The following is a 53,461-nucleotide window of genomic DNA, read 5'->3' on the forward strand; positions in this document are numbered from 1 at the left end:
GCTCAACCGCCGGGCCGCTCATGACACCGTGGGTGATATAGGAATGCACCTCTTTCGCGCCGTTATCCAGCAGCACTTGGGCGGCCTTGCAGAGTGTACCCGCTGTGTCGCACATGTCGTCCACGATCAGGCAGATCTTGTCTTTGACGTCGCCGATGACAGTCATCTCGGCCACTTCGCCGGCCTTTTCGCGGCGCTTGTCCACGATCGACAGCGGCGCTTCGATCCGCTTGGCCAATTCACGCGCACGGGCTACACCGCCGACATCGGGTGAGACCACCATGATCTCATCCATCTGGTCCTTGAACTGGTTTTTCACATCCAGCGCAAAGATCGGCGAGGCATAAAGGTTGTCCACCGGGATATCAAAGAACCCCTGAATCTGCGCGGCGTGCAGGTCCATGGTCAGTACCCGCTCGATCCCGGCGCCGGTCAGCATGTTGGCGACCAGCTTGGCGGAAATCGGCGTGCGCGCCTTGGTGCGGCGGTCCTGACGAGCATAGCCGAAATAAGGGATCACGGCAGTGATCCGCTGCGCGGATGAGCGGCGCAGCGCGTCGGCGATGATCAGCAGTTCCATCAGATTGTCATTGGCGGGGTTCGAGGTCGGCTGGACGATGAACATATCCTCGCCGCGCACGTTCTCAAACACTTCGACAAAAATCTCACCGTCGTTAAAGCGTTCGACGCGCGCATCGACGAGGCCCTGATCGACGCCGCGATACAGGCTCATGCGGCGGGCAATGGATTCGGCAAGCGGAAGATTGGCGTTCCCAGCGATCAGCTTGGGTTCGTGGAGTGTCGGCATCGGCTGAGGTCCCCGGGCAGCAATGGCTAATGTGACAGATTCGTGATGTTGACACCGCTTAGCATGGCCTTACCGTCTCGCAAAGATAACGCAGCGGAGAAAGTGAACATGGCCACCATAGACTACTATTTTGCGACAATTTCGCCCTTCACCTATCTGGCCGGAACCCGGTTGGAAGAGGTGGCCGCGAAACATGGCGCGACAATTAACTACAAACCACTGGATATCATGGCCCTGTTTGGCCGGACCGGAGGCACCCCACCCAAGGACCGGCATATTTCGCGCACCGAATACCGAGCACAGGAATTGCAGCGTCAGGCCAAAAATCTGGGGATGGAGTTCAACATTCAACCCGCACATTGGCCGACGAACATGGCGCCATCGTCCTATGCCGTGATCGCGGCGGCCAAGGATGGCTCAGGCGATGTGGGCAACCTGGTCCATTCCTTCCTGCGCGCCTGCTGGGCCGAGGAAAAGGACATCGCGCAGGATGACGTGATCCGCGATTGCCTGTCGGCAGCCGGGTTCGACCCGAACCTCGCGGATAGCGGGTTGCTGGACGGTGCCGAAACCTATGCCGCCAATCTGGAACAGGCCGTGGACAGCGGTGCCTTTGGCGCGCCGTTCTATATTACCGAGGATGGACAACGGTTCTGGGGTCAGGACCGGATCGAAGACCTCGACCGTCACCTGTCCGAGATGAAAGGTTGAAGGACGGGGTGACTCTACCTTCCATATTTGTTCGATCACTGGGACAGGGCGCGCGACAGGTGCTCGCCCTGCACTGCACGATTGCACATTCGGGGGCTTGGGCCGGTTTGGCGGCCTCATTGGGCGCACAAGCCACGCTTGTTGCGCCCGATATGCTATCGCACGGCAAAAGCCCTGATTGGGATGGGCAGAGCGACTTTTTTGACCTGACCACCACTTTGTCCGCGGCACAATTGACCCAGCCGATGGATGTGATCGGGCATTCCTTTGGCGCGATGATTGCCCTGCGCCTTGCGGTCAATCACCCGAAACTGATCCGCAGCGTGGTCCTGATCGAACCCGTATTCTTCGCCGTCGCCAAGTTAGATGAGCTCGATCTTCTGGCGCAGCACGATGCGGCGGCACAGCCTTATGTAGAGGCGCTGGAAACCGGGGATATGCCGCTGGCGGCCCGCTTGTTCAACCGAATGTGGAGCACCGAGGAAAGCCCGCGCTGGCCGGATATGCCCGAGAAAACGCGCGCGGCGATGATCCGGGGGATCCGGGTCGTTCCAGATGTGGAACAAGCTCTGTTCCAGGATACAAAAGGGCTCCTGACGCCAGGTGTTCTGAACGAAGTCAAACGACCAACCATGCTGATGACCGGCGGACACTCTCATCCGGTCATGCCTGCAATTTCACATGGATTGCAAAAACGCCTGCCCAACGCGTCCATCATCACTATCGAAGACGCAGGGCACATGCTGCCAATCTCGCACCCTAAGGAAACCGCCGCCCAGATAACCAATTTCTGGCACAGGCTGCCTCCTTCTTCTATTTGAAAATACCTCGGGGGTTTGGGGGCAGAGCCCCCAACCAGCTTCAGATCAAACCCAAAAACCGGTCGACCTCTTCGGGCGGCAGTGACCAGTCACACACCAGCCGACAGGCAAGGCGTTCGTCCTCATCCACCCCTTCCAATTCGGCGCCCCACAGATGATAGACCGCTCCGGCCTCGTGAAGCTGTTTGTGCCGGGCGCGCGAGAATTCCGCGAAGATCATGTTCGCCTGCGGTTCATGCAAGAATGAGGCCCCCTTGGCCCGCAACCCATCCGCCAGACGTGCGCAGTTGTCATTGGCCTGCCGCGCCATCCTCAACCAAAGATCATCCTGCAGATACGCGGCCATCTGCGCCGACAAATAACGGTGTTTCGAAAACAGATGCGCGCCACGCTTGCGGCGCAGCTCGAATTCCCAGGCTTTGGCCTCGTCGAAAAAGACCACCGCCTCGACCCCCATCAGTCCGTTCTTTGTGCCGCCAAAGCTGACCGCATCAACACCCGACTTCCATGTCATCTCGGCGGGGGAACAGTTCAGCGCGACCAGCGCATTGGTGAACCGCGCGCCGTCCAGATGCACCGGCAGACCGTAATCCTTGGCCACACGGCACAGCGCCTGCAACTCTTCCAACGAATAAACCGACCCTCGCTCGGTCACCTGCGTGATCGAGACCGGCCCGCGCTGCGGCCCATGCACGCCGCGGGTTTCCTCGGCCAGGATGGTGCTGCGCAATGCGTCAGCCGTCATTATGTCATCACCCGGTACCAGCGTCAGCTTGGCGCCGCTGTAGAATTCCGGCGCGTTGCACTCATCCTCGTGGATATGCGCCACGGGCGAACAGAACACGGTATCCCACGGGTTCGCCAGCGTCGACAAAGCCAAAGAATTCGCCGCCGTCCCGGTCGCCACCAGATAGACAGCTGCCCCCGGCGCTTCAAAGATACCACGGATACGGTCGCGCACCTCGTTCATCAGCGTGTCGGCCCCGTAGGCCATCTGATAGCCCTCATTCGCGGCGCTCAACGCGGCCATCACTTGCGGGTGAACCGGCCCGGAATTGTCAGAGGCGAAATACATCAGTTGGGCTCCTCGATGATATAGTCTTCCCACTCTTCCATGGGGGTTTCAAACTCGGACACCGTGCGGCCCTGAACCGAGACCCCGGCGGCGTATACGCTGTCAGGCGTACCAGATATCAATGGGTGCCAATCGTAAAGGGGCTTGCCCTCCCACAGCAGCCGATAGGCGCAGGTCTGGGGCAGCCAATAGGCGTGTTCGTCGATATTGTCGGGCGTCATCACGATGCATTCCGGCACGAATTGGTGGCGGATGTCGTATTGGGTGCAACGGCAGGTCTCATCGTCAAGCAGCCGGCAGGCGACGCAGGTCAGGGCAACCTCGCCAGTGTCTTCGTCTTCCAGCTTGTTCAGACAGCACTTGCCGCAGCCGTCGCACAGCGCCTCCCACTCGCGCTGGTTCATCTTGGTCAGCGGTTTGCGTTCCCAGAACCGGGCGGACAGGCCGTTGCGGTCAATCGGGTCGGTGGTCATAGCGCCGCCAGTAGCGCACGGGCCTTGTCGCAATCGGCATCCATCTGGGTGATCAGCCCGTCCAGACCGTCAAAGGTCATCTCGGGGCGCAGGTATTCGACCAGACCGACCGAGAGCGTCGCGCCATAAAGATCACCCGAAAAATCGAACAGGAACGTCTCGATATTGGGGACTTCGCCGTTGAACATGGGCCGTGTGCCAACCGAGGCCGCACCGTGATAGCTGCCCTGATGCGGGCCATCCAGCACATCAACCAGCACCGCGTAGACACCGAATTTGGGGGGGTGTAGCCCCTCGATCGACATATTCGCGGTGGGATAGCCCAACTCGCGCCCGCGCTGTTCGCCGCCAATCACCTCGCCCTCGATCCGGTGCCAGTGGCCCAGCATGGCGGCGGCGTCCCGAGGGCGGCCTTCTGACAAAGCCGTGCGGATCGCGGTTGAGGACACGACGTTTTCCGACCGCTCCATCAAGGGGGCGATGGTCACACCGAAACCCATCTGGGCCCCGAACCGCACCAGATCATCGGCGGTGCCGCTGCGGCCCTTGCCGAAACAGAAATCGGCCCCGACCACCACATGCGACAGGCCCAGCCCGTCACAGATCACATTGCGCGCGAATTCTTCGGGCGTCAGCCCGGCCAGTGCCGCATTAAAAGGCAACTCATAGAGTTTCTCAACCCCCAGTTTCTGCAACCGGTGCGCGCGAGCATTGCCGCGCATCAGGCGAAAAGGGGGGCTGTCGGGTGCAAAATATTCCCGCGGATGTGGCTCGAACGTCATCACACCCAGTGGCGCGTCTGGCGCGGCGTTGCGGGCCAGTTCGATCACAGAGCGGTGGCCGATATGCACGCCGTCAAAATTACCGATGGCGACACTGGCACCACGGTCCTGAGGCTCGACAAACTGGAAATCCCGAATAATGCGCATAGCGCCTGCCTAGCGGGACTGCGAGGCAGGTTCAAGGGTCTGAGACGTCAGTCGAACTTGCGCGATGGCGCCAGCACCATAGCCTCGCCCATCAACACCTTTTTGCCGTCTACCGCACAGTGGCAATCCAGCTTGACCCGGCGCTTGGCAAAGTCGATGTCGATCACCTTTACCTCGGCATAGACCATGTCTCCGGGGCGAACGGGGGCCAGGAATTTCAGCGACTGCCCCATATAAACTGTGCCGTGGCCCGGCAGTTGCTCCCCTATCACAGCCGAGATCAGCCCCGCCGTCAGCATCCCGTGGGCAATGCGCCCCTCAAAGATCGTGTCGCGGGCATAATCGTCATCAAGATGCACCGGGTTACGGTCGGTCGAGACCTGCGCGAACATTTCGATATCTTCGTCCGTCACCACTTTGCGCAGGTGGCGGGTCATGCCCATTTCGATGTCTTCAATACAGATCGTGCCGCGCGGAAGATTGTCCAACATGTCACCCTCACTCGATTTCAATGGGCAACAAAAAAACCAAAGTTACCCAAGTTGGGTAACTTTATTACTTCGCAGTTGCAGAAAATCAAGTCTTTTCTGACTAGCGCAGGCGGCCGATTGTATAGGTGGGGTTGATGTTTTCCCTTGCGATATAATCGGTTAGGGATTCCGGGTGCGGATGGTGCGACGTTTTGGTTTCGGCTGCTGCCAGACCGCCCGAGATGAACAGAGAATCAATGCCCTCACCCATACCACCCAGAATGTCGGTATGCGGGCCGTCGCCGATCACCAGAATATCGCCGTCAGGGATATCATGACCCAACTCCTGCAGTCGCCGACGTGCCAGATCATAGATCGGCGGATGCGGCTTGCCGAAGTAAAGGCTCTCGCCCCCCATCTCGGTGTAAAGCTTGGCCAGAGCGCCCGCGCACCATTCCCGAACCTCGCCCCGGTCGACCACGATATCTGGATTGGCGCAGAGAAGTTTCATGCCCTTCTGCTTAGCGTAAAGGAAATCCGCGCGGTTGACGTCAGGGTCGGCCATCGGATCGAATGGTCCACAGCAGACAATCCCTTCGGCCTGATCCAGTGGCACACGCTCGATCTGAATTGGGTGGTGCAAAATCTTCAGCGGCTCGAAAAAGCCAGCATCGCGCGCCCATTCTCCCATGAAGTAAACTTTTTCGCCTACAGCGCCTCGAAACATAGCTGAGCGCGCCGAGTCTCCGCTTGTGGCGATCGTATCATAGGCGTCGTTGGGAACGTTGAATTGTTCCAGTTGCTCAGCCACCCCTGCACGGGGCTTGGGCGAGTTGGTGACCAGAACGACAATGCCCCCTTTGGCGCGATAACCTTGAAGCGCTGCCACGGCTTCGGGATAGGCGGTTATGCCGTTATGCACACAGCCCCAGAGGTCGACAAACAGCGCTTTGTAGCGATCGGAGATTTCATCAAGTTTGTGAATAATCTGAGTCATTGAGCTGCCCCCGGGGCTCTGGAGTCGAAGTTGTGCCAGCTATGTCAAAGCTTCGGTCTTTTGACCATCCCAGCTGCAACTTTTCTGAATGAATAGCCGCATACGTTCAGTTGTCTTCACTGATTTCCTCGACATCCGGTGCCAGTTGAACGTTTTCAGTACCTAGAATGATCTGGGCGCCGATCCTGTTCTGAAAGCGAACGACAACCAGATAACCCGGCCCCAACTCGTCGCGCAGTACGTCGACCAGGGGTTTCTCGCGCAGGCTTTCCGGCAGGAGGCCTGCGATTGAAGACACCTTGAATGCGGCCTCAATTGGCAGGTCAACGATCAGCCAGATATCGGCTTGCTTGCGTTGAGCGTTGACGTCGACGCGAACAATCTCGACCGAGACTGGATCAGCCCAATCGCGTATTGTCTGTGCCAATTGCGCTTCGGTCCGGGTTTCCAGATAGCGGTTATATGTCGACTTGCCCAATTGAATGACTACGAAGGTCAAGAACGCCAAGGTCACAACGACGCTGGCAGTAAAATTCAGCTTGCGACGCCCCTTGCTGAAAACCACCGAACGAGCAGCGTACACGATGTAAACCGCGCAAGCCGATAGGATGATCGCCCCAAGGTTTGTTGCGAACAGCAAGCCGGCCTCATAAGCTTCAGCCGCTTCTTCAAAATACATCAATACCCCCGAGGCGGATAACGGGGGCACCAAAGACACGCCGATCGCAGCACCTGGCAGCAGGCTAACTTCTGATCGATTTATCTGCACATACGCTCCGGCGACGCCAGCTGCCAAGGCAACGATCAGATCTTCAGTCCCGGGATCGGTACGCGCCAGAACCTGATCAGGGATCAGAATTCCGCGGGGAACATCGGCGATATAGACAAGAAACCAGGCCAGAAAGACGCAGATAACTGCGGCCCCGCTTACAATCAGGGCAAGCTTGAACGCACGTCCCAGCCACCCCATAACCATCGAGGCAGCTATGCCCAGTATCGGTGTCATCAACGGTGCGACCAACATGGCGGCAATCACCACCGCGCCTGAATCGCGAAGCATCCCCATGGTCGCGATCACCACTGACAGTGTCAAAAGCATCGCAAATCTGCGCCAATACGCCGCTCGGTCATGCCCTTCGAACCGAAGGATGTCCCTGGTGGTGCTGAATTTTCGTTTACTCATTCCTGCGACCAAGACCCAAGCAAGACTATCCGCACCAGACTATCAACGGATACGCTCTATGCAAAATCTTGTGTCTTAACGAAAAAAAGGCGCCCCGATACAGGCGCCTTTAGTTTGTGGTACTACGAAGATTACACTTTGAGGTTGGGGATGATCTGCTTTTTCCGGCTCATGATTCCGGGCAGAACCACGGCGTCGCCGTTTACTGACGCACCAAAGCTCTTCTCGGCCACGCCTTTCACAAGGTCATTGGGCACAAGCAGGGTGGCTTCTTCGTTGAGGATGTCGACGACAAACAGCAGAACCTGATCGACACCGTCTTCCTTTGCTACGTCCACCATTGACGCGGCTAGGCTGTCTTTGCGGTCCAGAACGACGCCTGGAGCGGTGGTTTCCAGAACTGAAACGCGGAACTTGGTGCCGTCGACTTCGTATTCTTTGCTATCCATGCGGATCAGTTCTGCGTCCGAGAACGATGATACGTCCGACTTAGCTGCGAACATGTCAGCCGCATATGCCGAGACGTCCAGACCCAGCTCAGCCGCCAGTTTTTCAGCCACTGCGCGGTCATGGGCGGTGGTGGTGGGCGAGCGGAATTCCAGCGTGTCCGACAGGATGCAGGTCAACGCCGCGCCTTTGACGGCGTCAGGCATTTTGGCAGCGTCGTCGCCCATCAGGTCAACCATGATCGTCGCGGTGCAGGCCAGTGGGCGCACGGTGATGTCGATTGGGCTTTTGGTTTCCAGCCCGCCGACCAGCTTGTGGTGGTCGATGATGGCGCGGATGTCTGCGCTGTTGACGCTGGCGGGCAGTTCGGCGGGGTTGTTGGTGTCAACGATTACGACCGGCACGTCCGCGTCCACGTCGGCGATAATACGCGGCTTGGGCAGGTCCCAGCGCTGCAGCATAAAGGCGGCCTCGGTGTTGGGTTCACCCAGCAGTACGGGTTCAGCCTGTTCACCTTTGACTTCGTTCAGATACCACGACCACAGGATCGGGGAGCCGGTGGAATCGGTGTCGGGGGATTTATGTCCAAATACGAGGGTTGTCATGTCAGCGTCCTGAGGATGGTAAATTTGCGCGCCTTATAGGGTGGTCAGGCGCACTTGTCACCCGGTCTCGGTTACACTGCGACGATAGGTAAAACCGGCTTAGAACGGCCCGCGCTCCAGAGTGTAGCCAGCCTGTTCCAACAGGTTCAGAAGCCCATGTTCTCCTCCAAGGTGTCCAGCGCCGACCGCGATCACGGCAGTCTGGTCCTGAATGTCCAGAATATGCGCCATCCAGTTATTGTTGCGCCCGATGAGAAGCTGTTCTTCGAACCCGCCCCATTCCTCGTCGAAAATCTCTTCCGTCAGGCCCGAGGTCTCAAGCCCCTGCAACCGCGCGAATTGTAGGATTTCGCCGTGTTTCTCTTCGAGATAGGCGTTCAGCATCGTGGCCAGCTGGTCTTCGCTGCTTTCGAAGGCGTCGGCCATTCGGACGAGGGATTGCACCTGCTGTTCCATCGGGAATTCGTTGAACATCGCCATCAATTCCGCCGTTGTCTCAAGCGAGAACTGAGGGATGTCGTATTCGGCCGCCAAATCGGTCAGACGGGCATCCATCCCGTAACTGGCGTTCGGTTCGTGCACCATGCAGGGCGGCACGCCCAAAGTCATGCTGAGAAACCAGGGGCGCATTTTGGCCCCCATCCAGCTTGGGATGCCGCGATCGGCTAGACCTTGTGACAGGGTCTCCCACTGCTCGGCGGGGATCATGTCAATCAGCGTCGGACCCGAGGTGATCAGAACCGGGCTCAGATCCTCGGCCAGACCTTTTTGAAAGGCGTCCATCTCGGCCTTGGTGACTTCGAAATAAAACGCATCCGCCTGGCTGAGCGTTGGCTCTAGCCGTTCGACCACCGCGTCCATGCGGGCGTCATTGGTGTGAACGGTGCCGATCAGATGCAGGGTTGCACCGTCCTTGGTGGCGATCCAGTGATTGCCTTCGGGGTAGGGGAAATTAACAAGCGCCTGTTGAATCTGATCCTGCATTTCAGCCGATAAATCTGGGCGCAGGTCGCGCCCCTCGCAGGCCGCATAAGCGCTCAGCGGTACAAATAGACAAATGAAGATGAACAGAAAACGCATTGGAGCCACCCTTTAAACCTCGGACTTTTTTATTTGTGCCGCGACCTTGCATTGCGCAAGGCATGGGATCAAGCGGTGCAAAGCGCCGCCGGTCCGATCTGTGTCTGGCATTCCACAGCAAATCCCCTAGCATGGCCGTATGGAGCGTGAGCAGGATCTTTACCCCCCCATCAAAGCGTTGTTGGAGCGTCAAGGTTACACCGTCAAGGGTGAGGTGGGTGCTGCCGATATAGTCGCCGTGCGCGCTGGGGAAGATCCGGTGATTGTCGAGCTGAAGTTGCGGTTCTCGCTGGCCCTGTTTCATCAGGCGATTGCGCGACTGAAGGTGACGGATCAGGTTTATATCGGTGTGCTCAAACCCAAAGGTCGCAGCGCTCGGCGGGCTCTGAAGGACAATCTGGCTTTGTGCCGCCGTTTGGGGCTTGGTCTGATTACCGTGCGTTCGGATGGTGTGGTTGAGGTTCAGTGTGATCCGGGTCCATATGCGCCGCGAAAGGACAAGGCGCGAAAGACGCGTCTGTTACGCGAGTTTGACCGGTTGGAGGGCGACCCTAATGCGGGCGGGGCCACGCGTCATGGGATTGTCACCGCCTATCGTCAGGATGCGCTGAAATGTGCGGCGCATCTGGCAGAGTGCGGCGCCACCAAAGGGGCCGAGGTTGCAAAGGCAACCGGTGTGGCCGCAGCCACCCGACTTATGCGAGAGAACCACTACGGGTGGTTCGACAAGGTCGAAAAGGGCGTTTATGCCCTGACGGATGCAGGGCAGGACGGACTGAAACACTGGGCCTACAGCTGGGATCACCCCGAATAGGGGCAGAGGTCCAAAAAATCCTTCACAGCTTGTTGACTCGGGGAATTGCACCCCCTAGCTATGCGTCGTTATCACTCGACAAGCATGAGTGCTAACGCCCCGCCATCCGGCGAGGGGAGGATTAACAACTTTGAGCCCAAGGAGCTGCAAAGATGGCATTGAAACCGCTTCATGACCGCGTGCTGGTTCGCCGTACCGAAAGCGAAGAAAAAACCGCAGGCGGCCTGATCATTCCTGACAGCGCAAAAGAAAAGCCCAGCGAAGGCGAAGTCGTCGCAACCGGCGAAGGCGCACGCAAGGACAGCGGCGAGCTGATCGCAATGGCTGTGAAAGCTGGCGACAAGATCCTGTTCGGCAAATGGTCGGGCACCGAGGTTCAGGTCGACGGCGAAGAGCTGCTGATGATGAAAGAAAGCGACATCATGGGGATCATCGAGTAAGGCCCTCGCGCTTCACTCTGATCTTCATCTACAACTAATTTCTCAAGGAGAAACGACATGGCTGCAAAGGACGTCAAGTTCGACACCGATGCCCGTAACCGGATGCTGGCAGGCGTAAACATCCTGGCCGACGCGGTTAAAGTGACCCTGGGCCCCAAAGGCCGCAACGTGGTTCTGGATAAATCCTTCGGCGCACCGCGCATCACCAAAGACGGTGTTTCGGTTGCTAAGGAAATCGAACTGGAAGACAAGTTCGAAAACATGGGCGCGCAGATGGTGAAAGAAGTCGCCAGCCGCACCAATGACGAAGCCGGTGACGGCACCACCACCGCAACCGTTCTGGCCCAAGCCATCGTGCGCGAAGGTCTCAAGCAGGTTGCTGCTGGCCTGAACCCGATGGACCTGAAGCGCGGCATCGACCTGGCGACCGCCAAGGTTGTTGAAGGCATCAAAGACGCCTCGCGCGAAGTCAAAGACTCGGCAGAAGTTGCTCAGGTTGGCACCATCTCGGCCAACGGCGAAGCCGAAATCGGCCAGCAGATCGCAGACGCGATGCAGAAGGTTGGCAACGAAGGCGTTATCACCGTCGAAGAAAACAAAGGTCTGGAAACCGAGACCGATGTTGTCGAGGGTATGCAGTTCGACCGTGGCTACCTGTCGCCTTACTTCGTCACCAACGCAGACAAGATGATCGCAGAGCTCGATGACTGCATGATCCTGCTGCACGAAAAGAAACTGTCCTCGCTGCAGCCGATGGTTCCGCTGCTGGAGCAGGTGATCCAGTCGCAGAAGCCGCTGCTGATCATCGCAGAAGATGTTGAAGGCGAAGCGCTGGCAACTCTGGTTGTCAACAAACTGCGCGGCGGCCTGAAAATTGCTGCTGTCAAAGCACCGGGCTTCGGCGATCGCCGTAAAGCCATGCTGCAAGACATCGCGATCCTGACCGGCGGTCAGGTCATCAGCGAAGATCTGGGCATGAAGCTCGAATCCGTCACCATGGACATGCTGGGCACCGCCAAGAAGATCGAAATCACCAAAGACGAAACCACCATCGTCGACGGTGCAGGCGAAAAAGCCGAGATCGAAGCACGCGTTGCTCAGATCCGCACTCAGATCGAAGAAACCTCGTCGGACTACGACCGTGAGAAGCTGCAAGAGCGCGTTGCCAAACTGGCAGGCGGTGTTGCTGTTATCCGCGTCGGCGGCATGACCGAAGTTGAAGTGAAAGAGCGTAAAGACCGTGTGGACGATGCTCTGAACGCGACCCGTGCTGCTGTGCAGGAAGGCGTTGTTGTGGGCGGCGGTGTTGCTCTGGTTCAGGCCGGTAAAGCTCTGGAAGCTCTGGAAGGTGCAAACGCTGACCAGAACGCAGGCATCAACATCGTTCGTAAGGCAATCGAAGCGCCGCTGCGCCAGATCGCTGAAAACGCAGGCGTTGACGGTGCAGTTGTTGCTGGCAAAGTCCGCGAAAGCGGCGACGCAGCGTTCGGCTTCAACGCACAGACCGAAGAATATGGCGACATGTTCTCGTTCGGCGTGATTGACCCGGCCAAAGTTGTCCGTACTGCACTGGAAGATGCAGCATCGGTTGCTGGCCTGCTGGTCACTACCGAAGCAATGGTTGCCGACAAGCCCCAGAAAGACGCACCCGCTGCTGGCGGCATGCCCGACATGGGCGGCATGGGCGGCATGATGTAAGCACATCGAATTCGCTCAGGCGAATTCTGACGATCCCCCCGATAGGTGCTTGGCCACTATTGACCAAGCTGTCGAAAGGGAAGCCGCAATATCAAGATGGGGTCGCCTTCGGGCGGCCCCGTTTCGTTAGGAATGCCCGCTGCGCGGACATGCCTCCGGCGGAGGTATTTTTGAACAGTAGAAGAGCGGGCACGGTTTTTCGCCGGGAATGTGAGTGTGCAAATGCGTCCGAACACGCTATGCGGTGGGAATGCGACTGTTTTTGCTGACTGCCCTGACTATGTGCGCCTTTGCGGCGAATTCGATCCTCAACCGTTTGGCCATTGATAGCGGCGCGAGCGACCCTGCCGGGTTTGCCATCGTGCGTGTGTTGGCCGGGGCAGTGGTGTTGGCAGCGTTGGTTTCATTCCGAGGGGGGCAGTTGCCTTTGCGGAACAGGCGCCGCATTGCGGGGGCCGGATCCTTATCCCTGTATATGATCGGGTTTTCTATTGCCTATCTAACCTTGGATGCGGGGTTAGGGGCTTTGATTCTGTTCGCAGTGGTTCAGATCACCATGTTTGCCGTGACATCCGTCACCGGGTCGGCGCCTAGCGCACGGCAGATCGCAGGAGCTGGTATCGCTTTGGCTGGTCTGGCATGGGTTCTGTGGCCGAGCGGAGAGATTCAGGTGAACCCGGTGGGAGCGGCATTGATGATTGCGGCGGGGGTCGGATGGGCAATCTATTCGCTGGTTGGCCGGTCCGAACCAGATGCGCTGGCCGGAACAGCCGCCAATTTCGTCGTTGCTCTGCCTATCACAGGGCTAGCGTTGTTGCTGGTTGGAGGAGAGTGGAACATGACAGCCGCCGGGTATGTACTGGCCGCTTTGTCTGGCGGTGTGACATCTGGGATGGGCTATGCCCTGTGGTATGGGGTTCTGCCGCAGCTGGCCCCGACGACCGCCGCCGTTGTGCAGTTGAGTGTGCCGATCATTGCCATTGCGGGGGGCGTTGCCTTGTTGGGTGAAACCGCCAGCCTACGTCTGATCCTTGGTGCCGCGCTGGTTCTGGGTGGCATTGCGTTGGCTGTTCTGCGCCTGTCGCGGCGCTAGGGGTTTCATCGCGCCCGCTTTGCCCTTATCTGGCCGCTATGAGATATGTGTTTGCCATTATTCTGTTTTTGTTGCCCGCCGCGGCCCATGCGAAATGCGTGGTGCTGCTGCACGGGCTTGCCCGGACCGAGGCGTCCTTTACGGTGATGGAGCAACTCTTTCAGGCGCATGGCTACACTGTTGTGCGGCCCGGATATCCCTCGACCGATCTGCCGATTGCCGAATTGGCAGCTCAGACCCTGCCAGATGCCTTTGCGGCTTGTGGTGACGATACCGTCAACGTGGTGGCGCATTCCATGGGGGGTATCCTGTTGCGTTTCTGGTTGCAGGACAACATGCCCGAAAACCTAGGCCGCGTGGTCATGCTTGGCCCGCCCAATCAGGGTAGCCAACTGGTGGATGAGTTAAGCGCCTACGAGGTCTTTGGTATCCTGAACGGCCCTGCCGGGCTGGCGTTGGGCACAGGTCCCGAAGGTATCCCGCGCAAGTTACCGCCGGTGGACTTCGAACTTGGGGTGATCGCCGGTGAAAATTCGCTGAACCCGCTGTTTTCATCGCTGATCGAGGGCAAAGATGACGGTAAGGTCTCGGTCGAGACGACCAAGGTCGAGGGCATGAAGGACCATATCGTTCTGCCCGTGACCCATACTTTTATGATGAACAATCCCCGCGTGATGGCACAAGCACTGCATTTCATCGAATTCGGCCAGTTTGACCCTCAGATTACATGGCTGGATGGCGTGCAAGCCATCATTGATGAGATCTGCCTCGGTTGGGATTGCTCAGAACCAGAATCGGAACCCTCAGAATGAGCGATCTGGCCCTGACGTTCACCGGCGCCGAGGTTCTGTTGCCAGGGGACGGTCTGGCCTTAGCTGATTTGTCGCTTGCAAAAGGAGTCATTCAGCCCGATCGCGCTGGCCGCGCCGTCGACCTAAACGGATTTCTCGTTTTACCCGGCATTATCGACCTGCACGGGGACGGGTTCGAACGTCACATCGCGCCGCGCCGTGGGGCGATGAAACAGATGGATGAGGGCATTCTGGCTGCCGAGGCCGAACTGGCGGCCAATGGCATTACCACCGCCGTGCTGGCGCAGTTTTACAGTTGGGAGGGCGGCGTGCGCGGTCCCGAATTTGCAGGGCAGGTCTTTGATGCAATTGCGTCCGTCAGAGACAGCGTTGTGACCGATCTGTTGCCACAGCTACGGTTCGAGACGCATATGCTGGACGACTATGTTGATTTGCCGGAGCGAATTGCGGCGTGGCAGGTGCCCTATGTCGTGTTCAACGACCATCTGCCGCATGATCGCCTTGCCGAAGGGCGCAAACCACCGCGTCTGACCGGGCAGGCGTTGAAGGCTGGGCGTAACCCTGAAATGCATTTCGAAATGCTGCTGTCCATGCACGCGCGGGGATCAGAGGTTCCAATGGCATTGGATAGCTTGTGCACGGTGTTGGAAAAGCAAAACGTGCGCATGGGCAGCCATGACGATGCCACTGCCCAAACCCGCGCAATTTGGCGCGCGCGTGGGGCGAAGATATCGGAATTCCCCGAAACGCTCGAAGCTGCCGAAACCGCTCGCGCCGCAGGGGACCATATCATTCTCGGCTCGCCAAATGTGGTGCGCGGGGGCTCGCATAAAGGCAATGTCAGCGCGTTGGACCTGATCATGATGGGGCTCTGTGATGCGTTGGCCTCGGACTATCATTACCCAAGCCCCCGCCGCGCCGCACTGATGCTGGCTAAGTCAGGTTTGTTGGATTTTGCCGAGGCTTGGGCGCTTGTGTCCTCGGGCCCTGCGCGCGTTCTGGGTCTGAATGACCGAGGTACGCTGGCCCCTGGAAAACGCGCGGATCTGACCATTTTGGACAAACAAACCCACCGCGTTGCCGCGACCATGACAGAGGGGCGCTTCAGCTATATGGCCGGGGATATCGCGGCCCGGTTCCTTGTTTGATCCGCAAACTTCATCTGGCTAAAAATATCCCCGCCGGAGGCATCGCGCACCAGCGCGATTTCCTAGCGCGAAATGCGGTTGAAATGCCCCATCTTGCGGCCTGCCTTGACCTCGGCCTTACCGTAAAGATGCAAGGCTACATCGCGCTCTCTCGCCAAATCAGGCACCCGATCCATGTCATCGCCGATCAGGTTCTCCATCACCACATCACTATGGCGCTGACCGTCGCCCAAGGGCCACCCGGCGACCGCGCGGATATGCTGTTCGAACTGATCCACAGCGCAACCGTTCTGCGTCCAGTGGCCCGAGTTATGCACTCGCGGCGCAATCTCATTCACAATCAGACCGCGCGCGGTCACGAACAGCTCGACCCCCATGACGCCTACATAGTCCAGCGCGTTCAAGATATTGGCTGCCGACAGCACCGCATCGGTGCGCTGCGCCGGAGGCAGTCGGGCGGGGACAGTCGTAGTATGCAAGATACCATCGCGGTGGACATTCTCGCCGGGATCGAAACAGGCGACCTGACCATCCAGCCCGCGTGCGGCGATGATCGAGACTTCGTGGCTAAACTCTACAAACCCTTCAAGGATCGCTGGTGCACCCGCCATATCGGCCAGAGCAGCCTCGGCATCGTCGGGCGCGCGCAACCGGGCTTGCCCCTTGCCATCATAACCAAAGCGGCGGGTTTTCAGGATCGCGGGCGTGCCGATTTCCTCAATCGCGGATTTCAGGCTGCCCAGATCGGTGATATCGGCAAAAGGCGCGGTTTGTAGGCCCAGCCCTTGCAGAAAGTTCTTCTCGGTCAGCCGATCCTGGCTGACTCGCAACGCCTCGCGGCCCGGGCGAATGGGGCGGTGTGCCTCCAGCAGGTCCAGAGCCTCGGTCGGGATGTTCTCGAACTCATAGGTGATAATATCGGCCGACTCGGCAAAGGCGCGCAGGGCGTCGGCATCGTCATAGGCGGCTGTGGTCACGCGGTCTGCGACCTGACCAGCGGGCGGGTTCGCGCCAGGCTCGAATATATGCGTCACAAAGCCCAGTCGCGCTGCGGCAACGGACAGCATCCGGCCCAGTTGTCCACCGCCAAGGATGCCAATCGTGGCTCCGGGTGCAAGCATGTCCGTCATTCTTCAGGTCTCCAGCCGTTTGCCGATTGCAGTCAGGGCGTCGCGCAGGGCCGCATGGGCCTTGCCCGCTTGCAGGGTTCGCGTCATTTGCAAGCTCAGTGTTCCGTCGGTTGCCAGCGCATCACGTTCTGCGGCAAGCCGTCCAGTCTGACCCTTTTCCATGCTGGCCAGGAAACCTGCCATCAATTGGGTCGTGTAGAATTCCGCACCATCCGCATCGCCGGTCTGTTCGGTCAGCCATTCCGCGCCCGAGACCAGAAGGTCCAGAACACCCGGCACCATCGCACAGATGGCAAAATGAGCGTTCAGCGAGGCTTCATCGGCCACTTTCACAACCGGGTTTTCGGGGGCCATCAGACCCGCCAGCAGATCATCGTTCCCATAAGCCGCCAAGGGGCAGCCGCCCTGTTCCAAAAAGCCCAGAGGGATCGTCTGCACGAAATCCCCCGCGGGGGCGCAGAGCGATCTGAGATCCGTCTCGGACACCGCCGCCATCACCGACACGATCCGATGGTCGGCCCGAAAGGACAGGGGGGCCAGCACATCCGACGCAATGTGCGGACGCAGGCACAGAAACAAAATCTCGGACTGGTCGATCACCGATTGCGGACGGCCGACCGTTGCGTTGATGTCGGCCTTCAGTGTAGCCGAAACGGTGGCGTTACGCTCCGTCACAAAAATCTCATGCCCTTTACGTGCCAGCAGCCGGGCTATTGGCGCTGCGATGTGGCCGGTGCCGATGAACCCGACACGGCTCATCCCTGTGGCTCTTCGGGGATCGAGGCCGACAGCGCATCGCGCCACGCATCCAGCCGCTGCGCCAGAGCGTCATCCTGCAAGGCCAGAATACCAGCCGCCATCAGACCCGCATTGGCCCCGCCTGCCGACCCGATGGCCATGGTCGCCACAGGAAACCCCTTGGGCATCTGAACGATGGAATAAAGGGAATCGACGCCCGACAAGGCGCGCGTCTGTACTGGCACCCCAATAACGGGCACTCGCGTCTTCGAGGCCATCATACCGGGTAGGTGCGCTGCCCCTCCGGCCCCTGCGATGATCACATGCAGGCCACGCGGCACGGCGGTCTTGCCATAGTCCCACAGACGGTCAGGGGTACGGTGGGCGGACACGATACGCTTTTCATAGGCAATGCCCAACTCGTCTAGAATATCGGTGGCCTCTTTCATCGTGGGCCAGTCCGACTGGCTGCCCATGATGATCCCCACTTTCACGTCGCTCATCCGTTTACTTCCCTGCGTGCCGAAAGAGCGCGCACTATAGCCAAATCCGCCTTCGTGGCAATGCGTCAGGCGATGATGTCAGGGGTCAGACGGTCTTCGATCAGACGGATGATGTCTTTCAGCCGCAATTTCTGCTTTTTTAAGCGCTTGATGGTCAGCTGGTCCGCCGTTCCGGTGCCTTGAAGCGCCTCGATCGCTTCGTCCAGGTCTCGGTGCTGACGGCGGAAAACCTCAAGTTCAACCCGCAAAACGTCGTCAGTTTTCATCGAAAGGTCGGTGGGGGCGTTCATTGGCGACTCGGGCTAGAATGTGGTGCGTATCACACAAGATAGTGTGTCAGGCTTTATATCGCCAGACCTTGTGGACATCCCGTGACATTCCCATATTCTATTCTACGCGGTTGCCAGAACGGGGCCGCAACTTACGTCGCTTTGGCAATAAAGGACGAACATACGTGTCTAAACTTACCTTAGGCTCATACCCGCATCTTTTGGGGTTCGAGCAACTGGAACGCCTTCTGGAACGGTCTGCAAAGGCCGGAAATGAAGGATATCCGCCCTATAATATCGAACAGACCTCGGACTATTCCTATCGCATCACACTGGCGGTAGCCGGGTTTGCCGAGCAGGATCTGTCGATCACCATCGAGGATCGCCAACTGGTGATCCGGGGCCGTCAACGCGACGACAGCGAGGGGCGCATCTTCCTGCATCGCGGCATCGCGGCACGTCAGTTCCAGCGCATGTTCGTGCTGGCCGACGGGGTCGAGGTGGGCGAGGCGATCATGGAAAACGGTCTGCTGCATGTGGATCTGACCCGCGCCGTGCCGGAAACCGTGGTGCAAACGATCAACATAAGAAAGGGGTAAGAGCAATGAATACACCGGTACAAATCGACGCCAATGGCGACCGTATCGTCTATGTGAAGAAGGTCGAGATTACGGACCTGCCGCGCGAGGTGCGCGAACAGGCGGGTGATCTGGATACGCTCTATGCGGTACATGATTCCGATGGCCAACGCCTGGCTCTGGTCGCCGACCGCAAGCTGGCGTTCAACCTCGCGCGCGAGCATGACTTTTCGCCGATGGCCGTGCACTGACACGGCCCCTTAGGCGTTTTCCCCGTGACATCCGCTGCCTGCCGGGCCAGATATGCCTTGCAATGGCAAGGGATGCGCGGGAATGAGCTGGTTCGATTTTGACTGGGTGGACGCCTTTACCGACCGGGCGTTTGGCGGCAATGGATGCGCTGTGGTGCATGATGCAGCTCATCTGTCGGACGCAACCTGCATGGCATATGTGCAAGAGACGTCTTTGGTCGAATGCACCTTTACCGGCCCCTCTGACGTGGCCGATATCCGGGTTCGGTATTTCCTGGCCAGCCGTGAAATTCCATTTGCCGGGCATCCCACCATTGCCACCGTCGGGGCCATGCAGTCGCGTGGTCTGTTTCAGGGCGATGCCCTGACGCTTGAGACCGGCGCCGGGATCGTCGATATCCGCCTGAATGGTGATGAGATCGAGATGACGCAGATCGCGCCCCAATTCGGCGCGCAGGTCCCAGTTGAACTGGTGGCAGAAACGATCGGCCTGCCGACCGATGCCATCATTTCCCCGCCGCAATTCGTGTCTACCGGTCTGCCGTTCTGCATCACGGTTCTGCGCGATCACGCGGCGTTGCGCGCCGCAAAACTGGTGGAAGGTCCATTGCGAGAGGTTGCGGCCAAAGCAGGCTTTTCCGGATCGGACATGGCCGAGCCATTTCTTGTGACGCTGCAAGGCGCGACCGGGGCGGGTGACACGTTCTCGCGCCTGCTGCTGGCCCCACCCAGCCCGCCCGAGGATCCGTTCACAGGTTCTGCCACCGGCGCGATGGCGGCCTATCTGTGGAAACACGGGCTGATGGACAAGGACAGTTTCATCGCCGAACAGGGCCATGACATGGGCCGTCCGGGTCATGCCACCGTCACACGTGTCGGCCCACCAGAGGCAATGACCGGTATCAAGGTCGCCGGGCGCGGCCATGTGCTGATGCGTGGGCAGGTCGACCTGCCCGAGGGGGCCTGATGTCCGAGCCCGCGATTGCCATTCTGCCCTATGGGCACCGGTTGGGGCCGAAACTGGCCGCGATTCCCCTCAGCGATCTGATTTGGCCCGAGGGGTGCCCGGATCGCCTGATTGGCAAAACCGTCCGAGATCTTGAGCCAACCGATCACCTGCTCATGTATCCCAACTCCACCGTGCATCTACGGTTGCGCAGGGGTACCCGCGCGCAGATTTCGCTGATGATGGGGGAACCCTCGGCCATCCACGCAAAACACGACCGGATGCTGCGCTGGACATGGCGGCGGTTCTTTCGCGTGCTGACCTTCCATGACGTCCTGCTGCAAGGCATCCCGAACGCGGTTTTTCTGCCCTATGGCGTCACCATGGTGCCGGAGTGGCAGGCGTTGTCCGTCGAAAAGACCAAATCCTGTTCGCTGATCGCCTCGGCCAAGCGCGATCTGGAAGGTCACCAGCTGCGCCATGCGGTGATCGACTGGGTGCGCGAAACGGGCGCGGATGTCGATATCATGGGCCGTGGTTATATGCCGTTTGACCAAAAATCCGACGGGTTGGCGCCTTATCGCTATTCCGTGGTGATCGAGAATGTGCGGGAGCGGAATTATTTCTCGGAAAAACTGACCGATGCAATCCTCTGCGCCACCGTTCCGATCTATTGGGGCTGCCCGAATATCGAGGATTTCTTCGACACATCGGGCATGATCCTGTGCGAATCCGAGGCCGATATTCACCGTGCCATTCAGGCCGCCTCGCCCGAGGACTACGCTGCGCGCCTGCCACATCTTCAGGCGATCCAGCCCAAAGCGGCCGAGTTCGGAGATTTCGAATCCCGCGCCGTTGCGGCCATCCGCGCCGCGCTTCGAACATGAAAAAAGGCCCCCGCGGTGCGAGGGCCTGTGACTGTTTGGATGCAGCTTAGGACGCGGCGATCAGGCCCATGCTCTCCAGTTTTAGCAGCACCTGATGGGCGCAGTTGTCGACATCGACGTTCTCGGTCTCGACGCTCAGTTCAGGGTTTTGCGGCACGTCATAGGGGTCGGAAATGCCGGTGAATTCCTTGATCTTGCCTTCGCGCGCAAGCTTGTACAGGCCCTTGCGGTCGCGGCGCTCGCATTCCTCGATACTGGTGGCGACGTGGACCTCGCAGAAGGCGCCAAATTGTTCGACGTCTTCGCGCACGGCGCGGCGGGTGGTGGCATAGGGCGCAATGGGCGCACAGATGGCGATGCCGCCGTTCTTGGTGATCTCGGAGGCCACGTAACCAATGCGACGGATGTTCAGGTCGCGGTGTTCTTTTGAGAAGCCTAGTTCCGACGACAGGTTCTTACGAACAATGTCACCATCCAGCAACGTCACCGGACGGCCACCCATCTCCATCAGCTTGACCATCAGTGCGTTGGCGATGGTGGATTTGCCCGAGCCCGAGAAGCCGGTGAAGAACACGGTAAAACCTTGCTGGCTGCGCGGCGGTTTGGTTTTGCGCAACTCGGCCACAACCTCGGGGAAGCTGAACCATTCGGGGATTTCCAGACCTTCCGCCAGACGGCGGCGCAGTTCGGTACCCGAGATGTTCAGGATGGTGACGTCGTCCTTGTCCAGAATCTCGTCATTCGGTTCGTATTGGGCGCGTTCCTGCACATAGACCATGTGTTTGAAATCAACCATCTCAACGCCGATTTCATCCTGATGCTGGCGGAACAGGTCTTGCGCGTCATAGGGGCCATAGAAATCTTCTCCGGCCGAGTTCTTGCCGGGGCCCGCATGGTCGCGACCCACGATGAAGTGGGTACAGCCGTGGTTGGCACGGATCAGGCCATGCCAGACCGCTTCGCGCGGGCCAGCCATACGCATCGCCAGGTTCAGCAGGCTCATTGAGGTGGTCGAGGCTGGATACTTGTCCAGAACCGCCTCATAGCAGCGCACGCGGGTAAAGTGGTCGACGTCGCCGGGCTTGGTCATGCCGACAACCGGGTGGATCAGCAGGTTGGCCTGCGCCTCTTTGGCGGCGCGGAAGGTCAGTTCCTGGTGGGCGCGGTGCAGCGGGTTGCGGGTTTGGAATGCAACGATGCGACGCCAGCCCAGCTTGCGGAAGAACGCGCGCAACTCGTTCGGAGTGTCACGCCGGGCGCGGAAATCATAGTGGACAGGCTGCTGGATGCCGGTGACAGGGCCGCCCAGATAGACCTTGCCCGCCACATTGTGCAGATAGTTCACCGCAGGGTGCGCATCGTCATCCGCGCCGAATACCTTTCCGGCCTCGCGCGCTTTGTCCGGGGTCCAGCGGTCGGTCACAGTCATGGTGCCCAGAATGACACCTTCCTGGTCGCGCAGGGCGATGTCCTGACCCAGTTCGATGCTTTCGGCAAAGTCTTCGCTGACATCCAGAGTGATCGGCATCGGCCACAGCGTGCCATCTGCCAGACGCATATTCTCGACCACATTGTCGTAATCGGCCTCGGACAGGAAACCTTTGAGCGGGTTGAATCCGCCGTTCATCAGCAATTCCAGGTCGCAGATCTGGCGCGGGCTCAGGTCCCAGCTGGTCAGGTCGGCAGCTTCTACTTTCAGTTTCTGCGCCGACTCGTAGGAAACATACAGTTCAGGGATCGGAGCCAGATTGCTCAACATCGTCATGGGAATACTCTTGTCGAAGTTCGGTTTTTTTACCGGTGGTTCAGTGTCTTTGCGGGGCGTTTGCCCCGACTGTGGGGCGAAGTCCATATACATTCAGGTAATTAAGGACGATATGCGCAGTTTTTACTGCGTTTGGAAGGATTTTTTGACCGGTAGAAGTTTTGAGGACGAAATTCCCGACGATTTACGGTTCGCAGGTGAATTCAGTACGTATGTTCTATTCTGCGGCGGCGGCTGCAAGATCGGTAGCGCTGGTCACAGGTAAGGCGGGAATCGGTCGCGTGACCCCGCGCAAGTCAAACGACTTCAAGCCACTTTGATCGCCGCCAAATCCGGCGGCCTGAAGCAATTCGGACGACACCAGCAGCTCGACCCCAAGGTCCTTGGTTTGCCCTTCTAGCCTGCTGGCAACGTTAACAGCATCGCCGATGATCGTGCGCGTTGCGGTGCCTGCTGCGCCAATTTCACCCAAAACCAGATCTCCCAGATGCAGACCCATTCCGATGCGGATACGTGGGCTGCCTTCCGCTTCTAGCCGCTGATTGAATTGAACGAGGGCGCGACTGACATTTATAGCTGCCTGCAACCCTGCGCGGGCCGAACTTTCTGTATCGGGTGTTTCAAACACCGCCAGCAGACCATCCCCCATATATTTATCGACCACTCCATGTTCAGCAGTGATTGCGGGCACGATGGCGTCAAAGAACCGGTTCAGCAGGAACACGATGTCATAGGGCAATTGACCCGTCGTCCGAGAGGTAAAACCACGCATGTCCAGAAACAGAACGGCCAGTTTGCGCTCTTGTCCCTGGCTGGAATGTGCGCGTTGCCGACCTCCGTCGGGGCGGAACATGCGAAACGCGGTCAGCGGTTCTGTAGGTCGAATCTGACAGGCCAGGCGCGCTTTTCTTGGAGCACCCACGGCTGCAAGGCTGCGCGCCTCTACCTCGCTGGGCGAGGGGAGGGCGTCTGCCCCATCCTCGACAATCACCCGACAGGTTGTGCAGCGTCCTTTACCCCCGCACAATGCAGTGTGCGGGATGCCATTGGCTTGCGAAATCTCCAGCAATGTCATGCCTTTTTCGGCGACGACTTCGGGGCCTTCCACGTATTTCACCCGGACCGAGTGCCTGCGCCGCAGCAATTTGCGCACTGCAAAAACAGTTAACGAGGCCCCCAGCGCGATCCAGAAAGCCGTGACAGCATTGCTCTTGATGCTGAACAGTGCCTGAAAGTCCTGTTGAGACGGCCAGTTATAGTGGTCGATATACTGGTCACGCAGGAACGGATCGGCGAAATCTATCCAGAGGCGCCGTCCCTCGGTCAGCAATCCGGCCAACGCGAATGACGGGACAAACACCGCCAACCCAATCAGGTAGGGCGCAGTTTTTGACCACCAATCGGTCAGGCGCAGCCACATGTGAAGGCCAATGCAGCTGTGAATCCAGACAATCAGCAGCAATGCGCTTTGCAGCCAGATCGCGCTGCTGTTCCACATCAGGATGATGATATAGCCCATCTCGTCATTGACGTCATAGACCTCGTGCGCGTAGCGCGTATAGACGATATGGGTGATCAGCTGCAGCGGGATCAGCAGGCCCAGAACCACCTGCAGCGCCGTGCTGACCGGCATTCTGAGCGTCCTGCGCTGGCTGATCGAATACAGCGCCAAGCCTGTGTGCACAAACAACGCCAAATACAGAAACGCACTGCCAATGTCATGGCGCGTCACCGCGTGGCGGCCATCCTGCATCCCGTGCAGGTAATCGGTATGAAACAACCCCAACCCGATGTTGATGAAGTGAAAAAAGGCGAAGGCAAACAGGACCAGGCCGCTGCCGATCCTCAGCCGGGTTGCCCACCCGCCTTGCCATAAAACGCTACTCAATCAAATCACCTGCACGCGCTTTGTCTGAAGCCGAGTCTGGTACGGGGGAGGCGACGGGTCAAGAATAAGGCGGCACCCAAGCGGTCGCAGGCGCATCGACATGGATCATATCAGCCGAAATTTTGAACAGCACGAGATGGCTGAGGTCGGGCCGGGACCGAGAGCTGTAGATCAGCCCGTCCGCCTCTTGCGCGCGGGCCACTTCCGAGAACTGCCAGGTGGGCGAGGGGCGGTCCATTTCCTGCCACACGACCGAGGCTGTGCGTTGCCCGCGCAGGTCGACAAGGCATGCTTTGGTGATACGGGCCTGTTGCAAAACGCGCGGGGGATCATCCTTGCCGACATAGCGCCGGATCGCGACCGTAGCCCCCTCGGCGCTGAGCGACGCGTAAAGCGCTGTCTGCCCTGCAAAATGAAAACGCCCCTCGGGTGCCTTTGCGGGGGCCAAAGGGGCGTCGCATTGGGACAAAAACAGAATTCTCCAGACCGGGCCGGAGAATTCCAACAAAGTGTTATTCCTGCTCTGCCAGGAAGCGTTCGGCGTCCAGCGCAGCCATACAGCCCATACCAGCGCTGGTCACGGCCTGACGATAGATGTGGTCGGTCAGGTCCCCGGCGGCGAAAACACCGGCGATAGAGGTTTCGGTCGAGCCCGGCTTGGTTACGACATAGCCGCCCATATGGGTTTCCAGCGTGTCCTTGACCAGCTCATTGGCGGGGGCATGACCGATGGCGACAAAGACACCCTTACACGGGATCTCGGTGATCTCGCCGGTTTTGACGTTCTTGACGCGTACACCTTCGACGCCCAGCGGGGCATCAGTGCCGACGACCTCGTCCAACTCATGAAACCAAAGGGGTTCGATCTTTTCGTTTTTGAACAGCCGGTCCTGCAGGATTTTCTCGGCCCGCAACTCGTCGCGGCGGTGGATCAGAGTGACCTTGCTGGCGAAGTTGGTCAGAAACAGCGCCTCTTCCACGGCGGTGTTGCCGCCGCCGATGACCACGATCTCTTGTCCGCGATAGAAGAACCCGTCGCAGGTGGCGCAGGCCGAGACGCCAAAGCCCTTGAACTTGTCCTCGGACGGCAGGCCCAGCCATTTGGCGCGCGCGCCGGTCGCCAGAATGACGGCGTCGGCCGTATAGGTCGTGCCGCTGTCGCCCGTGGCGGTGAAGGGGCGTTTGCTGACATCCAGATCGCTGATGATGTCGCCGATGATCTCACACCCCATAGCTGCGGCATGTTCCTGCATCTTGATCATCAGATCGGGGCCCTGCACCTCGGTAAAGCCGGGGTAGTTTTCGACTTCGGTCGTGGTGGTCAGCTGACCGCCGGGCTCGATGCCCTGAACCAGAATCGGGTTCAGCATCGCGCGGCTGGCATAGACGCCCGCCGTGTATCCGGCAGGTCCCGACCCGATGATCAGAACCTTGGTGTGTTTCGTTTCGGCCATGGTACCCCCAACTCGATATGCCTGACTTGGGCGCTTGGCCCCTTGGCGATTGGATATAGCGACCCAGTGGCGGCGCTTAAAGCCCCTTCCTGATGGGTATCGGCCTTGCGGCTATGGAATGGCAATGAAACAAAGAATGTTGCGCAGAGGCGAAATATTATTGCGCATCAAGTGGGTGCTGATATAACAACTGAAAAAAATTCAGGAGCATTTTATGGTCACGACCCGGCTGGATGAGATTGACCGCAAGATTTTGGCGGAATTGCAGGCAGACGGTCGCATGACCAATGTCGAATTGGCGAAACGTGTCGGGATTTCAGCCCCTCCTTGCCTGCGTCGGGTTCGCACGCTTGAGGAATCGGGTTTTATTCGCGGGTACCATGCCGAGGTAAACGCGCGCGAATTGGGGTTCGAGGTTCAGGTCTTTGCCAGCGTCGGTCTGGAAAGTCAGGCCGAAACGGAACTGACCGCCTTTGAGGAACGCTGCCGCGAATGGCCCTTGGTCCGGGAGTGTCACATGCTGAACGGTGAGGTGGATTTCATTCTGAAATGCGTCGCCCCCGACCTCAGCAGCTTTCAGCAATTCCTGACCGGAGAGCTGCTGACGACGCCGAACGTGGCCAGTGTTAAAACATCACTGGTCATTCGTGGCGCTAAGGACGAGCCCGGCGTGCCTTTTGACGTGCTGGAAGAACGAATGAACCGGACGGCGTAAAGCGCGTCCGTTTATGTGCGGCACAACACCTTGGCAGGATGGCCGTCACGTACAAAAACAGTACCCAACCCAATAGAATCTGCATAAAGCCCCCACTTTGCAGTATCTGGTAATTTTTAAGCTGTGATCGCGTCGACCTCACCATCGCCAGCGCGCGGCATCAGCAGCGGTCCGAAATCGTTCAGCGAATCGGCATGCGCGAACAGGTTCAGAAAGATCGACCTCAAGGAGTGGCTGATCATGCGCACCGCGTTCACGCCGGGATGATAGGTTTCAAACTGCAACCCATCGACTTTGATAACCGCGTGACGTTTCAGGCAGATGTGAAACAGTTCAACTGGCGTCGGCGGCAATGTCTCGATCACGTTCATTCCGTCCTGGAATTCGTGAACCGGGGTCAGGATCGTCTCATTCCCGTGTAGATGCCGAAGATGCGCCGGAGTGCCCACGATCCGGGCTGATGGCCCCGCGATCACGCCTGAAAGAGGTTTTTGCATGCCGAATGTGTCGGCCATGATGCGGGTCAGCGGACGGGTGCGCCCACGCGAATCTTCGCGCCCCGGTACCAGCGTGACCGAGCCTTTCCACAACACGATCTGCGAGGTGCCATCCTGCGTCAGAACAGTGTCTCCGGGCAGTAGGTCTTCGATGGCGACCGGCCCGGTTTCAGTGTCGACCAGAGATCCGCGGGTAAAGGCGCAAAAGGCATCCTCGAACATCGGCAGGGCTGGTGCGATATGGCGGGTTTGCGCAATGTCACCATTGGGCAGAAGCGCACTGACCTCATAGCGCCGCAGCTGCGCCTTGGGTTTGTTCGGTGCACGTGACGCGTCGCGCAGCATCGCTGACGTATCAACCGCATTTCTGGCCGCCCGCGAGAGCGAATGTGGAATAGGCATTGTTATTCCGTCCCTTCTAAAGTCCGCTCAGACAGGTTGACCCCTCCGTCCATGCCCGTCTGACCAGTTTTCTTCTTTGTTTTGAATGAAAGGGCGACCTTGGGGCGATCGTCGCACTGACGTCGCATCGCAGCAGTATCGCGTATCCCTTTGGTCAACATCTTGACCCCCCAGACAAACTCACAACAACGCGGGCGGAAATTGCCTGCGCACACATGCCCCTCACCCGCGCCGCATAAAATACCTGCGGCAGGGTACGCGTCAGGCCGGAGCACCCCTCTGACGCCGGTCTTGGCCCAGGGAACCGGCAGCTTGGTACCCTGAACATCGCGATCAACGCCGTGCCGCCAAGCGGCGGGCAACCCTGATCGAGTGGCTGGAAACACCCTTCCACGGCATGTCCAGACCTTTCTCTCTGCTCGCCGCGATAACGGCGCTTAGAAAGCGAGATTTTCCCTTCATTCCTGTAGTCCTGCTCTTGTCGAGGTCGTGGCCTCAATTCCCTTTGGACCTAATCTGACGCCATATTGCGGCAGCGATAAGGCTGATCCGGGATCAATTCAGGACAAAATGAAGGATGGCAGCTCCTCTTTCTTTATACTGTCCTGCACTGCTGGAGCATCGGCAGATAAGCACCTGAGACGGGACAATAAAACTTGGTTTCTTCCGACTCAGGTAGACACAAAGAATGTGGCGAAAAGGTGGCGATATCGCCACAATTCGGTCTAGGTTAATAATTTGATTGCAGAAATCAGGCGGCCATAATCTGCTTCTTTGGCGTGGGTGGCCCGGCGGTAGGAATAAAACCGGTCCGGGTCCGAATAGGTGCAATGGCGCGTCCATTCCGCTTGGCCGATTCCCGCCTGTCGCAGACGGTGCAGGCCAAAAGCGGGCAGGTCGAATTGCAGCCGGTCGCCTTCTCCATTGGCAAAGAAACGCAGGTTATCGGGTGATTCGGCGACAAAACTGTCCAGAAAATCCGGACCGACCTCATAGGCCCGCTGCGAGATCGTCGGCCCGATGACAGCGACTGTATTCGCGCGGTCCGCGCCAAGCGCCTCCATCGCGTCCAGTGTTGCCTCAAGCACACCGTCCAAGGCCCCGCGCCACCCGGCATGGGCGGCACCGATCACATTGGCTTGAGCATCCGCAAACAGAACCGGCTGACAGTCTGCGGTCAGAATCGAAAGCGCCAGACCCGGTGTCGCCGTCACAATCGCATCCGCTTTTGGCCGGTCGCCGGTTTGCGGGCCATCAACGGTCACCACGGTCGGCGAATGCACCTGATGCACGCCGACCAGCGCGTCGGGGTCGACCTCCATCGCGTCAGCCACGCGGCCCCGGTTGATCGACACTACCTCGGTTTGATCCGAGGACCCGTAGCCGCAATTTAGTCCAGTAAAAATCCCCGAGGAGGCACCACCCCGGCGGCTGAAGAAACCGTGGCGCACGCCTGACAACATGTCCGAGGTCAGTATTTCCAGTGTCATGGTTCCAATCCCGGTGGAGGTGCCGCGTAGGAGGGGTAGAGACCCAGTAGTTTGAACAGGTTTCCCATTTCCTCGGGATGCGTCAACCTGCGATGTGCGGCCAACAGCATATCAAGCTTCGCCCCGCCGAGCGGTTTGGCCAAAGCTTGCGCACGGGCGGTAATGCCCAGCCGTTCCAGAAACACGCCCTGAGGGGTCAGACGGGAATGGGCGCAACCCGCGGCACGTGCTGCCAATGCGAGTGGTTCGAAATCTACATGGGCGGTCAGATCGGCCTGACCGGGTGTATCTAGCGGATCCACACGCTCATGCCCGCGCAGGGCTTGAAACGTGTCGCCCAGTGAATGCCAGTCGCCATAATCCACGATCAGACCGGCACCGCCGTGGCTGGCGATTCGACCCGCGATGACGGTCAGGATGGGGATTGCCGCCGCGCAAAGCTCAACCAGATCGCCATCTTTCGTGTCTTGCAATCGGTCCGTCAGCGCAACCTGATCCGCCTGAGCACCCAACCCGAAGGTCAGCGATTCGTCCTCGGCCCCGATCAGGCGTTCGCGCCACGCAGGGCCATCGCGCAGGAACTGGCGGATGGGCAGGGCGTCAAAGAACTCGTTGGCGACCAGAAACAAGGGCGCGTCGGGCAGGTCGGTAAGCGTTGTGATCCAGCGCGGAGCAAATTCCTTTAACGTTTCTGCCTGAATGTCGCGCAGGGTCGGTGAGGCTTCGAACAACACGATTTCAGCCGCGTCATGGAAGCCTCGGACACCGCGCGTTGCCCGCAGAATGTCCGCCATCAGTGTTCCGCGCCCCGGCCCAAGTTCGGCCAGGACGAAGTGGTCGGGGTGACCTTGATCCATCCAGCTTTGCGCCAGACTTAGGCCGATTAATTCACCGAACATTTGACTGATCTCAGGCGCGGTGACGAAATCGCCCTGCACACCCAAAGGGTCGCGGGTGGTGTAATAGCCATAGGTCGGGTGCAGCAGGCATTCGGTCATGTAGTCGGCCACGGTCATCGGGCCGTCTTGCGCGATGCGCTCCAGCAGATGGTCGGTCAGGCTCATCGCGCGTTTCGCGCGCGCAGGGCGAACCATAGGCCAAGCGCGATCATTGGCAGCGACAAGAGCTGCCCCATGGTCAGGCCATATCCGCCAATATGCCACGCCAGACCCAGAGGATTCCCGACCGAGATAAACTGTGCGTCCGGTTGCCGAAAGAACTCAACGATAAAGCGAGACGCGCCATACCCGGCCAGAAACACGCCCATGACCAGTCCGGGTTTGCGCAGCGCGCCCTTGCGGTAGACCAGCCAAAGCAGCGCGACCCCCAGCAGCAACCCCTCCAGCGCGGCCTCGTAAAGCTGCGAAGGATGGCGTGCACACATGCCCACTAGTACGCCGGGACAGTCCTGCGCGGCAGGGCCGGGGAAGATTACCGCCCAAGGCACCTCGCTGGGGCGGCCCCAAAGCTCGGCGTTGATGAAGTTGGCCAACCGTCCCAGCAGTAACCCCGGCGGAACAGTGTGGGCGATCAGGTCGGCCAGCGGCAGAACCGATATCTGGTGACGGCGCGCATAGATGTAAGAGGCGACAATCACCCCCAGCAGACCGCCGTGAAATGCCATGCCGCCCTGCCAGACTTTCAAAATGTCCGCTGGGTTCGCAAGGTAATAGGCGGGCTGGTAAAACAGCACGAACCCTAGTCGACCGCCCAGAATCACCCCAAGAATGATCCAGGTGATCAGATCCTCAAGCTGCTGGGGTTTCATCGGCGGCGTGTTATCTGCCCAAAGCGCGGGGCGTTTCAGCGCCGCTGCCCCCAGCCTCCATGCGATCAGGATGCCCGCGATATAAGCCAGCGCGTACCAACGCAGCGCGAACTCCATCCCGAAGAGTGAGATCGAGAACAGCTCGGGCGACAGATCGGGGAAATTCAGAACAGCCTGCATGTGCGTCTCATTGCCCGTGCTTTGCAGGGCAAGTCAACCTTGAGCCTGACGCAAAGTTTACCCATATAGAGAACAACCGCGATTTCGGAGAAAAACTATGCAGACCCGCAACAAGATCCTCGACGATGTATCCCAACTGATGACCAACGCCATGGGCGTGGCGCAAGGTGCACGGGAAGAGGCCGAGAACGCGATGAAGTCGATGATCGATCGCTGGCTGGCCGACCGCGATTTCGTCACCCGCGAAGAATTCGATGCCGTCCGCGCCATGGCGCAAAAGGCGCGCGAGGAAAACGCAGCCTTGGAACAGCGTATCGCCGCGCTAGAGGCAAAGCTGGACAAGTAACGTCCGCTGAGATTCATCGACAACAAGAAAAGCGCCGCGCAATCCTTAGTCGGGTTGTGCGGTGTTGTGCATCTTGCCGCCTTGCGGAATTTAATCAAGACAAAGCTGTACCCGGCGCCAATATTTTGATCGCCGTGGCCATTCGTCCACAACTTATTGCTGTTATCCCCAAGAAATAGGGTTGCCAGACGGGTGCGCGCAGCGCACCATATTTAGTACAGGCACATGGGGGAAGCCCGGCTTGTAGAGCAGGCAACTAGCGCTGGGGCGCTGCCAGCCCCAAATTGCTAGAGATAAGTGAGGTGGCATTATGGCCCTATCCGAGCAGTTTCTCGAAGAAGACCTTCATCCGATTGATATTGTTGAACACCTGGCCGAACATCACGACTGGGATTTTGATCGTATCGGCGACGATCAGATCGCCATGGCTGTCGAAGGACAGTGGCGCACCTATTCCATCACTCTGGCCTGGTCGAACTATGACGAAACCCTGCGTATGGTGTGCTCGTTCGAAATGGACCCGCCATCCGAGCGGGAAAGCGAGCTGTATGAGCTTCTGAACAAGATGAATGATCAGTGCTGGGCCGGGGCGTTTACCTATTGGGCCAACCAGAAGCTGATGGTCTATCGCTATGGTCTGGTTCTGGCGGGTGGTCAGATGGCCAGCCCTGAACAGATTGACACGATGATCACCGCAGCGGTTCTGAGTGCCGAGCGGTATTACCCGGCGATCCAACTGGTCACATGGGGCAATCGTGATCCCGAAGATGCGATGCAAGTCGCCATTGCAGAGGCTTACGGCCGCGCGTAAAGCTTTGCCCCAAGCCAGATAATGGGGAGGGGCAATCATGGATATGTCGCGTGTCGCGGATCAGGGGCTGGTGCTTCTGGGATGCGGTAAGATGGGATCGGCCATGCTGGCGGGCTGGCTGGAACACGGCCTTCCTGCCTCTTCGGTCTGGGTCGTTGATCCGTACCCCTCGGACTGGCTGAAAGCACAAGGCGTCAATATAAACACAGCAATGCCCGAAGCGCCCGCCGTGGTGCTTGTGGCCGTCAAACCGCAGATGATGGGCGAAGCATTGCCCGCGATCAAAGCGCTGGGCGGGGGAGGAAGCCTGTTCGTCTCGGTCGCTGCGGGGACGTCGATTTCCACATTCGAATCCGTGCTGGGCGCGGGCACGCCGATCGTTCGGGCGATGCCAAATACGCCTGCGGCGATCCGGCAAGGGATCACGGCGCTGATCGGCAACGCACAGGCCTCCGAGGCCGATGTGACCCTAGCCGAAAACCTGCTGTCCGCGATTGGTGAAACTGTCCGGCTGGTGGACGAGGCGCAGATGGACGCAGTGACTGGTCTCAGCGGATCGGGCCCGGCCTATGTGTTCCACCTGATCGAAACGCTGGCCGCCGCGGGGCAGGCGCAGGGCTTGCCGCATGAACTGGCAATGAAGCTGGCCAAATCTACTGTTGCAGGGGCAGGCGCGCTAGCGATGGCCGCCGACGAAGACCCCGCGCAGCTGCGGATCAACGTGACCTCGCCCAATGGCACCACGCAGGCCGCGCTTGAGGTGCTTATGCACGAAGAACAGGGTTTCCCCGATCTGCTGCACCGCGCCGTCAAAGCCGCCACCGACCGATCCAAGGAGCTGTCCCGTGAGTGAGATTACCTTCGACGATTTTCTCAAGGTCGATATCCGCGTAGGTGAAGTGATCCGCGCCGAGCCGTATCCCGAGGCCCGCAAGCCTGCGATCAAGATGTGGATCGACTTCGGCGATGAGATCGGCGAGCGCAAGACCTCGGCCCAGATCACCGCGCATTACGACCCGGCCACTCTGGTCGGCAAGCAGGTGATGGCTGTGGTGAATTTCCCGCCGCGCCAGATCGGCAAATTCATGTCCGAAGTCCTGGTGCTGGGCCTGCCCGACGAAAACGGTGAGATCGTTCTGATCGGACCGGATGGCAACGTTCCCATCGGCGGAAGGATGCACTGATGAAGGTATTTATTGCCCGGCCGATGACGCCAGCGGTCGAAGCGCGCGCAAGGGCTGAATTCGACGTTGAATTCCGGCCCGAGACTGCGCCGATGTCTGAGGAAGAAATGATCAACGCGCTGAACACGTTCGACATTGTCGTTCCGACGCTGGGGGATCAATTCTCGGCGGATATCTTTGCGCAGGTGCCTGACCCGCGTTGCAAGCTGCTGGCCAATTTCGGCGTTGGGTATAACCATATCGACGTAAGCGCCGCGCAAGCTGCCGGAATCGCCGTCACCAACACCCCCGGCGCAGTCACTGATGCGACCGCGGATATCGCCATGGCGCTGTTGTTGTCCACGGCCCGTCGCGCGGGCGAGGGTGAGCGCCTTGTTCGCGCCGGTGCTTGGGAAGGCTGGCATCCGACCCAGATGTTGGGCCACCACGTCACCGGCAAACGGGTTGGTATCGTGGGCATGGGTCGCATCGGTCAGGCCATCGCGCGGCGTTGCCACTATGGGTTCTCGATGCAGGTGGCCTATCAATCGCGAAGCGCGAAGGATCTGGATTTTGCGGCAGAGTTCATTCCCGATCTGTCTGCTTTGGCGGCTTCGGTCGATTTCCTTGTGCTGGCGGTTCCCGGTGGCGCCGCAACCCGGCATCTGATCAATGCGCAGGTGCTAGAGGCGATGAACCCCAACGCCCTGCTGGTCAACATCGCGCGCGGAGAGGTCGTGGATGAAGCTGCCCTGATCGCAGCCCTTCAGGCGGGGCAGATCGCCGGGGCTGGGCTGGATGTCTATGAATTCGAGCCCAAGGTCCCACAAGCTCTGATCGACATGGACAACGTGACCCTGTTCCCGCATCTGGGTACCGCGACCGAGGAAGTGCGCACGGATATGGGCAATATGGCGCTGGATAATGTCGCCGCCTTTGTCACGGGGGGCGCGCTGCCGAACCCGGTTTAGTCGCCCATCGCCTCGCGCCAATGCTTGCGGCAGAGCGAGACATAGGTCTCGTTCCCGCCGATCTGAACCTGTGCGCCTTCGGTAATGGTGTTGCCGTTCTCGTCCTGCCGAATGACCATCGTCGCCTTGCGACCGCATTCGCAGATCGTGCGTACCTCGCGCATTTCATCGGCCAGCGCCAGCAGCGCGGCAGAGCCCGGAAACAGACGCCCCTGAAAGTCCACGCGCAACCCGTAGGCCAGAACCGGTATTTTCAGATCATCCACGGCACGCGCCAGTTGCCAGACCTGATCCTCGGTCAGAAACTGCGCCTCATCAATGAACACGCAGGCCACTTTGCCCTGTTTCAGGCGCGCGTCGATCATGGCAAAAACATCGTCCTGCGCTCCGAACGTATCGGCATCCGCCGCAATCCCGATACGCGAGGCGATCTTGCCCACCCCTGCACGTCCATCCAGCCGGGCCGTCATCAGATAGGTATCCATGCCGCGCTCACGGTAGTTGTGCGAGGCTTGCAGTAACACGGTCGATTTGCCCGCGTTCATGGTCGAATAATTGAAGTAAAGCTTTGCCATACGCCCGGGTCTAAAACGCCTGAACGGCGCGGGCAAGGGACCAATATAAACCAAGAAAGCGTCGTCGCCGTTGTCGTTGCAAGGGTCGAGCGCAAGCTCATTGGGGATGGATACCCCCGCTTCAACAACAGCGACGCCGTCGGCCGTCATACGGCCTAACCATTGCAGGACCAGAAAAACGCCCCGCGGATACTCATAACCGGCTGGAAACGCCGCCACTCACTCACAAAATCCCTTCAATTCTGAGGGATAGTCAATTTATGCCATTTCAATTATGACTCGAGTATGGGAAATTTCCGCACCGTTTCCCCCACACTGGCAGATGTGGTGGTGAAGCCAGGCAGCAAAGGTTGAAACATGGCAGATATCGGGGCCTACCTGAAAAAGCATACCGAGGCATTGGTCAAAGACGTGGGCATCGAATCCGCCTGCGAGATTACCGGGAAATCCAAGGCGACGTTGGGCCGGTATTATTCCGACAATGCCGAGCACGCCGACCGGTTCATGCCGGTGGACGCGGTTGCCCGGCTTGAGGCCGTGTCCAACTTTCCGCATGTGACCTCGGCTTTGGCGGACCTAAAGAACATCACGCTGTCCTATGACGGTCGCAACTCGGACGCGCCCCGAACCGGAGGGGTGAATGCAGACGTTATCGCGCTAAGCCAGCGCTTTGCCATGCTGATGACCGAATACCAGGCCGCCATCGAAGACGGCATCATCACAGTGAACGAAGCCAAGCGTTTGTTGAAAGAGACCAGCCAGTTGCAGCAGGTTTTGATCGAGATGAAGCTGCATCTGGAAGAGGAAAGCGTGAGCTGAGCGCTTCTCATATCTTCGAGCAAAAAACTTGAGCGGCGCGTTCTACGAACGGCTATGCCTGCACTTGAGCTGTTCCTCTTCCTGACAGCGTTCGTAGCTATCGCCCTGCGTTCTCAAAAAACGGCTTCCAACGGGTTCTGACAGGAGATGAACAAAACTGTCGTCACGGTTTAACACCGCACCAATAGCGACATAGCTGCATGGTGTGTCATCGTATTCTTCTTGCGACAGTTGTTCTACATCCGCGCGGATGCGCCAGCCGGTATCGGGATACTTGTCTTCTTCGTCATGTTCGGAATCTTCACGATAAACATATCCCACGCGGGCGCGCCGTTCCAAAACTGCATCATCAACAAAACAGCGGCCAAACCACTTGTTGAAGTCGTTTGAAAAACGCATTTGCAATTCCGGGTCATCCCAATCTATTCCAACTATGTGGTGGATTTTGAACTCGACCGGATCGCCGAGTGTCAATGCGGGTATGTCTTCTGGGGTGTTGTCGAGCCTACCTAGCAAATTTGAGCCGTCGCGGCGTTCTACGATAATCCACATTCTCTCCGCATCGTATTGTTCGGATTCAGGAACAGCGCTGAAAATCAGCTTTACGATTGTTCCAATACCGACTTCAGCAAGCTCTTCTTCGCTTGGTAAATGGAACGTGTATGGGTTTTCTTTTTGCGTTGGGCGCGGGTCGTGAAGGCGAAAACTAGGGCTTGTCACAAATGCAACCTTGATCTGCTTTACAGTTCACCTTCTTGTTTGTTTTCAACGCTAAAGTGGTCAAGCTGCGGGTTGGAGGCAAGAATACCCTGCTGTGAAAGTCGCCTGTTACAGATGATGTTTAACCGCACCGCTTCACGATCACCGAACCCACGGAATACCCCGCCCCGAAGGAGCAGATTAGACCGATTTCTCCATCTGCGAAATCGTCCGAGTATTTGGAGAACGCGATGATCGATCCGGCCGAAGACGTGTTGGCATAGTCTTGCAGGATGTTGGGTTGTTCGCCCGGTTCGGGCTCGCGGCCCAAAACCTTTTTGCCGATGAAATCGTTCATCGTCTTGTTGGCCTGGTGCAACCACAGGCGTTTCAGGTCCGAACTGCTCAGCCCTTCGGAGTCCATATGGTCGGCGATGTGCTTGCTGACCATCGGTAGCACTTCCTTGAAGACTTTTCGGCCGTTCTGCATGAACTGCATGTCACGCCGATCGACCACGCCATCAGGGCGCGAGCGGCGCAAGTAACCGTTATTGTTGCGGATATTGTTGGAAAATTCGGTGGCGCAGCGGGTGGAGAGGATTTCGAAATAGGGGCCGGTTGCGTCCTCGACGCGTTCGATCAGGGTGGCGGTGGCGACGTCTCCGAAAATGAAATGGCAATCGCGGTCGCGCCACTCCAGATGGCCAGAGCAGATCTCAGGGTTCACCACCAGGGCGGATTTCACCGATCCCGATCGGATCATATCCGCCGCCGCCTGAATGCCAAACGTGGCCGAGGAACAGGCGACATTCATATCAAAGCCAAAGCCCTTGATCCCCAGCGCCTGCTGAATTTCGATCGCAATCGCCGGATAGGCACGTTCGTGGTTTGAGGCGGCGCAGATTACCAGATCCACGTCCTCGGGTGCGCGCCCGGCTTGCGCCATTGCCTTTTTGCACGCATCCACGGCCATCTCGGTCATGATGCCGGGTTCATCATCACTACGCTGACGCAGCAACGGGTGCATGACGTCGGGGTCAAGTACGCCGGTCTTGTCCATCACATAGCGGTTGTGGATGCCCGAGGCCTTGACGATGAATTCTTCCGAGGAATGTTGCAGCGGTTCCATGTCACCTGCGGCAATCGCGTCGGCATGCTCGGCATTGACCCTGTCGGCATAGGCGTTGAAGGCGGCGACGAGTTCTGCGTTGGTGATGATGTTCTCTGGCGTGAATACACCGGTGCCGGTGATTGCTGGCGTGTGCATATGTGAACCTGCGTTTTTCGGATTTGCTCAAAATGCCGCCAATACCCCGTTAGTTCAAGAGAGATTGACCCAAGGGAATGCCAAAGTTGGCGTCCGTATGCGCTTCAATTCTTGAATAGTTCATTTTTTGAAGTATATGCGGTCGCGAGGTCTCCAAGGGATTCGGTCCATGACATTCGATGACAGTGCGCTGGTAAAACGGCTCAGTCCTGAAATGCAGGCCATGATGGGCGTGTATGCCTTGTACTGGAAGCTTGAAGAAAGCTTTGACTCGTTGGAAATCGAGCTGACCCATCAGGAATGCCACATGTTGATCAAGCTAGACCAGCCCAAGCGCATGGGGGTTCTGGCGTCGGATATGCTGACGGTGCCTTCCACGATCACCTCTACGGCGGACGCGTTGGAAGCATCGGGGTATCTATCGCGGCAACGCGACCCTGAAGATCGCCGCGCCTGGTTGTTGGTGCTGACCGACAAGGGGCTTGAAATGCGTCAGGCCCTGGTGGCCGAAGCGGGTGCTTTGTTTCACCGCGCGTCGGGGTTGGATGCTGATGAGACGGCAGAATTTGCGCGTCTGGCCCGGAAAATCCGGGAAAACATATTGAAAACGGGAATACCCGAGGGGTTGAAGAAATGAAATTGATCTCTGTTTTGGGCATTGCCCTTGCCCTGCTGGCCACCTCTGCCACGGCGCAAGAGACGGCCAAACCAGTCAAGCTGATGGTTGTGCAGGAAACTACACCGGGGTTTTCGCGTCAGTTCTTTGGTCGTGTGGCTGCGCGCCAAACGGTCGATCTGGCGTTTCAGGTGGCTGGACAGATCATGGACATGCCCGTGACCGAGGGGTTCGTGATCCCCAAGGACGAGTTGATTGCCGAGCTAGACCGTGAGCCGTTCCAGCGCCGCTATGACCGGGCTGTGTTGCAAAAAGAACAAGCCGATCGAACGCTGGCACGCTTGTCCCGTTTGCGCGGTACGGCGGCCAGTCAGGTTGCTGTGGATGACGCCGAAACAGCGGCACAACTAGCCGATATCGCTGTGCGCGATGCGCTTTATGATCTGGAACAGGCGACGCTGACCGCGCCCTTTGACGCGCTGGTCTCAAGCCGCGCGGTGGAATCCTTTACAACCGTATCGGCCGGAACCCCCATCGTTCGTATCCACGACATGTCCGAGCTGCGGATCGAAGTGGATGTGCCCGAAATTCTGTTTCAACGCTCGGGCCAGCAGGATGACATCACCATCACCGCCAAATTCCCTGTCAGCGATGAGGTGTTCCCGCTGCAAATCCGCGAGTTTGATGCTGAATCTTCGAGCGTTGGTCAAACCTTCCGCATTCAGTTCGGCCTGACCCCGCCGGAAGGGCTGCAGATTCTGCCGGGGTCTTCAGTGACGGTGAACGTGCAGGTACAGGATCAACGTACAGGCATCGTGGTCCCGGCGACCGCGATTGTGGCGGATGCCGAAGGAACGCTTGGCATTTTCGTATTCACGCCGACAGGGGCCGATGAAGGCACGATCACGCGGGTGCCGGTGACGATCGAACCCACGGAAAGTGGGGACGTGCGCGTTCTGAGCGGGCTGAACAATGGCGATGAGGTCGTGGTCGCAGGCGGTGGAGCATTGACCGACGGGCAGACGGTGCGCCGCTTTGCCGGTTTTGCGAATTAAAGAGGGCAGGGTCATGAACATCGCACGCGCATCCATTGACCGGCCGATCTATACGTGGCTGATCATTCTGATCGCTCTGTTTGGCGGCATCTGGGGGTTCCTGTCGCTGGGTCGGCTGGAAGACCCGGCCTTTACGATCAAGAACGCGGTCATCGCCACGCAATATCCCGGTGCCACTGCCGAACAAGTGGCGCTTGAGGTCTCGGAACCTCTGGAATCGGCGATCCAGCAGATGGGAGAGGTCAAAACCATTACTTCGGTCAACCAACCGGGGTTCTCGCTGATCGAAGTTGAGGTGAAGTCTACCTATGACGGAACCGAATTGCCCGAAATCTGGACCAAGCTGCGCGCCAAGGTCCGAGATGCGGCTCGCGCGTTGCCGTCAGGTGTCAGCCAGCCGCTTGTAAATGATGGATTTGGCGATGTTTTCGGGCTGTTCTATGCGGTCACCGCGGATGGATTCTCGGATGCTGAAAAGCACGAGTTGTCGACCTTTCTGAGGCGCGAATTGCTGACCGTCGAGGGCGTAGCGGATGTCGAGGTGATGGGCCTGCCGGAAGAAGCTATTTTCGTGGAGCCCGACCTAGCCATCTCGGTCAATCAGAATGTGCCGTTGCAGGCGATCAACGATGCCATCGTCAATGCGGATTCGGTGAATGCATCGGGTTCGCTGCGGTCAGACAATGACCGTACCACGGTCCTGACTGCCGAAGGGTCCGATACGGTTTCGGCCATCGCGGGGCTGTCGGTTGGCTCGCAAGGGCAGGTGATCAACCTGTTTGACATGTCCAATGTCTATCGCGGGCGCCAAACCGACCCCGAGGTCATCATCCGCTTTAACGGCGCCGAGGCGTTCACGCTGGGCATCGCGGGCCTGTCGACCGAGAACATTGTCGAGGTCGGCAAGCGCGCCGATGCGAAATTTGCCGAACTGGACGGGCAGATTCCCTACGGTGTCGAAATCCTGCCGATCTATCAGCAACATGTTGTGGTCGAGCAGGCCTCGAACGATTTTCTGGTGAACCTGGCTTTGTCGGTGGCGATTGTAGTGACGGTTCTGGCCATCTTCATGGGCTGGCGCGCCGCGATTGTGGTGGGCTCGACCCTGCTGCTGACCGTGGTGGGAACGCTGCTGTTCATGGCCATCTTCTCGATCGAGATGGAGCGGATTTCGCTAGGCGCGTTGATCATCGCCATGGGGATGCTGGTCGACAATGCCATCGTCGTGGCCGAGGGGATGCAGATCGCCATGCTGCGCGGCAAAAACGCGCGCGATGCGGCGGATGAGGCTGCGTCCAAAACACAAATCCCGCTGCTGGGCGCGACGATCATCGGTATCATGGCGTTTGCTGGTATCGGTCTCAGCCCGGACGCATCGGGTGAGTTCCTGTTCTCGCTGTTTGCGGTCATCGCGATCTCATTGCTGCTGAGTTGGATTCTGGCACTGACGGTGACGCCCATGCTGGGGCACTATTTCTTCAAACAGGGTAAAGAAGGCGCGGTGGATGCTTATGGCGGACTGATGTTCCGTATCTACGGGACCGTTCTGCGCTGGGCTTTGCGGTTCCGCTGGCTGGTGATCGCCGCCTTGGTGGGGGTGACGGTGGCCTGTTTCGCCGGGTTCGGTCTGGTTAAGCAGCAATTCTTTCCGGATTCGAACACGCCACTGTTTCTTGTGCATTATAAATTGCCGCAAGGTACTCCAATTTCCCGCACCGCTGATGATATGTCCGTGTTTGAGGAATGGCTGACCAACAGGGATGAAGTCGTGTCGGTCGCAACTTTTGTCGGACAGGGCGCGACCCGGTTTTTGCTGACCTATTCGGCCGAAAAGCCGAACCCCAGCTATGGTCACCTGATCATCCGAACCGAAACCCTTGAAGACATCCCGCAACTGCGCGCGGATCTGGAAGAATTCGGCTCGGCCCAGTTCCCTGAGGGTGAGTTTCGCACCCGCCGTTTGATCTTTGGTCCGGGTGGCGGCGATCCGATCCAGGCGCGGTTCTCGGGCAGCGATCCGGTAGTTTTACGGCAACTGGCAGAGGAGGCGGTCCTGCGGATGCGCGCCGCGTCCGATAATGCCCTGCACGTGCATCACAACTGGCGTGAAAAAGAGCTGGCGGTTCAACCGATTTACGCGACCGAGCGCGCCCAAACTGCAGGTGTCAGCCGCGAAGACATCGCAGCCACGTTGCAGTTTTCAACCGATGGCATCACCGGCGGGGTGTTTCGTGAACGCGATCGCCTGATCCCAATCATCCTGCGCCGCGCTGCGAATGGCGATTACTCGATCGTGGATCAGGTGGTGTATTCCGATCAGTCCGAACGCTTTGTTCCGATCGAGCAGATGGTGGACGGGTTCGAATACAAGGCCTTGAACACGCTGGTACATCGGCGGGATCGGGTCCTGACCATCACTGTTGGTGCAGATATCCCGGCAGGTTTCACGGCGGCTCAGGTCCATTCCGAAGTCCGGGCGGCCATCGAAGACATGGATTTGCCCGCCGGATACCGGATGGAATGGGGTGGTGAATTTGAAAATGCCGGTGAGGCCAATGAAAGCCTTGGACGGCAACTGCCCTTGAGCCTGCTGATCATGGTCTTGATCTCGGTGCTGATCTTCAACGCGATCCGGCAGCCGATCATCATCTGGCTGCTGGTGCCGATGTCGGTAAATGGGGTAGTCATCGGGTTGCTGGGCACCGGGTTACCATTTACCTTTACGGCGCTGCTTGGGCTGCTGAGCTTGTCGGGGATGCTGATCAAAAACGGCATCGTTCTGGTGGAAGAGATCGACCTGGTTCGCGCAACCGGTAAGGGACTGCACGAGTCGATCGTCGAAGCCTCGGTCTCGCGTTTGCGCCCGGTGATGCTGGCGGCGATTACGACCATTCTGGGGATGGCACCGCTGTTGACGGATGCGTTCTTCAAATCGATGGCGGTGACGATCATGGGGGGGTTGGCCTTTGCCACCATCCTGACCATGGTGGCCGCGCCCGTGTTCTACATGGTGTTCTTCCTGCCGGAATACCGGCGCAAATCAGCGCCGCAACCTGTTGTTTAAATGAAAAACCCTCGGTCAGAGACCGGGGGTTTTGCTTTTTTCTGTAACCGGGCGGCGGGGTTAACCCTGCAGGGATTTGACCTCGACATCGCCCTCGGCCTGCGCCTTGATCGCCAAAGCTGCGGCATGGCTGGCGGCCGCAGTAGTAAAATAGGGGATCTTGTCATACAGCGCGATTGAGCGGATGGACTTGCTGTCTTCGACCGCCTGCGCGCCTTCGGTGGTGTTCATTAGCAGCTGCACCTGACCGTCCTTGAGCATATCGGCCACGTCGGGTCGGCCTTCATAGACCTTGTTTACCACGTCGCAGTCGACGCCTTGCTCTGCCAGCCAGGCTTGCGTGCCGCGCGTTGCAACCAGTGAGAAACCCTGTTCGGTCAGCACCTGCGCCGCCTCAAGCATTGCGGGTGTCTTGTCGGCATCCTTGATCGAGATAAATGCGCGGCCCTCGGACGGCAGCACCATACCAGCGCCCATCTGCGCCTTGAGGAAGGCGCGCGGGAAGTCGCGGTCCCAGCCCATGACCTCGCCGGTCGAGCGCATTTCGGGGCCCAGAATGGTATCAACGCCGGGGAAGCGGGCGAAGGGCAGCACGGCCTCTTTCACCGAGAACCACGGCATGTCCGGGTCGGCCAACGTCATCTGGTCGGCAATCTTTGTGTCCTGACCTTCCTTGTACGCGGGGCGCATCGGGAAGGTTGAGAGCTTCTCACCAGCCATGATACGCGCTGCGATGGACGCAATCGCGCTGTCGGTCGCCTTGGCGACGAAGGGCACGGTGCGTGAGGCGCGCGGGTTCACTTCGATCAGGTAGATCTCATCGTCTTTGATCGCGAACTGAACATTCATCAGACCGACCACGTTCAGAGCCTTAGCCAATTTGAACGCCTGATCCTTGATCTGATCGAGGATCTCCTTGGACAGCGAGTAGGGCGGCAGAGAACAGGCCGAGTCGCCCGAATGCACGCCGGCCTCTTCGATATGCTGCATGATACCTGCCACGTGCACATCGGTGCCGTCGCACAGCGCGTCCACGTCCAACTCAACCGCGCCCGCCAGATAGCTGTCCAGAAGAACGGGGCTGTCGCCCGAGACGACGACGGCCTCGTTGATATAGCGCCGCAGCTGATCCATATCGCGCACGATTTCCATGGCGCGCCCGCCCAGAACGTATGAGGGGCGGATGACCAGCGGGAAGCCGATCTCGTCTGCAATCTCAAGCGCCTGTTCGTCGGTCGAGGCGATGCCGTTCTTGGGCTGTTTCAGGCCTAGTTCGTTGACCAGCGCCTGGAAGCGTTCGCGGTCTTCGGCAAGGTCGATGGCGTCGGGCGTGGTGCCGAGGATCGGAATGCCTTCGGCCTCAAGCGCGTTGGCTAGTTTCAGCGGGGTCTGACCGCCGAACTGAACGATCACACCGTGCAGCGTGCCGTTTTCCTGCTCTTTCGTCAGGATCTCCATGACGTGTTCGAAGGTCAGCGGCTCAAAGTACAGGCGGTCCGAGGTGTCATAGTCGGTGCTGACGGTCTCGGGGTTGCAGTTGACCATAATGGTCTCATAGCCCTGTTCGGTCAGCGCGAAACAAGCGTGGCAGCAGCAATAGTCGAACTCGATCCCCTGACCGATCCGGTTGGGGCCACCGCCGAGGATGACAACCTTTTTACGGTCGCTCGGGCGCGCCTCACACTCGACCTCACCCATCATCGGGGCTTCGTAGGTCGAGTACATGTAGGGTGTCTGCGCTTCGAACTCGGCGGCGCAGGTGTCGATACGCTTAAACACGGCGGTGACGCCTAAGTTGAGACGGGCACGGCGGACATTGCTCTCATCTCGGCCGGTCAGGCTGCCCAGACGGGCATCGGTGAAGCCCAGCATTTTCAGCTTGCGAATACCGTCCTCGGTGACGGGCAGGCCATCTTTGCGTACCTGACGCTCGGCTTCGATGATCTCGCGGATGCGGGCCAGGAACCACGGGTCGAACTTGGTGACGCCGAAAATCTCGTCGTCGGTCAGACCATGGCGCATGGCCTGCGCGATTGTGCGCAGGCGATCCGGTGTCTGCTGGCTGATCGCCTTGATCACGGCAGCCTTGTCGTCAGCCGCATCCCACAAACCCACGTTGAGGCCGGGGATTTCAATCTCATCAAAGCCGGTCAGGCCCGATTCCATCGATGCTAGAGCCTTTTGCATCGATTCGTGGATGGTGCGACCGATGGACATGGCCTCACCCACCGACTTCATCGCGGTGGTCAGGTATGGCTCGGAACCAGGGAATTTCTCGAACGCGAATTTCGGGATTTTGGTGACGACATAGTCGATGGTCGGCTCGAAAGACGCAGGTGTGACCTTGGTGATGTCATTGTCCAGCTCGTCCAGCGTGTAGCCTACGGCCAGTTTCGCGGCGATTTTCGCAATCGGGAAGCCGGTCGCCTTGGACGCCAGCGCAGACGAGCGCGACACGCGCGGGTTCATCTCGATCACGACCATGCGGCCATCGACGGGGTTGATCGCCCATTGCACGTTCGAGCCACCGGTCTCGACGCCGATCTCGCGCAGCACGGCAATCGAGTGGTTGCGCATGATCTGGTATTCTTTGTCGGTCAATGTCAGGGCAGGGGCCACGGTGATCGAGTCACCCGTGTGCACACCCATCGGATCGACGTTTTCGATGGAACAGACGATGATGGCATTGTCGGCGGTGTCGCGCACCACCTCCATCTCATATTCTTTCCAGCCCAGCAGGCTTTCGTCGATCAGGATCTGACCCACGGGGGACGCATCCATGCCTGTGCGGCAGATATGAATGTAATCCTCGCGGTTATAGGCCACGCCGCCGCCGGTGCCGCCCAATGTAAAGGCGGGGCGGATGATGGCGGGCAGACCGACGGTCTCCAGTGTCTCAAGCGCCAGCGCTACGCCCGCGTCCAGATCTTTTTTGCCGTCCGCGTCCTTGGGGGCGGTTACAATCTCGGCTTTGGGGTTTTCGATGCCCAGCCTGTCCATCGCCTCGCGGAACAGTGCGCGGTCTTCGGCCATCTCGATGGCGTCACGCTTGGCACCGATCATCTCGACGCCGAACTTGTCCAGCACGCCCATCTCTTCCAGCGCCAGCGAAGTGTTCAGCCCGGTCTGTCCGCCCATGGTAGGAAGCAGGGCGTCGGGGCGCTCTTTCTCGATGATCTTGGCAACAACTTCGGGGGTGATCGGCTCGATATAGGTAGCGTCGGCCAGACCTGGGTCGGTCATGATCGTGGCGGGGTTCGAGTTCACCAGAATGACCCGGTAGCCTTCTTCGCGCAGCGCTTTACATGCCTGTGCGCCGGAATAGTCGAACTCGCATGCCTGACCGATGACAATGGGCCCCGCCCCGATGATCATGATCGACTTGATGTCGGTTCTTCTCGGCATGGCCACGTTCCTTCAATTGTTCGCGAGTCAGGGCACCCCCAAGCGCCCAAATTGTCCTGCGTTATAGGGACAGCGCGAAAAGGTTCAAGGGGTATCGGAAACAGGGGTGAAATTGCCGCTTTCCCCTCTTTCCCTCGGCACCGTATTCTCTATACCGCGCAGCACGGCAAATGAGGATGCAGGTGCGTATTCGTTTCGATCAGGGCCCGGCCGGGCAAGGGACCACTTTTGACCGGCCCACGCAGGTGATCCGCGCCGACCGCGCGGAGGACGTGCCCCACGCGTTGGAGGCGCTGGATTCCGCGCGCGCGGATGGTGCGTGGTTGGCCGGTTATGCCAGCTATGAGCTTGGTTATGCGCTGGAGCCGAGGTTGTCCGCGCGGATGCCCGAGGGCCGCCGCCTGCCATTGCTGTGCTTTGGCGTCTTTGACACGCCAGCCCAAAGCGACCTGCCTGCGCCTGCGGGTGGAGTGACCGGTTTTGCGCCTCGCTGGGACGAGGCGCGCTATACCCAAGCCTTCGCGCGCGTGCATGAGGCCATCGGCGCGGGCGATATCTATCAGGCCAACCTGACCTTTCCGATTGACCTGATGGTCGAAGGCACCAGCGCCGCTTTGTATGCCGCGTTGGCGGCAGGTCAGCCCGTGGGCCACGGCGCGCTTGTGCAGCAGGACGGTTTGCCTGACTTGCTCAGCCGCTCGCCCGAGCTGTTTTTCCGTACCGATGCCGACCGTTTGATCGAAACGCGCCCGATGAAAGGCACCCAACCGCGCAGCGAGGATTTGGCCGAAGACGCCCGCCGCCGCGATTTCCTGTCGAGTGACGCAAAGAACCGGGCCGAGAACCTGATGATCGTCGACCTGCTGCGCAACGATATCAGCCGTGTGGCGCTGCCCGGTTCGGTCAACGTGCCCGAACTGTTCAAGGTCGAAACTTATGCGACCGTGCATCAGATGATCTCGCTGGTGCAGGCGCAGCTGCATCTGGGGGCCGAGCTTTCGGACATTCTGATGGCGCTTTTCCCCTGCGGCTCGATCACGGGTGCGCCCAAAATCCGCGCGATGGAGATTCTATCCGACCTCGAACCTTGGCCGCGCGACATCTATTGCGGCGCGATTGGCTGGGCCGCGCCGGATGGGCGGTCGGAGTTTAACGTGGCCATCCGCACGCTGATGGTCGAGGGCGGCAAAGCCACCCTGAATGTGGGCGGCGGCGTGGTCTGGGACAGCACCGCCCCATCCGAATATGAGGAGGCGCTATGGAAAGCCCGCTTCGCCCGCCAGATGACCCTGACTTCCGCCTGATCGAAACGCTGGCCTTCCGGCCGGGGCAGGGGTTTGTGCGCCGTGATCGCCATCTGGCGCGCATGGCGCGATCGGCTGAGGCGTTGGGAGTGCCGTTTGATCGGGCCCGCGCCGTGGCCGCTTTGGAAGATGTCGCGGGTCCATCCCCTCTGCGTTGCCGGCTGACGCTAGATATGGCAGGCGCTGTGGAGGTGACGACCGGTGCGCTGCTCGAGAACCCGCCGTTCTGGCGTGTGGCAATCGCGGATCAGCGTTTGCGGGCCTCGGATGTGTGGTTGCAGCACAAGACCACGCAACGCGCGCTGTATGATGACGCCCGCGCATCGCTGCCACCGGGAATTGACGAACTGCTGTTCCTGAATGAACGCGACGAACTGTGCGAGGGCACGATCAGCAATCTGTTTCTGCACATGCCTGATGGACGCGGCCTGACGCCCGCGCTGTCCTGCGGCGTGCTGCCCGGCATACTGCGCGAAGAGGTGCTGGACAATAAACAGGTTACTGACGCCGTGTTATCCTTGACCGACCTGAAGGATGCGACAGAAATATATGTCGGAAATTCCTTACGCGGCCTGATCCGGGCGGAGTTGGTAGAACTGTGAGCAAACAAATCGAGTGGGCCGAGAGCGCGCCTCAAACGCTGCGGCTGCGTGTCGAGTTCGGACTGTTCTTCATCGCTGTCCCGGTGCTGATCGCGGTATTCTTTCCGCCCAGTTGGATGTTCCCGTCGCTGTTCAGTTTCACCGCACTTGGCATCTTACTGCTGCACTATACACCGGGCTTTGAATGGGCCGAACTGCGATACAACCATGGCAACTGGTCCTGGACCGAAGTTGCCCTGTTTGCCGTTGCGATGACTCTGTTTTGCGTGGCGGTCGTGATGCTCGCCCGCCCCGAGGCCGCCTTTTTTCTGCTGCGCGAACGGCCCGAGATCCTGCTGATGATCTGGGTCTTCTACCCTTTCATCTCGGCCCTTCCGCAAGAGCTTCTGTTTCGGTCGCTGTTCTTCCGCCGCTATCATGCAATCCTGCCGGGCGAGCGCGAGGCCTATCTGCTGAACGCCGCGCTGTTTTCGCTGGCGCATCTGATGTACTGGAGCTGGATCGTCGCTGTCATGACATTTGCGGGTGGGCTACTGTTCACCTGGGCCTATCGCAAACGCGGCTCATTTTTCTATGCGGTGCTGTTGCATGCGATTGCGGGCAATATCATCTTTGCGGTCGGTCTGGGCATCTATTTCTACTCGGGCAACGTGCAAAGGCCGTTTTGAGCGGGATACCTGCCTTGACTTTCGCGGCCCGACGGGGTGTATCGGCGCGACGAATTCTGCGCCCGAAGGGATATGATCCATGCACGCCTATCGCAGCCACACCTGCGCCGCTCTGACCGCCGCCAATGTCGGTGAAACCGTCCGCCTGTCTGGCTGGGTGCATCGGGTCCGCGACCACGGCGGCGTGCTGTTTATCGACCTGCGCGATCACTTTGGCGTGACCCAAGTTCTGTGCGACGGCGACAGCGCGGCCTTTGCCGAGCTGGAAAAAGTACGCTCCGAATGGTGTATCCGCATCGACGGGACCGTCAAAGCGCGCGACCCGGAACTGGTGAATCCGAAACTGCCCACTGGTGAGGTCGAGGTTTACGTGCGCGAGCTAGAAGTGCTGGGCGCAGCCGACGAACTTCCGTTGATGGTGTTCGGTGATCAGGAATACCCTGAGGAAACCCGCCTGCGCTATCGCTATCTGGACCTGCGCCGCGAGGCGATGCAGCAGAACATGACCCTGCGCTCGGACGTTGTCGCCTCGATGCGCCGCCGCATGTGGGATCAGGGCTTCCGCGAATACCAGACGCCGATCATCACGGCGTCCTCTCCCGAAGGCGCGCGCGACTTTTTGGTGCCCTCGCGCCTGCATCCGGGCAAGTTCTATGCTCTGCCGCAGGCCCCGCAGCAGTTCAAACAGCTGATCATGGTGTCGGGCTTTGACAAGTATTTCCAGATCGCGCCGTGCTTCCGCGACGAAGACCCGCGCGCCGACCGCTCGCCCACCGATTTCTATCAGCTTGACCTTGAGATGTCCTTTGTTGAGCAGCAGGACGTGTTTGACACGATCCAACCGGTTCTGACCGGTGTGTTCGAAGAATTCGGCGGTGGCCGCAAAGTGGATCAGGAATGGCCGCAGATATCCTACAAGGACGCGGCCCTGTGGTACGGCAGCGACAAGCCCGACCTGCGGAACCCTATTAAAATGCAAGTGGTCTCCGACCACTTCCGCGGGTCTGGCTTTGCGATTTTCTCAAAGCTGTTGGAGCAGGAGGGTACCGAAATTCGCGCTATCCCGGCGCCGACCGGCGGCAGCCGCAAGTTCTGTGACCGTATGAACGCCTTTGCCCAGAAAGAGGGCCTGCCGGGGATGGGTTACATCTTCTGGCGCGATCAGGGCGAAGGGATGGAGGCCGCAGGTCCGCTGGCCAAAAACATAGGCCCCGAGCGCACCGAGGCGATCCGTCAGCAACTGGGCCTTGGTGTCGGGGACGCGGCGTTCTTCCTGGGTGGCAAGCCGAAGGCCTTTGAAAAGGTGGCTGGTAAAGCTCGTGACGTGATCGGTGATGAGCTGGGTCTTACCGAAAAAGACCGCTTTGCCTTTGCCTGGATCGTCGATTTCCCGATCTATGAGCAGGACGAAGAAACCGGCGCGATCGACTTTGAACATAACCCGTTCTCGATGCCGCAGGGCGGCATGGAGGCGCTAAACGGCAACCCTCTGGACGTGCGCGGCTATCAGTACGATCTGGCCTGTAACGGGTATGAGTTGGTCTCGGGCGCGATCCGGAATCATAAGCCCGAGATCATGCTGAAAGCTTTTGAGCTGGCAGGCTATGGCGCGGATGAGGTAAAATCTCGCTTTGGTGCTTTGTTCAATGCGTTCCACTATGGCGCGCCGCCGCACGGCGGCTGTGCTGCCGGCATCGACCGGATCGTGATGCTGCTGGCGGAAGAGGCCAACATCCGCGAGGTCATGATGTTCCCGATGAACCAGCGCGCCGAAGATCTGATGATGGACGCGCCATCCGATCCAAGCTCGGATCAGTTGATGGAGCTGGGATTGCGGATCATCCCGCAGGACTGACAAGAAAACCCGTCGCAACGCTTGCGGCGGGTTTTTCTTTGGTCGGATGTTTCGCGAAGAGGTCAAAGCTGTCCGGTTTGCTCCAGTGGATCGTTGACCAAGGCACGGGCGGCGCGAATGTTGCGGGCCGCCGCGCGGGTCTGGCAATAGATCCAAAGACTCAGCAGCGTAGCCGTCGCGAAATAGGCTGTTGCCATCTCAAATCGCCTCACGCTGTTCCAGGCGAGCTTGAACGATCCCTGCGACCTGAGCGGCCAATGCGGTGACGGGCGTCCCTTCGGCGCGGGACGCGGCCAAGCGTTTGGCCGCGTCTGCCAGCACTTTGTCATCGGCATCGCGGGCAACCCCCCGCAGGAACTGGGCGGCATAGTCCAGCGTGCGGTGATCATTCGGGCTAGCCAGCAAATCGGCGATATGGGCCATGTCATCCTGATAGGCCAGCGGATCGGGGTTAATGACCTGATCCCGGACAGCGTTCAAGCTGCTGGGGCGGCGATCCGCTGGCAGGTGCTGCAGCACCATGGATTGAAAGTAAGAAAGCGATTTCAGCGGCTTGGCCAGAAAACCGTCAGCCCCGGCCTGCGTGGCTGCGTTTTCGGTATAGGTGTCGCCGGACATCGCCAGAATGGCCCCGATACGCGGCGATGCTTCGGTCAATTCGGCAATCAGCTCGGCCCCTGAGCCATCCGGCAGCCCCATATCGACCAAGATGACCGAGGGACGGTAGATCTGCAAATGCCGCCTTGCCGATTTCAGGCAATCCGCGCGTCGGATCCGGGCACCGGAATGCAGGCACATCAGTCGGATCGCGTCGCAAGCATAGCGGCTGTCTTCGACAACGAGAATGGTTTGTCCCAGCAAAGGCCGCATCGCCGTTGGCTGTGCGGCTGAGGTGAAGGGGCTCGAATCGTCCATGGCAGAACTCCTAATCAGCAGATGCCTCACGCTAGGAACTTCTGGCTAACACGACGTTAACGGCAATTTGGCGCACTTGTTCTTTGATTGAACTGCCCCCATAACCGCTGCAACGCAGAATAGAGGAGAGTTCTATGATCGGTCGCCTGAACCATGTTGCCATCGCCGTGCCTGACCTTGAGGCCGCGTCCGCGCAATATCGCAACGCATTGGGAGCCAAGGTCGGCGCGCCTCAGGACGAACCCGATCACGGCGTAACCGTGGTGTTCATCGAACTGCCAAACACCAAGATCGAACTGTTGTACCCATTGGGCGATGATAGCCCGATCAACGGGTTTCTGGAAAAGAACCCGGCTGGTGGCATTCACCATGTCTGCTATGAGGTCGAAGATATTATCGCGGCCCGTGACCATCTGAAGGAATCCGGTGCGCGCGTGCTGGGCTCGGGTGAACCCAAGATTGGGGCCCATGGCAAGCCGGTGCTGTTTTTGCACCCCAAAGACTTTAACGGCTGTCTGGTCGAGCTAGAACAGGTCTAACCCAAGCGAGGCTGCCATGACGATCACCGCTGCATTGGTTCTGTTTGCCGTTATCTGGTTTCTGACATTGCTGGTCGTATTGCCGATCCGCATCAAGACGCAGGGCGATCTGGGCGAGATCGTTCCGGGCACCCATGCGGGTGCGCCGGAAGTGCATCATATGAAGAAAAAGCTGTGGATCACCACCGGGTTGACGGTGGTGCTTTGGGCGATCATCGCGGGGATCATCATTTCGGGCGTCATCTCAGTGCGTGATTTCGACTGGTTGAACCAGATTGAGCCGCGCGGTTGAGCCTCAGACGGACAGCCTGTGGTAGATATGGGTGAACGTGGCCACTCCGATAATCGGGATGACAAGATTCACCAGCGGCACGGTCAGAGGAATGGCCATCAAAGTGCCCGCCAGCCAGATCGTGACCATATGTTTGCCCCGTAGCTTGCGCGCGCCTTCGCGCCCGATCCGCCGCATCGCGACCAAAGTGAAATATTCCCGACCCAGCAGAAACCCGTTCATGCCCCAAAAGATGAACGGGGCCAGCGGCGTGAAGATTACATAGAGGATCAGCGCCAGCAAGTTGGCGACGATCAATACCCCCATAAAGCTGAGCGCATCGCGCAACCCGTCACTGATGGCAATTCCGGGCACCTTTGGCAGGGTGGGATAGTGTTTGTCCTCGACCGCCTGCGCGACCTCTTCCAGAAACAGCGAGATGATGGCCGAGGTGACCGGCATCATCAGGAAGACCGGCAGAATCACCACCGCGAAAATTCCGGAATAATTCAACACGTCGTTCAGCCACGGAACGGCTCCGACGAAGGGCAGGGTGATTTCATCGCTGGACAGCCAGTTGATCAACCAGATCGCGCCTGCGCAGGCCGCGATCAGCAACACGATCGTCAGGCCCACGCCCCGGAACAGAACCGAACGGAATCTGGGATCTCCGATCTGTCCGATTGCCGCGAAAAATGCGTTGAGGATGATCATTCAGGAACCCATTCGGTCAGTGCGGCCACGTCCGGGCGGGGACGTTCTGGCGGGGCTGCGGATTCGGTGGCAATGTGAATCAGACCAGCGATCCGTTCATTGTCTTGCAGTCCAAAGGCGGTGCGGCAAAACTCGGCGTCATGTGACTGCCAACCCGACAGCCAGTTCGCGCCCCAGCCCGCCACTAAGGCTGCGTTCAGCAACGCCAGACACACCGCACCGGCGGAATAGGTCTGTTCAATCGCGGGGACTTTTTCGGATGGTTTTTGAACCTCGACCACTGCTACGGCCAGATGACCCATGTCGAACTGGCTGCATGCTTTGGCGATCTCTTCAGGCGATTTACCCAGCCGTTCGCCGCATTCCTGCGTCAGCGCTGACAAACGGGGCATCGCGCCGCTTTCCAGCACGATGAATCGCCACGGCTCCAGCTTGCCGTGATCGGGGCTGCGGGCGGCGGCGGTCAGCAATGGGGTCAGTTCATCCCGCGTCGGGGCAGGAGCGATCAGCGTTTTCGCAGGGCGGGACCGGCGGGACAGCAGAAACTCAAGTGCGGCCGGGTTCTTCAAGGACATATGTTAACTTCCTTTACATGGGCTTTCTGTATCTGGTTGAGCCTCTGGCGGGTTTCAAGTGCAAAGGGCTGGGCTTGGTGGATCAATTCCATCCCAGGGCCCGCCGTGCAACAGTGTTTTGGGATCGGAGGATGAGATGGCCAAACCTAAACTGCGCAATCT

Annotated in this window: 59 protein-coding genes (2 of these 59 only partly in view); 29 read left to right on the forward strand and 30 right to left on the reverse strand. The window is 59.0% G+C overall.

The features are described from left to right. A protein-coding gene (locus tag ACR0DB_RS04370) for a ribose-phosphate pyrophosphokinase (protein ID WP_170352327.1) crosses the window boundary here: on the reverse strand, positions 1–808 show its 5' portion. It extends 212 nt beyond the left edge of the window; 808 of the gene's 1,020 nt are visible here — the first part of the coding sequence; its start codon is at positions 806–808; the stop codon falls past the left edge of the window. Positions 809–916: 108 nt separating this feature from the next. Between ACR0DB_RS04370 and ACR0DB_RS04375 the strand changes: the two genes are divergently transcribed. Together ACR0DB_RS04375 and ACR0DB_RS04380 are read left to right on the forward strand one after the other, a co-directional pair. Further along, on the forward strand, positions 917–1,519 hold the full coding sequence (locus ACR0DB_RS04375; RefSeq protein WP_480549172.1) for a DsbA family protein: 603 nt from the start codon (positions 917–919) through the stop codon (positions 1,517–1,519). 8 nt (positions 1,520–1,527) lie between these two features. Continuing rightward, on the forward strand, positions 1,528–2,340 hold the full coding sequence (locus ACR0DB_RS04380; protein ID WP_480549174.1) for an alpha/beta fold hydrolase: 813 nt from the start codon (positions 1,528–1,530) through the stop codon (positions 2,338–2,340). A gap of 40 nt (positions 2,341–2,380) precedes the next feature. Here ACR0DB_RS04380 and ACR0DB_RS04385 read toward each other — a convergent pair whose 3' ends face one another. The 8 genes from ACR0DB_RS04385 to ACR0DB_RS04420 form a co-directional block, all read right to left on the reverse strand. After that, positions 2,381–3,415, reverse strand: coding sequence for a threonine aldolase family protein (locus ACR0DB_RS04385; protein ID WP_480549176.1), 1,035 nt, complete (start codon positions 3,413–3,415; stop codon positions 2,381–2,383). Next, entirely contained in the window at positions 3,415–3,888 is a 474-nt protein-coding gene (locus ACR0DB_RS04390; RefSeq protein WP_353393549.1) for a YcgN family cysteine cluster protein, read from the reverse strand. The genes ACR0DB_RS04385 and ACR0DB_RS04390 overlap by 1 nt, the downstream gene beginning before the upstream one ends. Continuing rightward, complete coding sequence (locus ACR0DB_RS04395) at positions 3,885–4,817, reverse strand: bifunctional riboflavin kinase/FAD synthetase (RefSeq protein ID WP_480549178.1); 933 nt, start codon at positions 4,815–4,817, stop codon at positions 3,885–3,887. The genes ACR0DB_RS04390 and ACR0DB_RS04395 overlap by 4 nt, the downstream gene beginning before the upstream one ends. A gap of 47 nt (positions 4,818–4,864) precedes the next feature. Continuing rightward, on the reverse strand, positions 4,865–5,308 hold the full coding sequence (locus ACR0DB_RS04400; RefSeq protein ID WP_170352332.1) for a MaoC family dehydratase: 444 nt from the start codon (positions 5,306–5,308) through the stop codon (positions 4,865–4,867). A gap of 100 nt (positions 5,309–5,408) precedes the next feature. Then, entirely contained in the window at positions 5,409–6,284 is an 876-nt protein-coding gene (locus ACR0DB_RS04405) for a TIGR01459 family HAD-type hydrolase (RefSeq protein ID WP_170783796.1), read from the reverse strand. Positions 6,285–6,390: 106 nt separating this feature from the next. Next, positions 6,391–7,467: a DUF389 domain-containing protein gene (locus ACR0DB_RS04410; RefSeq protein ID WP_480549180.1), complete on the reverse strand. Its 1,077-nt coding sequence runs from the start codon at positions 7,465–7,467 to the stop codon at positions 6,391–6,393. 131 nt (positions 7,468–7,598) lie between these two features. Next, the gene (locus ACR0DB_RS04415; RefSeq protein WP_480549182.1) at positions 7,599–8,519 is read right to left on the reverse strand and encodes a manganese-dependent inorganic pyrophosphatase; all 921 of its coding nucleotides are present in this window, start codon (positions 8,517–8,519) and stop codon (positions 7,599–7,601) included. 99 nt (positions 8,520–8,618) lie between these two features. After that, positions 8,619–9,599: a TraB/GumN family protein gene (locus ACR0DB_RS04420; protein WP_480549184.1), complete on the reverse strand. Its 981-nt coding sequence runs from the start codon at positions 9,597–9,599 to the stop codon at positions 8,619–8,621. Between the two features lie 139 nt (positions 9,600–9,738). Between ACR0DB_RS04420 and ACR0DB_RS04425 the strand changes: the two genes are divergently transcribed. The 6 genes from ACR0DB_RS04425 (at position 9,739) to ACR0DB_RS04450 (ending at position 15,604) form a co-directional block, all read left to right on the forward strand. After that, entirely contained in the window at positions 9,739–10,413 is a 675-nt protein-coding gene (locus ACR0DB_RS04425; RefSeq protein WP_170783804.1) for a DUF2161 domain-containing phosphodiesterase, read from the forward strand. A 152-nt stretch (positions 10,414–10,565) separates the two neighbouring features. Continuing rightward, the gene (gene groES, locus ACR0DB_RS04430) at positions 10,566–10,853 is read left to right on the forward strand and encodes a co-chaperone GroES (protein ID WP_170352338.1); all 288 of its coding nucleotides are present in this window, start codon (positions 10,566–10,568) and stop codon (positions 10,851–10,853) included. A gap of 57 nt (positions 10,854–10,910) precedes the next feature. Then, a complete protein-coding gene (gene groL, locus ACR0DB_RS04435) occupies positions 10,911–12,551 on the forward strand; it encodes a chaperonin GroEL (protein WP_480549186.1) in 1,641 nt (546 codons plus the stop codon). A gap of 250 nt (positions 12,552–12,801) precedes the next feature. After that, positions 12,802–13,644, forward strand: coding sequence for a DMT family transporter (locus ACR0DB_RS04440; protein ID WP_480549188.1), 843 nt, complete (start codon positions 12,802–12,804; stop codon positions 13,642–13,644). Between the two features lie 38 nt (positions 13,645–13,682). Beyond that, positions 13,683–14,456 carry an alpha/beta fold hydrolase gene (locus tag ACR0DB_RS04445; protein WP_480549190.1) on the forward strand — a complete coding sequence of 258 codons (774 nt, stop codon included), beginning with the start codon at positions 13,683–13,685 and terminating at the stop codon, positions 14,454–14,456. Next, positions 14,453–15,604 (forward strand): alpha-D-ribose 1-methylphosphonate 5-triphosphate diphosphatase, encoded by a 1,152-nt coding sequence (locus ACR0DB_RS04450; RefSeq protein WP_480549192.1) that lies wholly within the window; start codon positions 14,453–14,455, stop codon positions 15,602–15,604. The genes ACR0DB_RS04445 and ACR0DB_RS04450 overlap by 4 nt, the downstream gene beginning before the upstream one ends. A gap of 62 nt (positions 15,605–15,666) precedes the next feature. Here ACR0DB_RS04450 and ACR0DB_RS04455 read toward each other — a convergent pair whose 3' ends face one another. From ACR0DB_RS04455 to ACR0DB_RS04470, 4 genes are all read right to left on the reverse strand, one after another. Further along, positions 15,667–16,734, reverse strand: a complete 1,068-nt coding sequence (locus ACR0DB_RS04455) for a 5-(carboxyamino)imidazole ribonucleotide synthase (protein ID WP_480549194.1) — start codon at positions 16,732–16,734, stop codon at positions 15,667–15,669. A gap of 3 nt (positions 16,735–16,737) precedes the next feature. Continuing rightward, a complete protein-coding gene (locus ACR0DB_RS04460) occupies positions 16,738–17,493 on the reverse strand; it encodes an NAD(P)-binding domain-containing protein (protein WP_480549196.1) in 756 nt (251 codons plus the stop codon). Further along, on the reverse strand, positions 17,490–17,975 hold the full coding sequence (gene purE / locus ACR0DB_RS04465; RefSeq protein WP_480549198.1) for a 5-(carboxyamino)imidazole ribonucleotide mutase: 486 nt from the start codon (positions 17,973–17,975) through the stop codon (positions 17,490–17,492). Before purE ends, ACR0DB_RS04460 begins: the two co-directional genes overlap by 4 nt. Positions 17,976–18,040: 65 nt before the next feature. Next, positions 18,041–18,265 carry a YdcH family protein gene (locus ACR0DB_RS04470; protein WP_170352346.1) on the reverse strand — a complete coding sequence of 75 codons (225 nt, stop codon included), beginning with the start codon at positions 18,263–18,265 and terminating at the stop codon, positions 18,041–18,043. Between the two features lie 164 nt (positions 18,266–18,429). On the opposite strand from ACR0DB_RS04470, the gene ACR0DB_RS04475 reads away from it, so the two are divergent. From ACR0DB_RS04475 to ACR0DB_RS04490, 4 genes are all read left to right on the forward strand, one after another. Next, positions 18,430–18,843, forward strand: a complete 414-nt coding sequence (locus tag ACR0DB_RS04475; RefSeq protein WP_170769031.1) for an Hsp20 family protein — start codon at positions 18,430–18,432, stop codon at positions 18,841–18,843. Positions 18,844–18,848: 5 nt separating this feature from the next. Beyond that, positions 18,849–19,073: a DUF1150 family protein gene (locus tag ACR0DB_RS04480; RefSeq protein ID WP_480549200.1), complete on the forward strand. Its 225-nt coding sequence runs from the start codon at positions 18,849–18,851 to the stop codon at positions 19,071–19,073. An 82-nt stretch (positions 19,074–19,155) separates the two neighbouring features. Beyond that, positions 19,156–20,040, forward strand: a complete 885-nt coding sequence (locus ACR0DB_RS04485; protein WP_480549202.1) for a PhzF family phenazine biosynthesis protein — start codon at positions 19,156–19,158, stop codon at positions 20,038–20,040. After that, positions 20,040–20,906: a glycosyltransferase family 10 fucosyltransferase gene (locus ACR0DB_RS04490; RefSeq protein WP_480549204.1), complete on the forward strand. Its 867-nt coding sequence runs from the start codon at positions 20,040–20,042 to the stop codon at positions 20,904–20,906. The genes ACR0DB_RS04485 and ACR0DB_RS04490 overlap by 1 nt, the downstream gene beginning before the upstream one ends. 46 nt (positions 20,907–20,952) lie before the next feature. Here ACR0DB_RS04490 and ACR0DB_RS04495 read toward each other — a convergent pair whose 3' ends face one another. From ACR0DB_RS04495 to trxB, 4 genes are all read right to left on the reverse strand, one after another. Continuing rightward, entirely contained in the window at positions 20,953–22,671 is a 1,719-nt protein-coding gene (locus tag ACR0DB_RS04495) for a bifunctional sulfate adenylyltransferase/adenylylsulfate kinase (RefSeq protein WP_480549206.1), read from the reverse strand. 217 nt (positions 22,672–22,888) lie between these two features. Further along, positions 22,889–24,559, reverse strand: a complete 1,671-nt coding sequence (locus ACR0DB_RS04500) for an adenylate/guanylate cyclase domain-containing protein (protein ID WP_480549208.1) — start codon at positions 24,557–24,559, stop codon at positions 22,889–22,891. A gap of 58 nt (positions 24,560–24,617) precedes the next feature. Beyond that, positions 24,618–25,067: an RES family NAD+ phosphorylase gene (locus ACR0DB_RS04505; protein ID WP_480549210.1), complete on the reverse strand. Its 450-nt coding sequence runs from the start codon at positions 25,065–25,067 to the stop codon at positions 24,618–24,620. A 4-nt stretch (positions 25,068–25,071) separates the two neighbouring features. Continuing rightward, positions 25,072–26,013, reverse strand: a complete 942-nt coding sequence (trxB, locus tag ACR0DB_RS04510; protein WP_480549212.1) for a thioredoxin-disulfide reductase — start codon at positions 26,011–26,013, stop codon at positions 25,072–25,074. A gap of 214 nt (positions 26,014–26,227) precedes the next feature. On the opposite strand from trxB, the gene ACR0DB_RS04515 reads away from it, so the two are divergent. Then, on the forward strand, positions 26,228–26,728 hold the full coding sequence (locus ACR0DB_RS04515; protein ID WP_170783827.1) for an Lrp/AsnC family transcriptional regulator: 501 nt from the start codon (positions 26,228–26,230) through the stop codon (positions 26,726–26,728). Positions 26,729–26,844: 116 nt separating this feature from the next. Here ACR0DB_RS04515 and ACR0DB_RS04520 read toward each other — a convergent pair whose 3' ends face one another. The 5 genes from ACR0DB_RS04520 to lgt all read right to left on the reverse strand — a co-directional run bounded on the left by ACR0DB_RS04520 (position 26,845) and on the right by lgt (position 31,065). After that, a complete protein-coding gene (locus ACR0DB_RS04520) occupies positions 26,845–27,627 on the reverse strand; it encodes a Hint domain-containing protein (protein ID WP_170783829.1) in 783 nt (260 codons plus the stop codon). A gap of 333 nt (positions 27,628–27,960) precedes the next feature. Continuing rightward, on the reverse strand, positions 27,961–28,089 hold the full coding sequence (locus ACR0DB_RS04525; RefSeq protein WP_269149749.1) for a hypothetical protein: 129 nt from the start codon (positions 28,087–28,089) through the stop codon (positions 27,961–27,963). 263 nt (positions 28,090–28,352) lie between these two features. Further along, positions 28,353–29,117, reverse strand: a complete 765-nt coding sequence (pgeF, locus tag ACR0DB_RS04530; RefSeq protein ID WP_480503289.1) for a peptidoglycan editing factor PgeF — start codon at positions 29,115–29,117, stop codon at positions 28,353–28,355. Further along, a complete protein-coding gene (locus tag ACR0DB_RS04535; protein ID WP_480549214.1) occupies positions 29,114–30,181 on the reverse strand; it encodes a class I SAM-dependent methyltransferase in 1,068 nt (355 codons plus the stop codon). Before ACR0DB_RS04535 ends, pgeF begins: the two co-directional genes overlap by 4 nt. Next, positions 30,178–31,065, reverse strand: coding sequence for a prolipoprotein diacylglyceryl transferase (gene lgt, locus ACR0DB_RS04540; RefSeq protein ID WP_480549216.1), 888 nt, complete (start codon positions 31,063–31,065; stop codon positions 30,178–30,180). Before lgt ends, ACR0DB_RS04535 begins: the two co-directional genes overlap by 4 nt. A 97-nt stretch (positions 31,066–31,162) precedes the next feature. On the opposite strand from lgt, the gene ACR0DB_RS04545 reads away from it, so the two are divergent. From ACR0DB_RS04545 to ACR0DB_RS04565, 5 genes are all read left to right on the forward strand, one after another. Beyond that, positions 31,163–31,411 carry an accessory factor UbiK family protein gene (locus ACR0DB_RS04545; protein ID WP_170352360.1) on the forward strand — a complete coding sequence of 83 codons (249 nt, stop codon included), beginning with the start codon at positions 31,163–31,165 and terminating at the stop codon, positions 31,409–31,411. A gap of 310 nt (positions 31,412–31,721) precedes the next feature. Then, positions 31,722–32,222: a type III secretion system chaperone family protein gene (locus tag ACR0DB_RS04550; RefSeq protein WP_170753355.1), complete on the forward strand. Its 501-nt coding sequence runs from the start codon at positions 31,722–31,724 to the stop codon at positions 32,220–32,222. A gap of 37 nt (positions 32,223–32,259) precedes the next feature. Then, a complete protein-coding gene (proC, locus tag ACR0DB_RS04555) occupies positions 32,260–33,075 on the forward strand; it encodes a pyrroline-5-carboxylate reductase (protein ID WP_480549219.1) in 816 nt (271 codons plus the stop codon). Beyond that, complete coding sequence (locus ACR0DB_RS04560) at positions 33,068–33,406, forward strand: tRNA-binding protein (RefSeq protein WP_170769045.1); 339 nt, start codon at positions 33,068–33,070, stop codon at positions 33,404–33,406. The genes proC and ACR0DB_RS04560 overlap by 8 nt, the downstream gene beginning before the upstream one ends. Next, a complete protein-coding gene (locus ACR0DB_RS04565) occupies positions 33,406–34,356 on the forward strand; it encodes a 2-hydroxyacid dehydrogenase (protein WP_480549221.1) in 951 nt (316 codons plus the stop codon). Before ACR0DB_RS04560 ends, ACR0DB_RS04565 begins: the two co-directional genes overlap by 1 nt. Here ACR0DB_RS04565 and ACR0DB_RS04570 read toward each other — a convergent pair. Continuing rightward, positions 34,353–34,931, reverse strand: a complete 579-nt coding sequence (locus tag ACR0DB_RS04570; RefSeq protein ID WP_170769818.1) for a thymidine kinase — start codon at positions 34,929–34,931, stop codon at positions 34,353–34,355. The two genes, ACR0DB_RS04565 and ACR0DB_RS04570, sit on opposite strands and share 4 nt — an antisense overlap. A 357-nt stretch (positions 34,932–35,288) precedes the next feature. Here ACR0DB_RS04570 and ACR0DB_RS04575 point away from each other — a divergent pair, with 357 nt between their 5' ends. Further along, on the forward strand, positions 35,289–35,750 hold the full coding sequence (locus ACR0DB_RS04575) for a hypothetical protein (RefSeq protein ID WP_170769047.1): 462 nt from the start codon (positions 35,289–35,291) through the stop codon (positions 35,748–35,750). Between the two features lie 42 nt (positions 35,751–35,792). On the opposite strand, the gene ACR0DB_RS04580 is transcribed toward ACR0DB_RS04575, so the two are convergent. Together ACR0DB_RS04580 and ACR0DB_RS04585 are read right to left on the reverse strand one after the other, a co-directional pair. Beyond that, positions 35,793–36,470, reverse strand: coding sequence for an immunity protein Imm33 domain-containing protein (locus tag ACR0DB_RS04580; RefSeq protein WP_480549223.1), 678 nt, complete (start codon positions 36,468–36,470; stop codon positions 35,793–35,795). Between the two features lie 121 nt (positions 36,471–36,591). Continuing rightward, on the reverse strand, positions 36,592–37,716 hold the full coding sequence (locus ACR0DB_RS04585) for a beta-ketoacyl-ACP synthase III (protein WP_480549225.1): 1,125 nt from the start codon (positions 37,714–37,716) through the stop codon (positions 36,592–36,594). A gap of 169 nt (positions 37,717–37,885) precedes the next feature. Between ACR0DB_RS04585 and ACR0DB_RS04590 the strand changes: the two genes are divergently transcribed. From ACR0DB_RS04590 to ACR0DB_RS04600, 3 genes are read left to right on the forward strand one after another with little or no spacing between them, the layout of a single operon-like run. Then, the gene (locus ACR0DB_RS04590) at positions 37,886–38,353 is read left to right on the forward strand and encodes a MarR family winged helix-turn-helix transcriptional regulator (RefSeq protein WP_170783850.1); all 468 of its coding nucleotides are present in this window, start codon (positions 37,886–37,888) and stop codon (positions 38,351–38,353) included. After that, positions 38,350–39,387 (forward strand): efflux RND transporter periplasmic adaptor subunit, encoded by a 1,038-nt coding sequence (locus ACR0DB_RS04595; RefSeq protein ID WP_170783852.1) that lies wholly within the window; start codon positions 38,350–38,352, stop codon positions 39,385–39,387. Before ACR0DB_RS04590 ends, ACR0DB_RS04595 begins: the two co-directional genes overlap by 4 nt. A gap of 13 nt (positions 39,388–39,400) precedes the next feature. Continuing rightward, positions 39,401–42,451: an efflux RND transporter permease subunit gene (locus ACR0DB_RS04600; protein ID WP_170769052.1), complete on the forward strand. Its 3,051-nt coding sequence runs from the start codon at positions 39,401–39,403 to the stop codon at positions 42,449–42,451. A 60-nt stretch (positions 42,452–42,511) separates the two neighbouring features. Here the strand turns inward: ACR0DB_RS04600 and carB are convergent, their stop codons facing one another. Beyond that, positions 42,512–45,856, reverse strand: coding sequence for a carbamoyl-phosphate synthase large subunit (gene carB / locus ACR0DB_RS04605; protein ID WP_480549228.1), 3,345 nt, complete (start codon positions 45,854–45,856; stop codon positions 42,512–42,514). A 176-nt stretch (positions 45,857–46,032) separates the two neighbouring features. On the opposite strand from carB, the gene ACR0DB_RS04610 reads away from it, so the two are divergent. The 4 genes from ACR0DB_RS04610 to aspS all read left to right on the forward strand — a co-directional run bounded on the left by ACR0DB_RS04610 (position 46,033) and on the right by aspS (position 50,285). After that, positions 46,033–47,160 carry an aminodeoxychorismate synthase component I gene (locus ACR0DB_RS04610; protein ID WP_480549230.1) on the forward strand — a complete coding sequence of 376 codons (1,128 nt, stop codon included), beginning with the start codon at positions 46,033–46,035 and terminating at the stop codon, positions 47,158–47,160. Next, the gene (locus ACR0DB_RS04615; protein WP_480549232.1) at positions 47,115–47,762 is read left to right on the forward strand and encodes an aminotransferase class IV family protein; all 648 of its coding nucleotides are present in this window, start codon (positions 47,115–47,117) and stop codon (positions 47,760–47,762) included. Before ACR0DB_RS04610 ends, ACR0DB_RS04615 begins: the two co-directional genes overlap by 46 nt. Further along, positions 47,759–48,430: a CPBP family intramembrane glutamic endopeptidase gene (locus ACR0DB_RS04620; protein WP_480549234.1), complete on the forward strand. Its 672-nt coding sequence runs from the start codon at positions 47,759–47,761 to the stop codon at positions 48,428–48,430. The genes ACR0DB_RS04615 and ACR0DB_RS04620 overlap by 4 nt, the downstream gene beginning before the upstream one ends. Before the next feature lie 79 nt (positions 48,431–48,509). After that, positions 48,510–50,285 (forward strand): aspartate--tRNA ligase, encoded by a 1,776-nt coding sequence (gene aspS, locus ACR0DB_RS04625; RefSeq protein WP_480549236.1) that lies wholly within the window; start codon positions 48,510–48,512, stop codon positions 50,283–50,285. Between the two features lie 62 nt (positions 50,286–50,347). Here the strand turns inward: aspS and ACR0DB_RS04630 are convergent, their stop codons facing one another. Together ACR0DB_RS04630 and ACR0DB_RS04635 are read right to left on the reverse strand one after the other, a co-directional pair. After that, entirely contained in the window at positions 50,348–50,482 is a 135-nt protein-coding gene (locus ACR0DB_RS04630; protein ID WP_269149750.1) for a hypothetical protein, read from the reverse strand. Between the two features lies 1 nt (position 50,483). Next, the gene (locus ACR0DB_RS04635; protein WP_480549237.1) at positions 50,484–51,200 is read right to left on the reverse strand and encodes a response regulator; all 717 of its coding nucleotides are present in this window, start codon (positions 51,198–51,200) and stop codon (positions 50,484–50,486) included. Positions 51,201–51,334: 134 nt separating this feature from the next. Between ACR0DB_RS04635 and mce the strand changes: the two genes are divergently transcribed. Then, complete coding sequence (mce, locus tag ACR0DB_RS04640) at positions 51,335–51,739, forward strand: methylmalonyl-CoA epimerase (protein WP_480549239.1); 405 nt, start codon at positions 51,335–51,337, stop codon at positions 51,737–51,739. A gap of 16 nt (positions 51,740–51,755) precedes the next feature. Then, positions 51,756–52,031, forward strand: a complete 276-nt coding sequence (locus tag ACR0DB_RS04645) for a DUF1467 family protein (RefSeq protein ID WP_480549241.1) — start codon at positions 51,756–51,758, stop codon at positions 52,029–52,031. A 3-nt stretch (positions 52,032–52,034) separates the two neighbouring features. On the opposite strand, the gene ACR0DB_RS04650 is transcribed toward ACR0DB_RS04645, so the two are convergent. Beyond that, the gene (locus ACR0DB_RS04650; RefSeq protein ID WP_480549243.1) at positions 52,035–52,724 is read right to left on the reverse strand and encodes an EI24 domain-containing protein; all 690 of its coding nucleotides are present in this window, start codon (positions 52,722–52,724) and stop codon (positions 52,035–52,037) included. After that, on the reverse strand, positions 52,721–53,299 hold the full coding sequence (locus ACR0DB_RS04655) for a nitroreductase family protein (RefSeq protein WP_480549245.1): 579 nt from the start codon (positions 53,297–53,299) through the stop codon (positions 52,721–52,723). The genes ACR0DB_RS04650 and ACR0DB_RS04655 overlap by 4 nt, the downstream gene beginning before the upstream one ends. Before the next feature lie 136 nt (positions 53,300–53,435). On the opposite strand from ACR0DB_RS04655, the gene ACR0DB_RS04660 reads away from it, so the two are divergent. Beyond that, on the forward strand, positions 53,436–53,461 hold the 5' end (the start) of the coding sequence (locus tag ACR0DB_RS04660) for a DUF167 domain-containing protein (protein WP_480549247.1). It continues 250 nt past the right edge of the window; 26 of the gene's 276 nt are visible here — the first part of the coding sequence; the start codon lies at positions 53,436–53,438; the stop codon falls past the right edge of the window.

This window comes from Ruegeria sp. AB6 (assembly GCF_056542685.1).

Coding starts and splice junctions, on each gene's coding strand:
- aspS (WP_480549236.1), top strand. CDS start 48,510: ATGCACGCCTATCGCAGCCACACCTGCGCCGCTCTGACCGCCGCCAAT.
- ACR0DB_RS04470 (WP_170352346.1), bottom strand. CDS start 18,265: ATGAACGCCCCCACCGACCTTTCGATGAAAACTGACGACGTTTTGCGG.
- ACR0DB_RS04495 (WP_480549206.1), bottom strand. CDS start 22,671: ATGACGATGTTGAGCAATCTGGCTCCGATCCCTGAACTGTATGTTTCC.
- ACR0DB_RS04610 (WP_480549230.1), top strand. CDS start 46,033: ATGCAGGTGCGTATTCGTTTCGATCAGGGCCCGGCCGGGCAAGGGACC.
- ACR0DB_RS04550 (WP_170753355.1), top strand. CDS start 31,722: ATGGCCCTATCCGAGCAGTTTCTCGAAGAAGACCTTCATCCGATTGAT.
- ACR0DB_RS04390 (WP_353393549.1), bottom strand. CDS start 3,888: ATGACCACCGACCCGATTGACCGCAACGGCCTGTCCGCCCGGTTCTGG.
- ACR0DB_RS04655 (WP_480549245.1), bottom strand. CDS start 53,299: ATGTCCTTGAAGAACCCGGCCGCACTTGAGTTTCTGCTGTCCCGCCGG.
- ACR0DB_RS04400 (WP_170352332.1), bottom strand. CDS start 5,308: ATGTTGGACAATCTTCCGCGCGGCACGATCTGTATTGAAGACATCGAA.
- ACR0DB_RS04535 (WP_480549214.1), bottom strand. CDS start 30,181: ATGAGCCTGACCGACCATCTGCTGGAGCGCATCGCGCAAGACGGCCCG.
- ACR0DB_RS04630 (WP_269149750.1), bottom strand. CDS start 50,482: ATGGCAACAGCCTATTTCGCGACGGCTACGCTGCTGAGTCTTTGGATC.
- ACR0DB_RS04460 (WP_480549196.1), bottom strand. CDS start 17,493: ATGAGCCGTGTCGGGTTCATCGGCACCGGCCACATCGCAGCGCCAATA.
- ACR0DB_RS04425 (WP_170783804.1), top strand. CDS start 9,739: ATGGAGCGTGAGCAGGATCTTTACCCCCCCATCAAAGCGTTGTTGGAG.
- ACR0DB_RS04645 (WP_480549241.1), top strand. CDS start 51,756: ATGACGATCACCGCTGCATTGGTTCTGTTTGCCGTTATCTGGTTTCTG.
- ACR0DB_RS04590 (WP_170783850.1), top strand. CDS start 37,886: ATGACATTCGATGACAGTGCGCTGGTAAAACGGCTCAGTCCTGAAATG.
- ACR0DB_RS04515 (WP_170783827.1), top strand. CDS start 26,228: ATGGTCACGACCCGGCTGGATGAGATTGACCGCAAGATTTTGGCGGAA.
- ACR0DB_RS04650 (WP_480549243.1), bottom strand. CDS start 52,724: ATGATCATCCTCAACGCATTTTTCGCGGCAATCGGACAGATCGGAGAT.
- groL (WP_480549186.1), top strand. CDS start 10,911: ATGGCTGCAAAGGACGTCAAGTTCGACACCGATGCCCGTAACCGGATG.
- ACR0DB_RS04595 (WP_170783852.1), top strand. CDS start 38,350: ATGAAATTGATCTCTGTTTTGGGCATTGCCCTTGCCCTGCTGGCCACC.
- ACR0DB_RS04615 (WP_480549232.1), top strand. CDS start 47,115: ATGGAAAGCCCGCTTCGCCCGCCAGATGACCCTGACTTCCGCCTGATC.
- ACR0DB_RS04485 (WP_480549202.1), top strand. CDS start 19,156: ATGAGCTGGTTCGATTTTGACTGGGTGGACGCCTTTACCGACCGGGCG.
- purE (WP_480549198.1), bottom strand. CDS start 17,975: ATGAGCGACGTGAAAGTGGGGATCATCATGGGCAGCCAGTCGGACTGG.
- ACR0DB_RS04570 (WP_170769818.1), bottom strand. CDS start 34,931: ATGGCAAAGCTTTACTTCAATTATTCGACCATGAACGCGGGCAAATCG.
- ACR0DB_RS04575 (WP_170769047.1), top strand. CDS start 35,289: ATGGCAGATATCGGGGCCTACCTGAAAAAGCATACCGAGGCATTGGTC.
- proC (WP_480549219.1), top strand. CDS start 32,260: ATGGATATGTCGCGTGTCGCGGATCAGGGGCTGGTGCTTCTGGGATGC.
- ACR0DB_RS04635 (WP_480549237.1), bottom strand. CDS start 51,200: ATGGACGATTCGAGCCCCTTCACCTCAGCCGCACAGCCAACGGCGATG.
- ACR0DB_RS04490 (WP_480549204.1), top strand. CDS start 20,040: ATGTCCGAGCCCGCGATTGCCATTCTGCCCTATGGGCACCGGTTGGGG.
- ACR0DB_RS04410 (WP_480549180.1), bottom strand. CDS start 7,467: ATGAGTAAACGAAAATTCAGCACCACCAGGGACATCCTTCGGTTCGAA.
- ACR0DB_RS04450 (WP_480549192.1), top strand. CDS start 14,453: ATGAGCGATCTGGCCCTGACGTTCACCGGCGCCGAGGTTCTGTTGCCA.
- ACR0DB_RS04440 (WP_480549188.1), top strand. CDS start 12,802: ATGCGACTGTTTTTGCTGACTGCCCTGACTATGTGCGCCTTTGCGGCG.
- ACR0DB_RS04445 (WP_480549190.1), top strand. CDS start 13,683: ATGAGATATGTGTTTGCCATTATTCTGTTTTTGTTGCCCGCCGCGGCC.
- groES (WP_170352338.1), top strand. CDS start 10,566: ATGGCATTGAAACCGCTTCATGACCGCGTGCTGGTTCGCCGTACCGAA.
- ACR0DB_RS04405 (WP_170783796.1), bottom strand. CDS start 6,284: ATGACTCAGATTATTCACAAACTTGATGAAATCTCCGATCGCTACAAA.
- pgeF (WP_480503289.1), bottom strand. CDS start 29,117: ATGACACTGGAAATACTGACCTCGGACATGTTGTCAGGCGTGCGCCAC.
- ACR0DB_RS04525 (WP_269149749.1), bottom strand. CDS start 28,089: ATGAAGGGAAAATCTCGCTTTCTAAGCGCCGTTATCGCGGCGAGCAGA.
- ACR0DB_RS04420 (WP_480549184.1), bottom strand. CDS start 9,599: ATGCGTTTTCTGTTCATCTTCATTTGTCTATTTGTACCGCTGAGCGCT.
- trxB (WP_480549212.1), bottom strand. CDS start 26,013: ATGGCCGAAACGAAACACACCAAGGTTCTGATCATCGGGTCGGGACCT.
- ACR0DB_RS04520 (WP_170783829.1), bottom strand. CDS start 27,627: ATGCCTATTCCACATTCGCTCTCGCGGGCGGCCAGAAATGCGGTTGAT.
- ACR0DB_RS04415 (WP_480549182.1), bottom strand. CDS start 8,519: ATGACAACCCTCGTATTTGGACATAAATCCCCCGACACCGATTCCACC.
- lgt (WP_480549216.1), bottom strand. CDS start 31,065: ATGCAGGCTGTTCTGAATTTCCCCGATCTGTCGCCCGAGCTGTTCTCG.
- ACR0DB_RS04565 (WP_480549221.1), top strand. CDS start 33,406: ATGAAGGTATTTATTGCCCGGCCGATGACGCCAGCGGTCGAAGCGCGC.
- mce (WP_480549239.1), top strand. CDS start 51,335: ATGATCGGTCGCCTGAACCATGTTGCCATCGCCGTGCCTGACCTTGAG.
- ACR0DB_RS04455 (WP_480549194.1), bottom strand. CDS start 16,734: ATGACGGACATGCTTGCACCCGGAGCCACGATTGGCATCCTTGGCGGT.
- ACR0DB_RS04600 (WP_170769052.1), top strand. CDS start 39,401: ATGAACATCGCACGCGCATCCATTGACCGGCCGATCTATACGTGGCTG.
- carB (WP_480549228.1), bottom strand. CDS start 45,856: ATGCCGAGAAGAACCGACATCAAGTCGATCATGATCATCGGGGCGGGG.
- ACR0DB_RS04375 (WP_480549172.1), top strand. CDS start 917: ATGGCCACCATAGACTACTATTTTGCGACAATTTCGCCCTTCACCTAT.
- ACR0DB_RS04585 (WP_480549225.1), bottom strand. CDS start 37,716: ATGCACACGCCAGCAATCACCGGCACCGGTGTATTCACGCCAGAGAAC.
- ACR0DB_RS04545 (WP_170352360.1), top strand. CDS start 31,163: ATGCAGACCCGCAACAAGATCCTCGACGATGTATCCCAACTGATGACC.
- ACR0DB_RS04385 (WP_480549176.1), bottom strand. CDS start 3,415: ATGTATTTCGCCTCTGACAATTCCGGGCCGGTTCACCCGCAAGTGATG.
- ACR0DB_RS04395 (WP_480549178.1), bottom strand. CDS start 4,817: ATGCGCATTATTCGGGATTTCCAGTTTGTCGAGCCTCAGGACCGTGGT.
- ACR0DB_RS04480 (WP_480549200.1), top strand. CDS start 18,849: ATGAATACACCGGTACAAATCGACGCCAATGGCGACCGTATCGTCTAT.